The organism is Mesorhizobium sp. M0800 (assembly GCF_040320095.1).
GTDB lineage: Bacteria > Pseudomonadota > Alphaproteobacteria > Rhizobiales > Rhizobiaceae > Mesorhizobium.
Window position 1 is genome coordinate 111532 of record NZ_JAMYOZ010000011.1, and the last position, 45136, is coordinate 156667.

Here is a 45136-nt window from a genome sequence, read left to right on the forward strand (position 1 = left end):
GCGGATGCCACCGCCGCACTGTGAGCCAGCTTGGTCGAGCAGGTGAGAGGCCCTTGGAGAGTGGGGCGCGAGCCAACAAGCCTCCGACGTGCTTGGATAAGTCACGGCGAGGACCCACGGCTGTTGATAGCTTGCGGACTGGTGCGGTAACTCGGTAAGGCGCGTCGACGCCGCCTCGAGCTGGTCGGTCAACCGATTCTTCAGCACGTCAAGGAGGCTGATGGTGATGGCGATCACCACGGGGCCGAGGACAAGGCCGGATGCACCGAACAAGACAATGCCGCCGACTGACCCAATAAAGGCCACCATGGTGTGGAGGCGCAACCTGTTCCCGACAAGCATCGGATAGCAGCCATTGTGATCGTCGAGCATGGCGGCCTCGCATCGGTATGCTCATCTGTTACGATGTCGAATTTCCTGAAAATGTGCGGCGGCTGGCGCTCGCCGGCTCCAATCTCATCGCCGTGCCGCCGGCCTTGCCCGCAACCGACCATGCCGAACTCATTGCCCGCAAGATGATTCCTGTCCGTGCTTTCGAGAACCAACTCTTCATCGCCTAGTGAACCATTGCAGCGCGGACGACCTTTTCTGCTATGCCGGGCTGTCGGCGATCACCGCTCCCGACGGCACCCTTCTGGCCGCTGCCGACAGGGCCGAGGCATTGCTTGTCGCCGACATACTGCCGGACGAGCATTAATTAGACCCGCTTCGCTTACTAGCAGGTGGTGTTGGCTTGCTGCCGCATGAGCGACTAACGCCACAGCTGACGAAAGGAGCCGCCCCTAATATCCGCGCTCTTATTCGAACGAATAGGTAAACCCTTGGGCTGAGGCGCCAACCGTCACCTTCGTCATCTTTTCACCAGCGAGCGACCGGTTCAGCACGCCGCGGCTCAGTTCCGGAAGAAGCGTGTTGGTCAGAAGTGCGTCAATCATCCTGCCGCCCGATTCGATTTCCGTGCAGCGGGCCTTGACCAGATCCATGACACCGTCGCCGATTACCAATTCCGCATCGTTGGTCGCACGCAGCCGGCGAGCTATCTTGGCGAACTGGTGACGGGTGATCGCTTCGATCATCGAATCCGAAAGCGGAAAGTAGGGGATGGTCACCACCCGGCCGAGAAAGGCCGCGGGAAAGACTTTCAGCAATGGGCTGCGTAACGCGGCGTCCAGTTCGTCGAGCCCTGCCCGGACCGCACCATTCCGTGTCCGGTCCATGATCACTTCTGAGCCGACATTCGACGTGAGAAGGATCAGCGTGTTCTTGAAATCGATGCGTCTACCTTCACTGTCGTCCATCATCCCTTTGTCAAAGACCTGGAAGAAGATTTCGTGCACGTCCGGGTGCGCCTTCTCGACCTCGTCGAGCAGGATCACCGAATAGGGTTTGCGTCGCACCGCCTCGGTGAGAATTCCTCCCTTGCCGTAGCCGACATAGCCGGGCGGCGCGCCCTTCAAGGTAGAGACCGTATGCGCCTCCTGGAATTCAGACATGTTGATCGAGATCAGGTTCTGCTCTCCGCCGTAAAGCGTTTCGGCCAGTGCCAAGGCGGTTTCGGTCTTGCCGACGCCCGAGGGGCCGCAAAGCAGGAATACACCCACCGGCTTTTCCGGAGCGCCGAGACCGGCGCGGCTGGTCTGCACGCGCTTGGCGATCATCTCCATGGCGTGATCCTGTCCGACAACGCGCTCGGACAGAGTGGCCGCGAGCCGCAGCGCCTTCTCGGTCTGACTCGACAGCATCCGCCCCGTCGGGATGCCCGTCCAGTCCTGGACCACGGCCGCCACGGCGTTGCGCTCGACCGATGGCAGGATCAGCGGTGTTTCGCCTTGCGCCTCGGCCAGTTCGCTCATCAGTTCGCGCAGCCGAGCGAGATCGGCAGCCGGATCGGGAGGAGAAGTACCGCCTCCCGCCGGAACCTTCGTCCCGGCGTTGGACCGTTCGGTCTCCGGCAGGTCCACGCTCTCTGTCTCAGTGGCGGCCTCCTGCCCTTCCACGGCATCGAGAGGCACGCCGTCACCGCGCAGCCTGGCGCGCAGTTCGAGTATCTCGGCCACCAGCGCCTTTTCGCGCTCCCAGCGCTGTTGCGCGGCTGCTAGCGTGCGTTCGGTCTCGGCAAGCCCAGCCTCGACCCGCGCCTGCCGCTCAGCCACCTCGATGCCGATTGCAGCCTCGCGGCCGATGATGCCGCGCTCGACCTCCAGCGCCTGGCGACGGCGCATGATGTCCTCGACCTCGGCGGGCGTGGCGTGCTGCGATACGGCGACACGCGCGCAGGCGGTGTCGAGAAGGCTGACCGCCTTGTCCGGCAACTGCCGCGCCGGGATGTAGCGATGCGACAGGGCGACCGCCGCGTCGATCGCCTCGTCCAATATCTGCACCTCATGGTGCTGTTCCAGGACGCCGGCCACCCCGCGCAACATGAGAATGGCCACCCCTTCCGACGGCTCGTCGATCTTTACCACCTGGAAGCGGCGGGTCAGCGCCGGGTCTTTCTCGATGTGCTGTTTGTATTCCGCCCACGTCGTTGCCGCTATCGTGCGAAGCTCGCCGCGCGCCAACGCCGGTTTGAGTAGATTGGCAGCGTCGCCGGTTCCGGCAGCACCACCGGCGCCTATCAGGGTATGGGCTTCGTCGATGAAGAGGATGACCGGCGCCTCGGACGATTGAACCTCGTCGATTACAGCCTTCAGCCGCTTTTCGAATTCACCTTTTACGCTTGCGCCTGCCTGCATCAATCCGACGTCGAGCATGCGCACGCTCACTCCCTGCAGTGGGGGCGGCACATCGCCTTTGGCGATGCGCAGAGCAAAACCCTCCACGACTGCAGTCTTGCCGACGCCCGCCTCGCCGGTCAGGATCGGATTGTTCTGCCGGCGTCGCATCAATATGTCGACAATCTGCCTGATCTCCGGATCGCGGCCGACGACGGGGTCGATCTTTCCGTCGCGGGCGCGCTGGGTCAGGTCGGTGGCATATTTGGCCAGTGCCGAATCCCCGCCCGAAGCCCGCCGCGGCGCCTCTGTCGCGGTGACCGTTGGCGCAGCGCCGGCTTCGAGTGAGCCCTCCGTGACATCGGCGAAGCGCGCCACGACGGCGTCGGCGTCGATCTTGTCGAACTCGCCGCTGATCTTCGACAGCAGGCCTTCCAGCACCGGTGTCTTCAGGCAAGCAAGCAGAACATGCGCGCTGCGGACCTCCTCCACGCCGAATTCCAGTGTTGCCAGATTCCAGGCCTCCTGGATGGCGTGGAAGATATGGTCGGAAAACTCTTCGATCGAGGTTGCGCCATAAGGCAGCTTGTCCACCGCACGCGTCATATCGGCCGTAAGTCGGCCCGCATCCAGTCCCGCATCGGCGATCATCATTTGCACATCCGAGCGGTCGGAGAGCACCAACTGCTCGACGAAGTGGACGAGTTCGACGTAAGGATTGCCGCGCAGTTTGGCACTGTCGGCCGCTGCCTTGAAGGCGCGCAACCCTAGAGGATTGAGCTTTCCGACCAGTTCCTTGCGCTTGAAACTCTGCGATGACCGGCGCTGTTCCATCGAAGTGCTCCTGCACTCTGCAAGTCGATAACCTGCCACATAAGCAGCCACTTGACAAAGTACAGGATGAACAAAGGTTTCGATCCCCGATTATGCGGGCTCCCATCATTGGTGGAAGATCCTGCGTCGCCGGCTGCAAACAACCACGAGCCTGACATCCCAGGCACGACATTTCCGGTCCAGGGCTCGGCAATCACGCCTTTCGGATTCCACAATCAAGACAAGGCTGCATTAGCTTTTGTTAATTTTTTCCGCACTCGCTGAATTGTGGAAAAGCGCAACCGTGTGATAACGTAGGGGCAGGTCGGCCTCAGGGCCGGTGACTGGGGGATCGGTGTGATCGACGTCGCACTCTGGCTTGCTCCGCTCGACGGTGAAATTCCGTCGGGAGAGGATTTGCGTAACGATCCGGCGTTTCACGAACTGGAGCGCCTGACGGAGCCCCAAGTCAAGGTTGTCCATGACGGCAACAACAGGCCGGTCTCGCAAAGCACCATTCCCGTCGACTGGCCAGCAGTGCTCACCAAGGCCGAGGAATTGCGCGCGCGTGGTCGCGACCTGCGCCTGATTGTCATTGTCACACGCGCACTGGCCAACGAGCAGGGACTGGCCGGCTTGGCGCAGGGTCTGACGCTTATTGGGCGGACATTCGACCAGCATTGGGAATCCATGCACCCGGCGCTGCGGCCCAACACGTCGCCTCGCGAGGCCGCCTTACGCCGCATCAACGCGCTGCTCGATCTTCAAAACGGTCAGGACGGGCTGCTGGCCAACCTGCGTCAAATGACCTTCTTTGCGCCACGCTCGATCGGGCCGATCAGCGGACGCGACCTGGAACACGCTGCACTCGACGACCGCGTCATGCTGCAAGAAGCAGCGTCAGGATTGAATGCGGCCGAAAAGGCAGCGCTTGTCAGTGCGCACGGACAACTGTTGAACCGGGTTCGTGCCGGGTGCGCGGCACAGGCGGATCAAGCCAATGAGGAAATGCAGTCGCTCATCGCCGATGCGCGCGCGGCGGTCGCGGCACTGGATACGGTCGAGACAGCCCTCAATGCTCGCCTTGAAGGCAGCGGCGGGACCACCATTCCGGAATTAAAACGGTTCCTGCAGCGTTTGCTGACAACCCTCGAGCGCAACTCGGCTGCCGGCGCGATGGCGAATGGCTCGGCAAAGCCGTCCCCTTCGCCTGCAGAACCGGTAATGCCTGCCCGAAACGGTCATGGAGCCGATACAATGGCAAGTGTGGCTAGCTACGCGGACTCGAGCACCGGACTCCCCGACCGGATTTCTTCGCGCGACGACGTGGTGAAATGCCTGGACCTCGTCGTCGCCTTCTATGACCGTACCGAACCGTCGAGCCCGATTCCCCACCTCGCCCGCCGTGTGCGCCGGATGGTGCATATGGATTTTGTTGAACTGATGGAAGACCTCGCCCCGTCGGGACTGAAGGAGTTCCGGCTTCTTGCCGGCGTTCCCGATGCCAAGAAGACGGCTCAGAAGGATGAAAGGTAGCAAGCAATGCCAGCCGAAAGCAAAGCCAAGGTCATCGAACGAAATCGCGCGCCGCGGGTGCAGATCGCCTATGACGTGGAAACCTATGGCAGTCCAACGACAATCGAGCTGCCGTTTGTCATGGCCGTCATGGCCGATCTTTCGGGGGCTTCGCAGACGAAGGAAGCGGCCAAGTCGGTGCTGGACCGCTCCTTGGTCGAGACCGATGCGAACCGGTTTCCGCGTTTCATGGAGGCACTTGGACCACGCGTGAAAGCCCGCGTGAAGAATACGCTGCCACAGGCTGAAGGCGCCGAGCGGGACGAGGAGCTGGCGCTCGACCTTACCTTCACCAAGATGGGCGATTTTGCGCCGGACAAGATTGCCGAGCAGGTGCCCCAATTGGCCGAAATCCTCAAGATGCGCCGCCAACTCGAGGAACTTCTCGGCTTCATGGACGGGCGCGTCGACGCCGAAAAGCGCATTGCGCAACTGCTGAACAATGAACCGCTTCTTGGCCAGATCGCCAGCCAGGCACTGGCGGACGACAAGGCAGGGGAATGACCATGGCCGAACAGCAAAAAACCGCCGCCGTCGCCGAGGCGGAAACCATCGATCTTGGAGAATTCAGCGGGCTCCTCGAGAAGGATTTCAAGGTCAAGAAGGACGACAGCGAAAAGCTGCAGCAATTGGTGCGCAATCTCGCACTTGCAGCGCAGACACGTTCCGATACCACGACCATCTCGTCGAATGCGATCAAGTCGATCAAGTCGCTGATTGCCGGAATCGACAAGATGCTTTCCGAACAGGTCAACGAGATCCTGCACGCGCCGGAAGTGCGCGAAATGGAGGGCACATGGCGTGGCCTGTGGTATCTCGTAAACAATACCGAGACGGATCAGAAGCTGAAGATCCGGGTGATGAATATCTCCAAGGAGCAGCTGGCCGACACGCTTGAGGATTATGAGGGCCAGATGTGGGATCAGAGCCCGATCTTCAAGAAAGTCTACACGGACGAGTATTCGATGCTTGGCGGCGAGCCGATCGGCTGTGTGATCGGTGCCTACGAATTCTCCAACCACCCGCGCGACGTCGGTCTGCTGCGCAACATCTCCGGCGTCTGCGCCTCAGCGCACACGCCTTTTATCGCAGCTGCCTCGCCTCGCCTGTTCCGCATGGATAGCTGGCAGGAATTGCCGAATCCGCAGGACCTGCAGCAGATCGTCTCCAACCCCGCCTATGCCTCCTGGCAGTCGCTGCGCGAGAGCGAGGATGCACGCTACATCGGCCTGACCATGCCTCGCGTTCTGGCGCGGCTGCCGTATGGTACCGATACCGTTCCGGTGAAGGGCTTCACCTTCGAGGAGGAGGTGCATGGCGACCACAACAAATATGTCTGGATGAACGCTGCCTTCCCGATGGGCGTGAACATAAACCGCAGCCACAAGCTCTATGGCTGGGGTACGCAGATCCGCGGCGTCGAAAATGGCGGCACGGTCCTCAACCTGCCAGTGCACAGCTTCCCGACCGATGATGGCTCGATAGCGATGAAATGTCCGACGGAGGTCGCCATCGACGACCGGCGCGAGGCGGAGCTGGCCAAGCTCGGCCTGATGCCCATCCTGCATCGAAAAAACACCGATCTCGCCGCCTTCATTGGCGCCCATTCGCTGCAGGACGACGAGACAAGGGCGGGACGGCTGGTCGACCCCGATGCGCAGGCCAACGAGCGGCTGAGCGCCAACCTGCCCTACCTTTTCCCGGTCTCGCGCTTTGCCCACTACCTCAAGGCGATCGCGCGCGACAAGGTCGGTTCGTTCAAGGAGCGCTCCGACATGCAGATCTGGCTGACCGAATGGATCAACCGGTATGTGCTGGCCAACCCGGCCTTTGCCGACGACAAGGCGCGCGCCAAGCGCCCGCTCGCCGCCGCCGAGGTTCAGGTGGACAGCGTGGAGGGACGCCCAGGCTACTACAATGCCCGCTTCTATCTGCGCCCGCATTATCAGCTGGAGGGTATCAATGCCTCGCTCCGGCTGGTTTCGGAACTTCCGTCCGTAAAGACTTGATTTGCAGCAACAACATCTCGGTTTTTGAAAGCGGTGGAGAAAGACAATGCCCACAAATACGAAGATTGATGGCTTTCTAAAGGTTCCGGATATCAAAGGTCCAAGCACTCGTGATGGCCATGAGGACGAAATCGAAATCCATGGCGTCGATTACAAGATGATCGCACCCTATGATCCAAACTCGCTCTCGCGCCGCGGTCGTGTGTCCTTGGGTATGATTAAGTTCACCAAGCATTATGACAAGTCCTCGCCCTACCTGAAAAAGGCGCTGTTCGAAAACAAGGCCCTGGACGAAGTCGTGTTTTCGGCACGGCGGACCATTGATGGCGAGACCAAGGATTACCTGGTCGTCACACTCACCGACGCCTCGATCATGGAATACGACATGTCGCAGGCCGAGGATGAGGAGGACCTGATCGAGGAAGAGGTCAGCTTTGCCTACAAGAAAATAAAGTTCGTCTACGACGACAACGACGAAATCGAAATGGATGTCTATGTCGGCAAGTGAGGCCCGGCGGCCCGGCGCGGACAAGTCGCTGGGTAGCGGCAGCTCGCGAGCAAAGCGCGAAGCCGTCCAGCCCTCTCTATGGGACCGCCTCGTAAACGATCTGCCGGGTATGACCTCCGAGATAGACGGGCTGCGCCAGGCACTGCAGGACGAGCTTGGCGCGGAGCGGCTGGACAATCTTGTTGCGGCCAGCGCGCGGCTCATCGACGCCGACGCGGAGTTGACGGCCGACCAGAAGCGGCGTCTGCATCGCCTGGCCTTTCAGAGCCAGCACCGCGCTGAAATCGAAAGCCGCGGCGTGGTGGTGTCGGCGCGTGTGCTCAAGGAAGCCGTGCGGCGCGATGTCGAGGCTTTGTTCAATACCGAGCGCTTCGAGGCCGTTCCGCTTCTTTCCGACCTTGAAAGCGAACAGGCCACGGACAACCCACCGTCGCTCGCCGATTTTCCGGAGGTGCGTCGCAGCGTCGTCAATTACGGAGTGCCTTCCTTCTCGGGCCGTTCTTCCCGCGACTTTGATCGCGAGGCCCTTGCGCGCGAGATCCGCTCGGTGCTTGCCACCTTCGAGCCGCGTCTCAAGGACAGTGCAACAAAGGTTGCGGTAACCCTTGGCGACAAAACCGTGGGCCTGAAGATCGAGATAGATGCGGTGTTGATCATGACGCCCACGCCCGAACGCATGCGCCTGCGCACCACGATCAATCTCGATAACGGCTTGGCTCGGACCGAATTTAGGGAAGCCTGAGATGGACCGGGTCTTCGTAGAATATTACGAGGAGGAACTGACCCATATCCGCGCGCTCGCGGCAGAATTTGCCGACATGCATCCCGCGGTGGCGCGCAACCTTTCACTCGATACGGTCCCCTGTCCGGACCCTTACGTCGAGCGGCTGCTTGACGGCGTTGCTTTCTTGGCCGCGCGGACCCGACTCAAGGTCGATGCGGAACGCTCGCGTTTCTCGCGCGCCGTCCTTGATGTTCTCTATCCCGATCTTGTCACGCCGGCGCCGGCAACGGCCGTGGTGGTGTTCAAACCCGGCCAGCAGGTCCAGACAATGATTGGGGGCCATGTCGTCAAACGCGATACGCGTCTGGTTTCCAGCCTCCAGCCAGGCCTGTCGACGCGTTGCACGTTCACCACCGCCCAGGACATCACGCTGTGGCCGATTGCCATCACCTCGGTCGGCTATTTTCAGGATCGCAGCGCCTTGGCTGCAGCCGGCATCGCGCGGATCGGCGGTGTGGATGGCGAGGCGGCGCTTCGCATCACGCTGGCTCGTACCGGAAAAGGCAAGCTCGACGAACTGTCGCTCGACCGGCTTGATCTCTACTTTTCCGCGCGCACCAAGGCACCACTGCTTTTCGACGCGATTTTCGGCGCCTGCGCGGCCGTTGGTGCACGGCCGGAAGGCAAGGCCAACCCGATATCGCCGTTGCCGGTACCTGAAATGGTCGGCATCAACGATGACGAGGCGCTGATGCCTCGTACACGTCCGACCTTCGAAGGGTACCGTCTTCTGCGCGAATATTTCATGATGCCGGAGCGCTTTCATTATGCTCGGGTTTCGGGATTGCAGCCCATCGTGCGCACATGCACAGCCGAACTCGAGATCATCTTCATCTTCAGGCGTCCGGTGCCTGAAGTTGCCGATGTGACGGCGGCCGATTTTGAACTTTTCGCAACGCCGATCATCAATCTGTTCGAACGTGAGTGCAACGTCGTCGAGCTCGATCCACGCAAGACGCGGCAGGTGCTGCATGCCGACCGCACGAGAGCGCGGGACTTCGAAATCTATCGGGTTATCCGCGTCGAGGACGCCGACAGTGAGGGGAGCGACGCCGCAATCCCGGAGCTCTTCAGCCTGGGACAGAACCGCGGCAGCGGTTGGGTTTATTCCACCGAACGGCGCCCACGCCGCCCGACGGAGGAGGAACGGCGCGACGGCCTCACCCGTACTTCATACACGGGCGACGACGTTTTCCTGGCGATTTCGCGTCCCGCGGAAAGTCCTCCGAACCGGCCGCTGAAGCGCGTCGACGTCGTGGCGCTCTGCACCAACCGCGATCTGCCGATTCTTGACGACAACCCTACCTTGACTCTGGAAGCCGGCGATCCGGTCGAGACGATCCGGCTTCTCGGCGCATTGCGCCCGCCTCGCCCAGCCATCCCCGCAGCGCTGCCGGCGGGCGCGGCGGGTGAATCGCGAGCCGACAATCTCGCCTGGCGGCTTGTAGCGCAGCTCGCGCTCAACTTTCTAAGCCTTGCAAAGGAAGGTCGCGGCGTCGATCCGCTGCATGCGCTGCTTGAGCTTTACGCCGACAGGGGAGACCCGAGCCTCGCCCGGAATGTGCACTCGATCGTGCGCATCGACTCCCGGTCGGTCATCGAACGGCTACAGATCGATGGGCCGATGTGCTTCGGACGAGGCACGGAGGTGACATTGCATGTCGATCAATCGGTTCTGGCGGGGCAGAGCACCTTGCTGCTTTCGGCCTTGCTGGCACGGCTGTTTGCCCGTCATGCCGGAATAAACGGCTTTGTGCGAACCCGCACATGGCTGCTGCAGAAGCAGGAGGATGTGCCATGGCCGATGACGCCCGGCAATCGCTACCTGATCTAGACAAGCCTGGCCGGTCCGAAGAGCTGTCGGATGCATTCGACTTCTTCGAGTTGTTGCGGCGACTCGAACGAAGAGGCGGGCTGTTCGGCTATTCCGGCCCGCCGGAGCGCGAGCCCTCGCGGCTGGGGCAGCATGTCCGTCTCAGCTTTTTCGCCAAGGACTTGGCAGAATTCCGCGAAGCGACTGACAAAGCGCCCGCTCGGGTCACGGTCGCAAACATTGGTCTGATGGGACCTGAAGGTCCGATGCCCCTGCATTTGACGCGCTGGGTACTCGATCGCCTGTCGCAACGCTGGTTCACCGGCGCCGATGCGCAGCAGACCAGCGATACGACGTTCATGGACTTCGTCAACATTCTTCAGAACCGCATGATTGCGCTGTATTACAGGGCGTGGGCGGATGCGCATCCGGCGGTTCAGGTCGAGCGCCCGGTAGGTGGGCGCGTTCGCGCCATGCTTGAAGCCATGGCGGGAATAGGGCTTCCCGGCACCCACAACCCCGAACTGGACGCAGTGAAGCTGCGCCAGGCCGCTTCGCTTGCCAATCAGGTCGACGGCCCCGAGCGGCTGACGCTGTTCCTGGCTGAGGCGTTCAAGGTGCCGGTCCAGATCAGGGAGTTCATCGCTGCCTGGATGACCATACCAGCCGCGCTCCAGACCCGCGTTGGCAAAGCCTACGCAGGGCTCGGTCGGGGAGCGACGATCGGTCCGCGCGTCTTCAACCGTCAAAGCAGGATCGAGCTCCGCGTCGGCCCGCTGGGCTATGAGGAGTTCAAGGCGTTCCTGCCGGGCGGTCAACGCCTCAAATTGTTCAAGCAAGCCGTTAGCGACATGGTCGGCGCATCGCTCGACGTCGATCTGCGCATCGTGCTGGCGCGCGATGCCGTTCCGCCGCCGCGTATTGGAACCGTGCAACTCGCCCGGACCGCGTGGCTTGCGCGGCCCGCTGAAAGGGGCGATGCTGACGACATGCGGCTGCGGACATTAGTCGGCTGGCGGCACGAAGGGGCGGAGGTCGCGGCATGAGTCTGCTGCTGACGCTGGAGCAAGGGCCACGCACCCAGGCGGTACGGCAGACCCGGCTTGACGAGGGGGAACTGGTGATCGGCCGCAGCGCGGACGCCGGCTGGCAGATCGATGATCCCGACATGTTCGTTTCACGCGCCCATTGCAGGATCACTGGTGGGCGCGACGGATATTTCGTCACCGATACGTCGAGCAGCGGATTGTTCATAGACGACTCCGACAGCCCGCTCGGCGCAGGCAAGTCGACGCGTCTTCGCAATGGCATGCGGCTGAGACTGGGCGATTACATCGTGCATGTCGATCTGCAGACGTCGAGTGCCCAAGCCACAGCAGCAGCCGCAGCGCCGGTTCCGGAGCGCTCACCGCCGGCGTCTCGGGCGCCGGTCAGCATCGGCCGTGACGATTTCTTTTCAGCCGCCGTGGAAGAAGAGCCGCAGCGGCCACGTCCAGCCGAGCTGCCGAACCCGTTCGAGCAGCCGATCCCGGGTGCGTTCGAACGCGCCAATTCCAGACAGCGCAGCTCGCCTGCTTTCGACGACCCGTTCAGCCTCGATCCGATCGCAACACCAGTATCCAAAGGCACCGCAAACTATCCAGAACCAGCCAGCGCACCCAAGCAGACAGACCCATTTGGCCTCGAGTCGGTGTCGTTCCCCAACGGCGCTACGGAGCCTGCGACGGCAAAGCTGCCGGAATTCAACGACGACTTCGGTTTTGGTCCAGCCGCAGCGCCCAACCCGGGAGGCGGCGCCAGCTCAACCGGGCAGCGCGAGCGCCACGCCCAGCCACTGCAAGCGGCCAATCCCTGGGACGTGCCCGTGCGAGGGGCAGATGCCCCTCCCCCAATACGGGCAGGCGCAGCCGCCAGCCCCGCCCGCCAGCCGCCTGCGAGGCAGCACGCCGACATGGCGCTTCGCAGCGCATTCCTGCGCGGTATGGGTGTCGCGGAAGCCGATTTTCCCGGGCGCGACGCCGTCGCCGAGATGGAAAAGTTCGGCCGCGAATACCGGCTTATGATGGAAGGATTGATGCAGCTGCTGCGCAAGCGTGCCGAAGAAAAGGGAAATGCCCGCGTTGCCCAGACAATGGTCGGGGCCTCCGAGGTCAATCCACTCAAGTTTCTGCCGACGGTCGACGACGCAATCGTGACGCTTATCGCCGAACGCAGCCCCGGATTTCTCGCCGGCGAAGCGGCTATCGCGGATGCGGTTCGCGATCTGGCACAGCATCACGTGCGCGCCTGGCGCGGCGTGCAGGCTGCCTTGCGGCGGATGGTCGACCGTTTTGAGCCGGCAGCCATCGAAGAAGAGCTGAAATCGAGTTCCGCGATCGGCACGCTGTTGTCGGGCGGGCGCGGCGCCAAGCTGTGGGAGCTCTACCAGAAACGCCATCGTGAAATCGCCGAGAGCGCGGAAAAGAGCTTTCTCGGCGAAATCGGCGCCGATTTTCGGGATGCATATGAGGAGGAGTAAGACATGATCGATCGACGCGAATTTATCGTTGCCTTGGGTGCGACCGGGCTGCTTACGGCCTGTCAAAGCGCCGGGCCGCCAAAACCGTCGGTCATCACCGTGAAGCTGACAGGAGCGGCCGGCATGAACCCTGGACCAGGCGGCGGCGACCGGCCAGTGACGGTGCTGGTCACGCGGCTGCGCAGCACCGGTAAGTTCAACTCCGCCGACTACTTTGCCTTGCAGGGGGATGCCGGCTCGGCACTGGCAGGCGATCTCATCGGGTCCGACCAGATTGCCGTCGGGCCTGGAAAAACCGCGACCAAGACCATTACAGTTGAACCGGATGCGACGGCGCTGGGCTTCGTTGCACTTATCCGTGAGCCTGGCGGGCGAAACTGGCGGACGACCAAATCGGTTTCGCCCGGAGCAAACTTTACGATCAATGTCACACTCGGCAGCGGCGGCATTTCCGCCTGACGGCCAAGGCAAGGGGAGCTCGATGCAGAGTAGCCGGATGAGCGATGCAAACAGGGTGCTGTGGTCCGAGGGCCTTTTTCTGCGGACCCAGCATTTCCAGCAGCAGGATCGTTTCTTCGAGGCGACTGTGCGCGGCGCGTTGCAGGCCGGCCAGCTGCATACGTTCGGCTTTCAGCAATTGACCCTGGATAAGGCATTGCTCGATGCCGGCCAGATCTCGATCCTGTCTGCACGAGGCATTTTCCCGGACGGAACCCCCTTCTCCATTCCGGATCTTATGGACGCGCCGCGTCCGCTGCCGGTCACCCCGGATACAGGCGCCGGCCCGGTGCTGGTCGCCTTGCCGCTCGAGCCGGCCGGCGGCATTGGCTTCGATCCGGCGCACGCGCCACCCAGCGGTGCGCGCTATCATGGACGGATCGTTTCGGTGCGCGATGCCGTCCAGGGCGGTTCAGACCCGGAAGAAATCGAAATCGCCCGGCCGCAATCGCTGTTGCTTGCACCCGCCAAATCGGTCGGCGGCTATACCGCCCTGCCGATAGCCGACATCAAGGGGGTTCGTGCCGATGGCGGCGTTTCGCTGGACGAGACGTTCCTGCCACCGGCATTGGTTACCGGTGCAGTGGCCTGGTACCGGCAACTGCTTCTGGAAGTTGTCACAGGCCTCGACCAGATCGCCGAGGCGCATGGCAAGATGGTCATGGGCGGGCCAGGGCGCAGCGTCGAAGACCTGTTGATGCTCAACCTCGCCAACGCGGCGCGTCCGCGACTGGCCCATATGCTGGCGCAGGATGTCTTCCATCCGGCCGAACTTTACCTCGAACTGGCCGGGCTTGCCGGTTCGATGGCGACCTACGGCTCGAGCGCGCGGCGATTGGGCGAACTGCCGGCTTACGATCACATGGCGCCCGGCCCACCGTTTTCGGCGCTGGCGGATGCATTGCGCTCACTGATCCTGAGCCTGCGCTACATCGAGCCGAAATCGCGCGCGCTGCCCGTCATGCGCCATTCGACCAATGTTTGGAAAATCCGCATCGACAATCCGAAGCTGCTGGTGGCCAGCCGGATCGTCATCCGGGTCGGTTCGGAACTGTCGGAGGACGCGCTACGCAAGATATTCGTCAACCAGGCGACCGTGGGCTCGGCGGATGAGTTCGAGGGCCTGTGGAAGTCCCGCCTGCCCGGCATCCCGCTGAAACCGCTTCATTCGCAACCGCGCGAGATTCCTTACGACGGCGATCGGCTGTGCCTTGAGCTGGACCAGAAAAGCGAGCACTGGGCATCGCTGCTCGGTGCCCCAGGCTTCGTTATTGGCGTTTCGGGTGTACTGCCGAGCGAACCGCAGGTGGACTGCTATTCGGTGAACAGGTGAAACCATGAGCCGGGATGATCCTTTCGGACTGTCGGAGGATCGCGAACGCACTCGCATCAGGCTGACCGGCACGCCGATGCCGCGACCGATGGCGCCATCCTTGCCGGGCGGGCCGGTTAAACGCTCGCGCACCCACCCGAACGGCCTTGTCAACGCCTTTGCGCCCCTGCTCGAGTTTGCGCCTGAGCTTGAAAGCGCGCTGCCACCAGAGAATCCGGAAGTGTTACGCACCCGGCTGCTCGAAGAACTGGTTCGGGCACGCGACACGGCAATGGCGGCGGGGTCATCGATGGAGCGGGCCGATCAGGCAGCATGGGTGGTGGCGGCCTTGCTCGACGATCTGGCCCTGAACACGCCCTGGGGCGGGGCCAGCGCATGGCCGCGTCAGCCGCTTGTGGTCATGTTGCGCGGCGACGTCGACGCCGGCACGCAGTTCTTCACACGGCTCGACGAACTGGGACGCCATCCGAACCGCGATCGCGAATTGCTGGAACTTCAGTATGACTGCCTGGCACTCGGTTTTCGCGGCAAGTATCGCGTGCCCGGCCGGTCGGGCGATCGCTCGCTCAATGCCGTTCGTGTGGCCGCGGCACGTTTCCTGCGCGATGCCGACGCCGAGAATGGACCGCTGTCGCCGAACTGGAAAGGCGTCATCGCATCCGACGAGCCGCAGCGCTTCATCGTTCCGATCTGGGTGATGGCCTTGGCCGCGGCGGTCATCGCCACCGCGACCTATGTCGGGCTCTCGATGGGACTAAGCAGCCAGGCGGTGGAGCTTTCAGCGCTGGTCCGCGCATTGCCGCCGCCGACCCGTGGCGACATCAGCCGCGTATCGCCAACCGTCGATGTCCCGCCGCCGGAGACTGTGGATTTCGCGCTGCTGCCCGTATTTGAGGCCGGCGCGCCGGGCAATCTCAGATCGGCTCTGAGCGGCACGGAGAGCGTTTCGCTGGCCAAGCTGGTCATCCAGGCCTCCAATCCCGAACTGTTCCAGTCGTCGCGGCCAACACTGACGGAAGGATTCGAGCCGCTGATCGGCTCGATCGCCAAGGTGATCCTGGCCAATCAGGACCTGATCGGCAACATCACTGTGGTCGGACATACGGACGGCGTCCCTCTGCAAAAAACCAATCCGCTGTCGACCAACCAGCGACTGTCAGAGGCTCGCGCCCAGACCATTGCCGACATGCTGGTACAAAACGGAGTGCCGCAGGAACGCGTCCATTCCGAGGGCCGGGCAGCCACGGATCCAGTGGCCGACGACGGCACGCGCGAGGGCCGGGCCCTGAACCGGCGCGTTGAGGTGCTGGTCGAAAAGAGGCTGTGAGATGTTCATCCTGCGCTTCCTCTGGGCGGTCCTGACATCGCGCTGGCTGTGGACACTGGTTGGCATCACGCTGCTTTGCTTTGTGATCTGGGTATTCGGGCCGATCGTCAGGGTCGGACCCTACGACCCTTTCGCCTCGGACAATGTGCGCATCGTCATCATCGCGCTGCTGGTCATCTTCTGGCTGATCTGGCTGATCGCCGCCCAGCGTCGGGCGATCCGTGCCAACCGTATGTTCGTCGCCGAAATCGCCGCGCCGGCGGTAGAGAAGCCACTCAGCCCCGGCGAAGAGAATGTCGCTGCCGTCGGAGCCAAGTTCGGCGAGGTCATGGCCGAGTTGAAGCGCCGCAAACTGGGCGGTCGCAAGTTCCTGCGCGAGATGCCCTGGTACGTGATCGTCGGACCGCCGGCCACCGGCAAGACCACGGCCTTGCGCCAGTCGGGGTTGAATTTTCCGATCGACCTGACCGACGACCTGCAAGGGGTCGGCGGCACGCGCAATTGCGACTGGTTCTTTTCGGAGAGTGCGGTTCTGATCGACACTGCAGGCCGCTATGTCCAACAGGAGAGCCAACCCGACGTCGATGCAGTGGAGTGGCTGGGCTTCCTCGACCTTTTGAAGAAGCACCGGGGCCGTCGCGCGCTCAACGGTGTGATCGTCGCGCTTTCGATCGATGTGCTTTCGGAGGGCGACGACGCCATCAAGGCGCATGGCCGCAAGATCCGCCGTCGGCTGGCCGAGCTCAACGACCGCCTCGAAATCCGCCTTCCGGTCTATCTGATGCTGACCAAAGCCGACCTGATCAAGGGGTTCGAGGCTTTCTTCGGCGGTTTGTCGACGGCTGCGCGCGAGCAGGTCTGGGGGACTACGTTCGCACTCGACGCGCATGTCGATGCAAAGACCATCGAGCGGGAAATCGCGACGTTAGCAACCGAGCTCGAGCGGCGGCTGGTGCCCCGGCTGGAGGACGAAGACAAGCTTGCTGCCCGCGCCGAAATCTTCAGGTTTCCCGCCCAACTCGCCAGCCTGTCCGAGCCGATCCAGGTACTGATCGAGGCGATGTTCGGCGAAAGCCGGTATGAGGAGGCCGCCTGGCTGCGTGGCCTTTATCTGACGTCGGCGACCCAGGAAGGGGCGCCCATCGATCGGCTGACCGCAGCGCTGTCTGCCTCCTTCGGCCTTCCGCCGCGCCGGGCGTTGGCCGCGCCGCGTGTCGAAAAACGCAGCTTCTTCCTAAAGAACCTGCTCACAGAAGTCATCTTCAAGGAAGCCGGCCTAGGCACCTTCGATCCGCTGGCGCAACGCCGCCGCGCCTGGATCTGGCGTGGCGCCGCGGCAGCATGTGCCGCCGTGGCTTTATTGGCCGGCGCAATGTTCACCTGGTCCTATTATGACAACCGCAATGCGATCACAGCGCAGGCGAGCCAGTTCGAGGCGCTGCAGGCGCCACTGACCGCGGCAGCCGCAAGCCCGGCATCGGTGGAGCAGCCCGCCATCGAGGGCGCGCTCAACGCGATGGCCGAGGTCGTAAATGCCCAAACGGCACCGCCGAGCAATGCCCAGAATCTGCTGGGGCCATCGGCATCGGCGGAGTTGCTGCGGGCGCAGGCCGACACTTACGACCACGCTCTGCGCAACGTTCTCGAGCCGCATATGGTCGCTTTGCTCGAGGCGACGATGTGGCGGCAGATCCGCGATCCGGACTTCATGCTTGGCGCGCTGAAGACCTATCGCATGATGACCGGCCTTTCTCAGATGGATCCAGACTTCGCCCAGAGCTGGTGGGTCAACAGTCTGCCTGAATTCGCCGCGGCTGCCCCCTTTCCGACAGCTGACGCCGAAGAGCACCAGCTTGCCGCGATCCGTCGCATGGCGGTTGACGCCAGTTATATCGCTCCGGACCAGGCGCTGGTTGCGGAGGCACTGAAAACCGTCTGCACGATTTCCTTGCCGGCGCGTGCCTATAAACAATTGCTGGCCGATCCGGCGGTGACTGTGCTCAAGGAATGGATTCCTGCCAACTTCGCCGGCCCCAACGGCGCCAAGGTTTTTGCGCGCCGTTCCAACAAGACGCTGCGCGTCGGCATTTCAGGCGCGTTCACCTATTCGGGCTTCCACGATGCCATCCTTGACCGGGTCGAGGATGTTGCCGCCCAGGCGGCGCTGGATCGAGCGGTGTTCGCCGGCGGTTGCTCGGAAAATTCCGAAACCTCGGTGTCAGCGCTGTCAGAAGATATTCTGAAGCTTTATTACGACGACTACATCGCGCAATGGGACAGCTTCCTGCGCGACATGAGGCTTGCGCCATTGACCGATCTCAACGTCGCCAGTGAGAACCTCAAGGATCTTTCAAGTGCCGACTCCGCGCTGAAGCGCCTGGTCACCGCGGTGGTCCAGGAGACCGAGCTTACGCGATCCGATGAAGCGCCGGCAAACGACAAGGCAGCGGCGGCAGGTGGCTCGAAACTGCTTGGCAAGCTGGGCAAGCTTGGCAAGATCGTAAAAACCGGAGCAAAGCTTTTGCCGCGTGCCGGCTCCGCCGACGAGGTGGATCTTACCGGCAGTCTGGTGGCCGAGCATTTCAAGCCGCTCAAGGGTGCCATCGCCGAGGTCGACGGCCAGCCGCCGGCGCTCGACGCCGCCATTGTCGCGCTCACCGCACTGTCCAACGTGCTGCAGACGGTGACGGCCAATCCCGATCCTCAGGACGCCATCAAGAAGCAGGGCGGCCTCGCCGAACTGACTGGAGCGGTTGCCAGGCAGGCGCAGATCCTGCCCGACCCAATCGATGATTGGTTGGGCGGCATTGCCGGCGATACCAGCGGCCTGACGCAGAAGGCGGTCACCTCGGAGCTCAACGCCATCTGGCGAGCCGATATCCTGCCGTTCTGCCAGGCAGCACTCAACAACCGCTATCCTTTCAGCCCCGACAGCGCCGTCGACGTCAATGTCCGCGACTTCGCCCGTCTGTTCGGACCGGCAGGGCTGATCGACACCTTCATCAACGACCATCTGATCAGCTATGTCGACACGTCAGCGCAGCCATGGGAATGGCGCGCCGATTTCGGCCTTGATCCTTCGGCACTGGCCGCGTTCGAACAGGCAAGGCGGATCCGCGACGATCTCTTTCCCGGCGGTACAGGCCCGCTGATGAGTTTCACGCTCGAACCGAAGGACCTGTCGCCCAACGTCGCGCGCGTGACGCTCAACCTCGATGGCCAGAACCTCGTCTACTATAACAATGCAACGAGGCCGCAGCCGATGACGTGGCCCGGCAAGGACGGCACAGGGGTCATCTCGCTTGCCTTCCAGCCGATCGATGGCTCGCCCGAAATCTTGCTCAACGAGACCGGCAGCTGGGCGTGGCTGAGAATGTTGCGCAGCGGTCGCTTCACCGGCACGTCGCTGTCGGACGTCTACAGCCTGCGCCTGGGCACCAAAGGCATGTACGCCGATTTCCAACTCAAGGCTGCCAGCGTCGAAAATCCCTACAACCTGCAGATGTTCAAGAAATTTTCATGTCCGCCGCAGATATGATCCTGCCCGGCTTTTACGGCAAAATGCCCGCCACCGGCGATTTCGTGACGCGGCGGCTGCCGGGAGATTTTGTTCGCGCCTGGGACCGCTGGCTGGCGCAGCATGTCGTCCCGCTTATTGGCTCGGAATCCTGGCCGCGCGGCACGGCGCTGCGGTTCCTGAGCGGTCCGGAATTTCTTGGCGCATCGGCAGGCGTCATCGTGCAGAGCGCCGACAGAGTTGGCAGGCAGTTCCCGTTGAGTGTCGTCGCGCAGCTTTCCAAGGCTCCCGTCGAGCTTGCCTATGCCGATGCATGGTTTGGTGAGATCGAAATCGTGGCCATCGCCGCCCAAGGCGGCGACCTGACGCCGGATGAATTGGAGGGCGCGCTGGCTGCGTTGCCAGCACCGCAGGTTGAACCGGGCGAAGAGCTCATCGGCGGTGTGGTGATGTGGACGGCTGGTTCCGACATTTTCGACATTGATCCGTTGTCGCCGCAAGCCGCGCTGGAGCAAATCTTTGCCGCCAGTTGGGAGAGGCAAGTCTGATGTTCGTCAGCCAGAACACGACACCGTTTCTCGCCGAGACCTTTCCTTACCAGGATAAGGATTGCGTGAAACATTGTGTGGCTGTCATTCGTGCCACGTTCGATGTCGATCCCGACGGAAACTGCACGCCCAGCAAGGAGCAGTCGCCTTTCGTCTATGCTGATACTCACTATGGCGATCCGGAGGTCACCTCCATTCGCGTCGAGACCGACTTTGCGCCCGTCAAGCCGAAATGCGAGGTTCTGCTCGATGCGATGGCCGTCGCCCCGCAGGGGAGGCAGGTGGAAGCTATCGACGTGCGCCTGGTTGGACCGGGACTGGACAAGCGCGCGATAGTCACCGGACAGAGACGCTGGTTCCGAGGCGGGCTCGGTATCCAGGCTTCGCGGCCGACGCCGTTCGTTTCAATACCGCTTGCGTGGCACCTTGCCTTCGGCGGCACCGACCGCACCGATCCCGATCCAGCGAAGCACCGCAGCGACGCGGTCAACCCGATCGGCAGCGGCTACCTTGTCGGCCAGAGTAATGTCGATGGCACGCTGCTGCCCAGCGTCGAGCACCCGCAATCGCGAATGCGCATCTGGAACGACCGACCGCGCGCCATCGGCTTCGGGCCGGTGCCGCGCTTTGCCAAGGAGCGCGCGCGCTATGCCGGCACCTATGACAAGCACTGGATGGAGAACGTCCTGCCCTTCCTGCCGCAAGATTTTGACGACCGGTACTTTCAGGCGGCGCCCCAGGACCAATGGTTGGACAAGCTTGGCGAAGGCATGATCTTCGGCTGCCTCGGCATGAACGAAAGCGGCAAGTTCAAGGTGAAGCTGCCAGCGATGTCAGTTGCGGTACGGTTCATGTTCCATGACAGGACCGAGCACAAGGTGGTGGCGCCGGATACGCTGACCATGCTGCCGCATGAGAGGAGGATAGTGCTGGTCGGACGAGCAAGCACAAAGCTGCCTCGGAAGTTTGTGAAACTGCTCCAGGTCCAGGTGGGAAAGGAGCGGGAGCCGATCTTTCTCAAGCCTCATTACGCTGGGCTGAAGGAGGCTGTGGCGGCCTTGGCCGGGATGCGGAAAAAAAGATGACGGCGATTTCCTGTGTCAGTCTTGTCTGCCCTGTCGGCTATACGCCCGAAAGTGCTGCCGCCGCCATGCGGGCGAGTATCTCGGTATTCCAGGAGTTGTTGTATCGGGACATCAATGGGCAGCCGCTTCGCGGAGCCAGGGTCGAGGCTGTTCCGGCTGAAACGCGGGGCCGGAGCCGTCTCACGGCTCTAGCCCGACTCGCTGTCGAGCATATCGATGAAAAGATTGCGGCCTTGCTTCCCTGGGGCGAGATGCCGTTCCTCCTGTGTACGCGCGACGCCGGCATGCCCGGCGCCCGCATAAATGGCATTCTGTCCGGGCTTGCGGTGCGCGGAGGGGAGCCATTAGTGGGATCGCGCACATTCCAGATCACCCATGGCCAAATCTCGGCTTTTGTTGCGATAGAACAGGCGCGCAAGCTGTTGAACGAGCGCAATGCGGAAGCCTGCCTCATCATGGCGATCGACAGCCTGATTGACGCTCGCTCGCTCAGCTGGCTCGACAGCCGCATGCGATTGAAGACGAGCCAAGTGACGGACGGCCTCATCCCCGGTGAGGCGGCCTGCATTCTGGTCGTCAGCAAACGTCCGATCCTTGAGGGGGCCTTGCGATTGCGAGGGCTGGGCCTGGCCATCGAAACGGCAACCGCAGGCAACGAGGAGCCGTTCCGAGCGGATGGTCTCAGCGCCGCGCTGAAAGCCGCACTTCGCGAGGCGGGCGCCCATCTGCACGAAGTTGCTTTCCGCATCAGCGATGTCGGGGGCGAGTCTTACGCATTCGAGGAATTGGTGCTGGCGCAAATGCGCAACATGCGTAAGACGCGTCCGGAACAACCGCTGTGGCACGCGGCGGACTGTATGGGCGATTGCGGATCGGCGGCTGGCCTGATCCAGTTCGCCTGGGCCGAGCAGGCCTTCAGGCGCGCCTATGCGCCTGGCGACCTCGCCGCACTGCACGGCAGCTCGATGTCGTTCGGCGGTCGTGCCGCCGCTGTGGTCTCAGCATGAGGACCGTCAGATGACAAAGAATGTCTTTGCCGGAAAGTGGGAAATTGCAGCCGAGAACGGGATGAACAAATCAATCGCACGCTTCCCCGACGTGTGCATGTCGCCACCGTCGCCACCAGCCGGGCCGATTCCGATCCCGTACCCAAACACCTCGTTTTCGAACACACTCAAATCAGGCTCATCAACGGTAAAGATCGGCGGCAAAGGCGCGGCATTGGCACAGAGGTCGTATTACAAGGAATCCGTTCTGGGAAATGAAGCCGCGACACGGACTTTCGGGGCAGCCGTGATCACCCATCAGATCACAGGCAAGACCTACTTCCAATCGTGGTGCATGGACGTCAAATATGAGGGCAAGAACGTTTGTCGCCACTTGGACATTACCACCAGCAATCATGCATCCGACCCTCCCTCGACGCCTCCAGCCCCAGCGCCGGAGACGCAGACTTTCGCCGAGTCCGAAGCCCTCTGGGACGAAGACAAATGTCCATGTTGCCACGAGCCTCTGCACGAATGGCAAAAGGACGAGAACGACAAAAAGTTTCCATTGATGAAGGAAAGCGATTTCTGGGCAAAGAGACACAGCGAGCTTCCCGCTACTAACGACAAACAGATCAAGGTGCGCGAGCGCTTCAAGAAGAAGATGGATGACATGCTGGCCGCCAAGGCGAAGGCGCGGGCAGAAAGCGCGGCAGGCGGTGATGGCTGTCCGAATGTCCACAAGACGGAAGACGGACCATGCGCCCTCTATTTTGACGTGCCGCGCGGTGCTAAATCCAGATACACCAGCCCGCGAACCCCAGGAACGCGTGTGGAAAGACAGGCGAGGAGTGGTCGAAACCATTTCGACGACAACGGACTGAAGGATGCCGCTGTGAAGAAATGGACAGAAGCGAACACGAAGCCAGGTCAACCTCCGCCTGATTTCAAAGGCAAGACGATGCACCACAAAACGCCGATGATGGGAGGCGGATGTGCAACCGCAAACAACGTATTGCCAGACCAATATTTGAAAGCTTCCTCTGGGGACTGTCAGGACATCGAAGCTTGGCAAAAAGACCTCGAACATCTGACGACGAATTGATGCCTGAGACACACATCAATCCCCACATCTATGATGGATTTCATGTGGATGCATCCCTGGGCGATGAGTTTGATCCAATTTCTGCAATTCATAGCGAAGATCCATGGACGGCCTACTTAGGTATCCTGAGGGCATGCAAGTCAGGGAATTTTCGCGAGATTGGTCGACTACCTCCTCTGATGACAAAGACGGAGGGATATTTTTTCTGGCGAGCTAGCACTGAAATCATCGGCTATGCCGGCAGCTGGAAAACAATCTCGGGCGCTTTCTCGTACTTCACGCCGCGAATGTCGAATTCTGATTTCCAGTACTTCTTTGCCTCGGCATTGGGCGCATCCTGCAGCCTCAAGGCGGTAACACCGCTACTGCAACTGCATCAGGAGGCGGAAGACGAAGAGGCACGGCACCAGATCGAAAACCACCTCGCCTATTTGCTGGAAGAGGAGGACGGCCCCGTCTGGGACGGCGCCTCGCAGACCCTTGATGTTCCAGACGATGATAATGAGCCACTGCGATTTGTCGTGGACCGGGTGTCATACTTTGACGTGGTCCAAAAAGCTTTCCGAGATGTTGCCGCTACTCAATCGTCAGATACTACCCCAATCTATGAAGGCAAGACGTACGATGTGATTCAGCTTTCCCACAGATTGCTGGACAGGTTGCGATCAGACGACCGCCAATTTGGCCGCATCAATCGTGAACGGGTCGCCTTCGAGGCCGCTACTGGCCTCGATACTCGCTCATTCTACACCGAAAATGGCACTCTCTTGCGCTTGCCGGCCGCGGCAATCATTGAAGACTTTCTCGACAGCGGCGACGTCAACCGTTTCCGTGCGGGACAGCGCTATTTCTTTGGCCACCCAATTCCTGAGTGATACTACACTACCGACGGGCAATCGGCTTGGTTTCGGCTGTGGCAGGGACGTTCATACCTGCCCATTCCGACACCTTGTCGGCCAGTGACAAAGTAACGGTGCGGTCCGCGAAAAATGTCGCGAACGGTTTGCCGAGTTCGACCGGATCCCCTGTGAACAGCTTGCTTTCTTCCCGAGCTTCAGGAAAGAGTTCCAGGAACGAGGCTTTGGCCATCAGCGCCAGGGCCGGCTCCTTCATCCGCTCGACCAGCCAGCCCAGCGCCGACTTGTCTCCCAGCATGCCAATTCCACGCACGGCCATGGCAGCGGTGGAGGGCGATTTCATCAGACCGCCCATCCAGATGCGAACGTCGTTTTCGGGTCCGGCTTTGACCAGCGCACGCATGGCGACCACCGCGTCAGTGCCGCCAGCGGTTGCGATTCTCGCGAGTTCCTGCCGCGCGAGATCGCCAGCCCCCAATTCGACGAGCGCCCATGAGGCCCATAGCCGGACGGGCCCGTCTTCGTGATCAAGCGCAACTTGGATCTCCCGTTCCAAATCGAAGCACCGGAGCTGGCCCGCAAGACGCAAGGCAGCGGCACGCACTTTTGAATCGTGGTCTTTGATCAGCCGGGCCAAAGTTTGGCCCGGGTTAACGTTGTGTGCGAGACATGACGAAATGGCGAGGAACCGGATCAAGGCATCCTGGCCCCCGATCCAATTGCGCACATACGGGCCAATGGTCGCAGGTTTGTGCGATGCCAGCGCGCCGACCAGACCCTTGGCATCATCGGCCGCCAATCGTGCGAACTCGACCGCCTGTTCCACCCTTTTGCCATCATCCAGTTCCAGTGCCATCCATGCGAAGGCGAAGAGCTCTCCCTTCTCCGGAAAATTCTCGTACTGCTCGCTCAACAGCGGCCACGCGGCGGCGCCCGCGATTCGGAGTCCGTCGAGATTTATCTCCAAGCGCTCGTCGATCTCAGCGACGACCTTGGCATCGGGGGGATCCTCGGCGGACCAGCTGTCACGCTGCGCCCAAAGAAAGGCGACGAGTTCCGCGTGCTGGCGCACGACCTCCCTCGCAATGCGAAGCGGGCGTGCCCCTTCTGTATTCGACGAGGTCCGCATCAGTTCAGGTTGATCGAGCCGCCGCGAATGCGCTGCGCACCACTGGCATGGCTGGTGATCTGAGCACCACGAATGGTGATGCGGCCGTCTGCTTCCATCAGGATCGTCGCCTTGCCACATCGCAGTTCAAGGCGGTCCGCGGCGGTGACCTGCACGCGCTGTTCATCCCGGATCACCGGCAGAGCCATTTTGGCGCGGTCAGGCTCAACAATGCGGCCAACGATCAGAGGTTTGCGCGGGTCGCCTTCCTGAAACAGCAGGGCCACCTCACAGCCAATCATGTCCGACGACAATTCGCACAGGCTGCGAGCAGGCAATGCCGTCTTCTCCGGATTGCCAGGAAAAACGACTAAGGGGGACTCCTCTCCGAAACCCAGGAAGGCGCCGATCACCACGCCGTCGATCTTGTCCCTGACATTGCTCATCGTGCCCTCAATTCTCGTTGATCTTCGAGCCCTTGATGATCACATCACTCGACGCCTTGATGTTGATCGTGCCCGAGCCCTTCACGGTAATATCCTTGCCCTCGATGATGATCGTGCCGTCTTTCTTCATCACGATCTGCGCGCTACCCGACTTCAGCGTGATGCTGTCCTTGGCGTCGAGCGTGAAGTTCTTGCCGACGTCGATAACGCCGCTCTCGCCGATGTCGATCTTACTCCCTTTGGCGATCTTGAGCAGATGCCCGCCACCAACGTCGGTGCTGTCGTTCGACTTGATATTGGCGACGCGGGAGGCGCCGATATCCGTGGCCTGCGAGGCTGCGATCGCCACAGTCTGTCCCGCACCGATGCTGATGCCCTGATCGGCGCCGATGGTCCAGGTATCACTCGTGCCTATGCTGTGCGTCTGGCTAATGCCCACGCTGACCGACCTTGTCGCGCCGATCGTGTTTGTTTGCGCCGCGCCTACGGTTCGCACCTCCGCGGCGCCGACCGTATCGATACGGGCGGCCCCCACCGTGATCGTCTGGACAATTCCCACCGTCTGCGAATGGTTGGCGTCGATGTTTTCCGTCGAATTCGCCACAACGTGGATGGTCTCGTTGGATCCGACTGTCAGTGACCGGTTCGCACCCACCGTCTCGGTGTCGTTCGAGCCGATGTTTGTTGTCTGGTCTACGCCGACCTTCACTGTTTTGTTGTTGCCGACGTCCTCGTCTAGGTTGTGACCAACCGAGTGCTTAGCGTCGTGGTCGATACGGTCCGACTGGTCGTGCTGGACCAGCTTGTTGCGGTTGTGCTTGATCAGAAGGTGATGGTCCTTCTGCGCCTGGAAATTGACCAGCTCGGAGCCGGCCTTGTCCTCGAACATCAGTTCGTTGTAGCCGCCGCCACCTTTCGATGAATCGGATTTCCATCCGGATTGCGTGGCGTTGCCGGGAAGTCCGTAGGGCGGCATCTGCGCGGCGTTGTAGACCCTGCCGGTAATGATCGGAAGGTCGGGATCGCCTTCGATGAAGTCGACGATGACCTCCTGCCCGATGCGCGGTATCTGGATAAAACCCCAGCCGCTTCCGGCCCAGGTCTGCGAAACCCGCACGAAGCAGGAACTGTTCTGGTCCTTTTTGCCCAGCCGGTCCCAATGAAACTGGACCTTCACCCGCGCATATTTGTCGGTGAATATCTCCTCGCCGGACGGACCGACCACCGTGGCCGTCTGGGGACCGCGCATGATTGGCCATGTCGTGACTCGCGGCGGACGATAGGGCAAGGCCGTGGGTGCCACGCCAAGGACCACCTTGAAGTTCTCGCTCTCGACATCCGCATGGGCTCTGTAGCCGGGGTCGAACAGTCTGTATTCGGCGCTCACCACCAGATACTCTCGGTTCTGGTCTTCGCGCGGGAAGCCGTCCAGCTTGAAAGTGCAGCCTGAATACAGGCCGCGCACGGTTCCAACAGCGGCGATGCGCTGGTGCACCGCCTGGATTTCCTCGCGCCGGATCGCCGCTAGGGTGTCGCCGCGGCCCACTTCCAGATGCGCGCCGGGCTGCCGGTAATTCTCCCCCGCGGCCAACTTGTGACTGAACGGCTGGGCCGATTTGGCCATCAGGTCGGCGCCCGGTTTCCTGAAATCATAATCGGTATGGACATAGGAGCCCGGCCGCACCGAGCTGCCCGGGATCCATTCGGTGATATATTCGACATCACGCCGGGAGCCCTGCCCCTCAAAGTGGTAAGGCACTTTTTCATAGCCCGGCGCCGGCTTCAGCTTGCCCATCGCATCGGCCAGCACAAGAGTGTGCTTGCCCTCGCCATGCTCGAAGAAATACAGGATGCCTTCATGCTCGAGCAGCCGCTGCACGAAGTCGAGATCGCTCTCGTCGTACTGGACGCAGTACTCGCGCGGCGGATAGGACCCTTGCAGGCGCTTCTCGAATCTTGCCGTGCTGTATTTCGAAAATACCTCTTCGACGATTTCGATGACGCTCATGTTCTGGAAAATGCGGCAGTCGGTCGTATTGCCGAGAAACCAGAGCCATGGCCGGACGACTGCTTCGTAATAGGCCAGCCGATCCTCGATCCGGGTGAGGCGAAAGTCCGACACGATGCCGCTGAACCAGCGCTGGGGGTCGGCTTCACCTTCGATGGAGACGGGGCCACCCAGCATTTTCAGCGGATCAATATCGGGGCTGGGGCTTACGAACCCGACCGTATAAGCCAGACAACGACTGATCTCATCTCGCCCGACGAGATGTGTGAAGGTCAACAGCTCAGCGCCAACTGGCGTTTGCACCACCGTGGCACGTTGTTCACTCGGCATGGGTCGTGCCCCTCCTCGGCCTAGCCGCCAGCGTGGTGGATTCGAAATCCAAATCAGGAACTCGAAATCACATCTAACCTCGATGAGTGCCAGTCCATGTCGAGCGTAACACATGTTGTTGTGCTGGCCAAAGAGGACCATGAAGCGCCGCCCGGCCCTGCGCTACCAAGAATTCGCTCGCTGCGTTGCGCCAAACGTTATGCGAATTTGGGGTTAGCCACGCTAAAAACATGGAGTATCGTGTCGGCAAGGCCGCCAGCGATCACACAGGCGATTTTCGCATGTTAATCAGTCTGCAGATCAGCAATGTCGATGCCCTGCCCACTGGCGTGGCGCCTGGCTACCGATCGCGTAATCGCAGCTTCAAAATCGGCCGCGAACATTGCGACTGGATCTTGCCTGATCCTGACAAGTTCATCTCAGGCCGGCATTGCCAAATCCGATACGAGGCAGGCGCGTTTTGGCTGCACGACATCTCGCGCAATGGCACTTTCATCAATGGATCGAGCCAACGCATCACCGGTCCGCGCCGGCTAGACCACGGTGACAGGCTCCTGGTCGGCCGCTACGTCATCTTTGTATCGATTGACGACGAGCATGCAACGCCAAGTCATCCGGAGGCCGACCGAGATTCGACGCAACGACACATGCCGGTCGCGGCCGATCGGCTGCTTGATTCCGGAGGCGAGCCTCTCTTCAGTTCGGCAGAGCGATGGCTCGGGCAAGCACCGCCATCGACATCGTCGCTGCCTAGGGCCGTCCCCTCGACGACAGACGAGGTGCTGCGGGAAATTGCAATCGGCGCAGGCATCTCGCCGGAATTGTTCCAATTGCGTGATCCGCATGAAGTCGCGGCCGAAATCGGCGCAGTGCTTCGCACGGTGGTCGACCAACTGGCCATGCTGCTGAAGGCACGTGCGACTGCAAAGACATTGGCCAAGAGCCCACACCGAACGATGATAAGCTCCGCTGAAAACAATCCCCTTAAATTTGTCCCGGGCACCGACGACATACTCGAAATCATGTTCGCGCGGCGCAGGGCTGGCTATCTCGATGCCAGGCGCAGCGTCGAGGACGCGTTCCGCGATCTCAAGGCGCACGAATTTGCCACCTATGCCGCCATGCAAGCTGCACTCTCGCGACTGCTTGACGACCTGTCGCCGGAAGCGATCGGCAAAAAGCTCCCGCCGACATCGTTTACCTCGAAGAAGGCCCAAGCGTGGGACGCTTTTGTCGGCACATGGCGGAGCATGGAGGAAGCCCACGAAAACGGCATGCTGGATATATTCTTGGCCTATTTCAGCGAGGCGTATGCCAAAGCCGACAAGCACAAATAGACCTGCGCAACATACTGCACCGCTGTAGCCGACGAAGAAAAGAGCGTCGGCGCACCGCATCATGTTCCAATCGACAACATCTGGGACTACGATCACATACGACAGTTCGCCAAGCGGGTAAGCCTGATTGACCTGGGGGTCTGCGGCAAATGTCACATTGCGGCGCCATAGTTTCTTGTAGCTCCGGACCGCCTTGCCGGAAGGACCATTGCCTGCCCTATCCAGCCAGGAAAGATCTGGCGCCTCTCGCACGCGAGCGCGGACACTGCACGGCAGCGGCATATCGGCGATGAGCTCGAAGGACGATCCTTTCGGCCCGGTCGGCAAGACCGTCATCCGCACCAATCCACGACGCGGGCAGAATGCGAAACCAGCCGCAAACGAACCGATTGCGAAGACCGTCGCGCCCCCGCATGTCAAGGAATCGACAGTTTTCGATCCTGACATAGGTCGGCATATGCCGCCGGACTGGACATCCGGAACCATTCTTTATCAGGGAGCATCATCCGGTACAGCGGCCAGAGCCGAGGCGGCCGGGTCAAGGCCGAGCATTCAGCAGGAGGTGCTGCTCGGCGCCGCAGACACGGTAAAATATTCGACGGCAAATCCGATCCTCGCTGGGTCAGCACCGTTGCTCGTCCTGTTCGGGCATCTCAGGCTCGTGCCGGTCGAAAGACAGGCGGCGCCATTGGCCGAACATATCGCCGATGCGATCGAGAGGTTCGACTGGACGCTGGAGAAGTCAGGGGTTCCCGAAGAGGATGCGCGGATCGCGAAGTTTGCCCTTTGCGAAACGGCCGACGATCTTGTGGGCAACCTGCCTTGGGCCGGCGAGGACACCTGGGCACAGCACAGTATGCTGTCGCGGTTCTTTCACATCGAGCCCACCGGCGCCGGCTTTTACGAAGCACTGAACAAGGTGCTGGCCAATCCTGAGCCACACTTAGACCTGCTCGAGCTGATGCATGTCTGCCTATCCCTGGGATTTGAGGGCCAGTATCGTGGCCTGGCGCGCGACGATACCAGTCTCGAACGTGTGCGGCGCGACGTCTACGAGACGCTTCGCTACTTCAGGGCCCGCGCCGGAGAGGACATCTCCCCCCACTGGCAAGGCATGGCCGCTATGATGGTGCCGTCTTCGACCCGCCTGCCGCTCTGGGGTGTTGCTGCAGCGGCGTCAGCTCTGGTGACGGCCGCGTTCTTCACGTTGCGGGCGTTCATGACCGATGAAGGCGATGCTGCAGCCAGACAATTGCTGGCGCTCAATCCCTCGACGCCTGTGACGATCGAGCGCGCCAGTGTGGAACCCCCACTTGCCAAACCGGTGACAGCCGCCTCGCCTGCCGTGACCGGCCAGATCGACCGCATCCGCTCAGCACTGTCCACGCAAGTCGAGCGCGGCGGGATGACCATCGGCACAAAAGGCGACTTCATCGTAGTGGAGATCAACAATCAATTGTTGTTTCAGCCAGGCAAGACCGAAGTGAAGCCCGAGTTTCTGCCACTGGCCACACAGATTGCCGCAGCCCTTGAGCACGAGCCAGGGCCAATCACGATCGTTGGCCACACGGATAATGTGAAACCACGGAAATCAAGCACGTTCAAATCGAATTTTGACCTTTCGGTCGCCCGCGCGAAGGCTGTTGAGACAATGATCGCCGCGAAGCTTAGAGATCCCTCGCGAGTAACCGCCGAGGGCAAGGGCGAAGATGAGCCAATTGCCGACAATGCGACGTCCGAGGGCCGCGCCAAGAACCGCCGTGTCGACGTGATGATCCCCAAAGAGGAAACGCTGTGAACACCGCCGGTGGGGAACGCCAATGATGCGTTGGCTGCCGCGAATATTCAGCACGGCCGCGTTGGCCGGTTTTGCGGCGGCGATCTGGTTTGCTGGACCTTTGATCCGCTTCGCCGATATCCGGCCGCTGGGACCTGTCTGGTTGCGTGCGACAATCATCGGCACGATCGTGGCGACCGCGGCCCTCGTTTACGCAGTGCGCTTCTGGCATGTGAGAAAGGCGCAAAAAGCGCTCGAGACGGTCATTGCCCGCAACGACGGGCGCAATTACGATTCACCGGTGCTCGAGGCGCGCATGAGTGAGGCCATCGCAGCACTCAAGCGCTCGAGCGGCAAGCGCAATTTCCTTTACGACATTCCCTGGTACATCGTCATTGGCCCGCCGGGCGCCGGCAAGACGACGGCACTGGTCAATTCGGGTCTGAATTTTCCGCTTGCCGGTTCAGGAGACGCCCAGCCGGTGGCCGGTGTTGGCGGCACCCGCTCCTGCGACTGGTGGTTTACCGAAAAGGCTGTGCTGATCGACACGGCGGGACGCTACACCACGCAGGATTCCAATGCTGGAAGCGACAGCAAGAGCTGGCTTGCGTTTTTGTCACTGCTCAAAAAACACCGCACCAGACAACCGATCAACGGGGTTATCCTGGCCATCAGCCTTGCCGATCTCATCAGCCTCGATGACCAGCAGCTTGACGCCCATGTCGTCGAAATACGCAGTCGCCTGAGGGAGATCCACGAGACGCTGAAAATCCAGTTTCCGGTGTACCTGCTTTTCACCAAGGCCGATCTTGTTGCAGGCTTCATGGATTATTTCGGCAGTTTCGAGGAGCCGCGCAGGCGCAAGGTCTGGGGCGCGACATTCCAGACCACAGACCGCAACAAGAACATGGCCGGTGAGGCTTCGGCCGAATTCGATGCACTGGCGAACCGCTTGGCGGACGAGATGCCTGATCGCCTGCAGGAAGAGCCTGATCCGGTCTCGCGCATAGCGATCTTTGGCTTTCCGGCCCAGTTTTACGCGCTCAAGGGCCGAATTGCCAATGTCGTGACCAGCCTGTTCGATCCGGTCCGCAGCCAAGTGAACGTCAGCTTGCGTGGGCTCTACTTCTCGTCGGGGACCCAAGAGGGAACGCAGATCGATCAGGTGTTGGGCGCAATCGGCCGCAGTTTCGGCAACAATTCCCGCCCCCACCTGTCCGGGACCGGCAAGAGCTTCTTTTTGCACGATCTCCTGACTGATGTCATTTTTGCCGAATCCGGATGGGTTTCCTTTGACCGAGCGAGCGAGAGGCGGGCAGCGGCCCTCAGATATGGCGGCTTTGGCATCATAGCGTTGATCACTGCAGCGGCCCTTGGCGCGCTCGGGATGAGCTTCATGGCCAACCGCTCGCTGATCGCCTCCACGACGCAGGCGACGAGCCAATATCGCGAGACAGCCGACGCTCTGCTCAAAAGCACGACGGTCACCGATGTCGACCTTGAAAACGTCATCGGGCCGCTCGACCAGTTGCGCAACATGCCGGCCGGTTTTGAAACCAGTGACTTACCGACCCCGATCGAGGAAACGGTCGGCCTTAGCCAGCGGGAAAGGCTTCTTTCGGCATCGACAACGGCCTACCGGCAAGCACTGGAACGAATGTTGCGGTCGCGTCTGCTTGTTCAGGCGGAGCGGACCGTCCAGGCGACGATGGCTGAGCCCGCCGCGCTCTACGAACCGCTCAAGATCTACCTAATGCTCGGCGGCAAGGCACCCAAGGTCGATGACGCATTGATCATCTCCTGGATGAAGCAGGATTGGGAACAGAACCGGTATCCAGGCGAGAGCAACCGCGAAGGACGCGCGCAGCTCGAAAAGCACCTGCGCGCCATGCTTGCGTTGGACGATGCCTATGATCCGGTTTTCGAACTCAACCAGCCGCTTGTGGAAGCCGCCCAACGTTCACTCGGGCGCATGAGCCTTACCGATCGTGCGTCCGCATTGATCAAGTCGGCGGTGTACGCGGCTGCGCTGGACGATTTTTCTGTTTCGAAAAAAGTCGGGCCGGAAGCGCAGCTTGTGTTCGAGCGCGTCGATGGCGGCGATCTGTCGAAGCTCCGTATTCCCGGTCTCTACACCCATGCCGGATTCAACAACTTTTATCTCGGACAGCTTTCGCGCGTTGCGCAGACACTCGTCGACGACCAGTGGGTCCTGGGCGGTGGCGGCGAGCAAGGCGGGATCGATCAGGAGTTGCTCCAGCTCGGCCCCGAACTTCTCGATCGCTACGGCAAGGAGTTCGCAGCCGCGTGGAACAGCGTTCTCGATGGTTTGAAATTCAAAGCCATGCTGAACGACAAGCCGAACTATGTCGCGCTTTCCGCCGTTGCCTCACCAAGCTCGCCGATCGAACAGCTTTTTACCGCGATTGCCGAGGAAACAGCCCTGGCGCGCGACCCTGTCTCCGGCGAAGACTCGGGCACTGGGGTGATAGCCGGCACCCTCATGCGCCAGTACCAGGATGTCGCGGACATGGCCAAGGGCCTGGCTCGCATCGGCATTCAAATTAGCTCCGCAAAGTCGCAAAGCCGTGCCGGTACGGGGTCCGCGAAATTTCAAAGCCAGAGCCCTGGGGCAAACATCGAAGCGCAGTTCAGGTCCTTCCAGGCTCTGGTAAGCGGTCCTTTTGGACACCGACCCATCGATGCGCTGACCCAGAATTTTCGCGACATCCACCAGAGCCTGCAACTGGCAACCGAGGTCCCCTTGCAGACGGAACGTGTCAACGCCAACCTGCAGCTGCAGATAGCCACCCTTCGCGCCAATGCATCGCGTCTGCCCAAGCAACTCGGCAGAATGGTCAACGCAACTGCAGACGAATTTGAGGGCAACGCAGCTGAAATTTCGTTGACGAATTTGAATGAGATGCTCGACCAGGCCGTCACACAGCCCTGCGAGAAGGCGGTCAACGGCCGCTACCCCTTCGCCGGCGATGGTACCGAGGATATTGCGATGGCGGACTTCGCCAAATTGTTCTCTCCGGGCGGCCTGATGGACCGGTTCTTCGCACAAAACCTTGCTTCCTTGATCGACATGAGCGGCCAGGACTGGAGCTGGAAACAGGATGCACGCTTTGGGCGCGACCTGTCGAAGTCGACGCTGAAAAACTTTCAGCTGGCTGCCGAAATCCGCGGCGCATTTTTCCCGTCGGGCGGATCAATGCCGTCAGTCAACCTGACCTTTACCCCGTTCTCGCTGAATGGTGATGCAGATGCTGCGGTGCTCGATGTCGATGGCCAGATCGTCCAGAGCAACCAGGCTGGCAACACGCCAAGCACTGTGTCCTGGCCGACCGATGCAGCCTCGAGATCCGCCAGTCTGAGGGTGATGCCGGAAATGCCGGGCCGCGAATCCGCAATCAGGTTGGAAGGGCCGTGGTCGCTCAAGAGGTTGCTGGACAAGGCGACGATCACCAGCAAAGACGACACTGTGGAGGCGCGCTTCGTAATCGGCGGACGCGACGTCAGCTATACGATCCAGACCGGTTCCGGAGCCAGCCCCTTCTTCCTTCCCGCACTTTCTGCATTCAGCTGTCCGAAGGCGTTTTGAGATGGATTTGGGCCTCGCCGAGTGCAAGTAAGATCGCGAAAAGCTACTACGATCAAACACTTGTCTTGCATCGTTGAGGCGTTAACCTTCGGAGTGCTGAGCCGACATCGAGTTCCTCGTCGGAGATTTTCACGAAGGCCACTTGCAAGGGCGAGAACGAGTGGGTCGAGTTCTATGACAGCTGACCCGATGACGTCAGATTGGTTGAGAAGTCGGGCGAGCGAACCGGCATCGGTCGGGGCCGACAATGCGTCAGAGAGAACCTTTGGCGAGGCAGTGGCTGCATGCGCTCAAGCGCCGATGCGGCGCGTCGAAGAAACACTGCCTGCAGACTATCAGACCCGACAATACTTTTGTTTAGCGCTGGCCGAGCTATGGTGATCTCGCTGGGTGACATCAGGAATATATAGAAACGACGTTGCCTCCATCAACCAGCCGGATGTCACGGGGGAGGATCGATACTTTGGCATATACCGTGCCTCCTGTTTTGATGCCGGCGTCGGCCATGTGCGCTGGGTTGCACGCCGCTCGCTCGGATCCTGAAAGAAGTCGGGGTCCACGGCAGGCGCATCCAGGTGGTCTTCTGGGGCGCCGAAGGGGAGATCACATGACGTCATTCCGCACAATTCTGGGGTACTGACAGCTGCCTGCTTGGTTGTGAGATAAGCGGGACCGCTTAGACACCGGCAAGCTGTGACAGACGGGGAGATCGCAGCATGCGCAGTTGAGCAGGCAACGGAGCGCTGTCGCGCCCCCCAATCATCTCTTGAGCTCTTTCTCGTGGTGACGCGCCACAACGGTCACGCGCTCAACGCTAGATTTCGATACTTTAATATTTCAGCCTGTGGCAAAGTGGCAGCAGCGAGCGCCTGAAGGTGCGCCGCAGAGGGACGCTTTGAGAAGCGCTTGGTGGCAAGGTGAGCGATGTCGCCCTTTCCTTTGAAAGCTTCGGCGTGAGCCACAATGGCTGTGTCCGTGAGCATAATGAAGACAACTATCTGCTCGAGCCACGAACCGGCCTGTGGGTGGTGGCCGACGGAATGGGTGGACATGAAGCCGGAGAGGTCGCTTCAGCCAGCATTGTCGATCATCTGGCCACGATCGGGATTGCCAGCTCCGCCCCGGATCTTCGTGCACGCTTCGAGGACAGGCTGAGCCGTGCCAACGCCGAGATCCGCAGGATCTCCGAGTCCCGCGGCATAACCATCGGCTCCACCGTTGCCGCTCTGTTGGCGAGGGATGGGCGATTTGCCTGCCTATGGGCGGGCGACAGCCGGGTTTATCTGATCCGCAACGGCTCGATCTCACAGATCTCGAAGGACCACACCGAAGTTCAGGAACTTCTCGACCGCGGCATGATCAGCGCAGCCGAGGCGCTCACCTGGCCGCGCCGCAATGTCATCACGCATGCGGTAGGCGTCAGCGACGAAATCGTCATCGATTTCCAGCAAGGCGAAATCATGCCGGGAGACATCTTTGTGTTGTGCACCGATGGGCTGACGGCGCATCTGACCGATGCCGAGATCGGCGCCGCGGTTGTGACTGCGACACCTCAGGCGGCCTGTGAGGCTCTGCTGAAAACGGTGCTGGAGCGAGGCGGGACAGACAATGTCACGATTGTGCTGGTAAAATTCGCAAACAGAAGCAATGGACACCCTCCCTACCCTGATCTGTCCAGAGCGGAGGGTTGAGGCCGATGAGCGCCGACGACAAGACGCGAATATCGCCGCAGCTGACCAACACCGCCGTCGGCACGCAGCTCAGCGGCATCTACGAACTTGACGAGCGGATCGCATTCGGCGGCATGGGTGAGGTCTACCGCGGACACAACATCCAGACTGGCGACCATGTCGCGATCAAGATCGTCCTGCCCGAATTTGCCCGCGACCCGACGATCTTGTCCTTGTTCCGCAAGGAAGCGTCGGTCCTCAATCACCTCTCGCATGATGCGGTCGTGAGATATCACGTCTTCACCATCGACCCCGGGATCGGTCGTCCTTACCTTGCGATGGAATTTGTCGACGGCGAGTCGCTTTACGACATTATCCGACGTGGCCCGATGCCGACTGAAAAGGTACGCAAGCTCTGCCATCGTCTCACTTCGGGTCTGAGCGCCGTGCATCAAGCGGGAGCAATTCACCGCGACCTTTCCCCCGATAACATCATCTTGCCAGGGGGTAGAGTCGACCGCGCAAAGATCATCGATTTCGGTATTGCGCGATCGGCGACCGTCGGCGGGGAGACCCTGATCGGCGGAAAATTCGCGGGAAAGTACAACTACGTTTCCCCCGAACAGCTTGGGCTATACAGCGGCGATGTCAGCGAGCAGTCCGACATCTACAGCCTGGGGCTGGTGCTGGTTGCCGCCTTGCGCGGCAAGCCGATCGACATGAGCGGGTCGCAATTCGAGATCATCGAAAAGCGCCGGACCGTGCCCGACCTGTCCGACATCGACGACGATTTTCGCGGCATTGTTGAAGCCATGCTGCAGCCGGATCCGCGAGACCGCCCGGTGAGCATGGCGGAAATCGCCAGGATGACGCGTGACGAGGACGAAGGGACAACGCCGCCGACGTTCATCCCAAACCGCGACAGGCCGGGTCTGCCACGAGCGGGGCAAACCCTTGCGCCCGATCCGAAGGCCTCGTCCCCGCCGTCCAATGTCTTGGGCCATGACGCGCCTTTGGCAGGCTCGGGCGGGCAGCGCTTTGTCCCGCATGTCCGGCCAGCGCTTTTGTCCGAACCGCGGGCCTCACCGATCGCCGCGCCGCCACGTGCGGTCGTGGGCGCTGTTCCTGGAAGGTCCTCAAAGACGCGAACCATCGCAATCTCTGCCTTCGCGACATTGGCTCTCGCCTCGGTTGCCGGCCTTTATGTCAGCGGTTTTACAACGCCCACCGCGCCGAGCGCCGGCAAGACCTCGCTTTCCGCGCCAGAGCCACCACAGCCTGCACCACAAGCAACAATGCCTGTCCCCGAAGCATCGATTCCTGAGGCAGAGGCGTCAAAGCCGCTGGCGACGGACAATGATGCGGACTCCCCTGAGCCGCCACAGGAACTTCCAGCCCCAAAGCCGCAAACGGAGGCTACATTGGCGCCAGCTGAGAATCAGGCGGAGGCCGCAGTTCGAATGCCGCCGCCGGCAGCGTCGCCCAAGATGCTCCCGAAACCCGAGCAAACGTCGAAGCCGTCGGCAAGTGCGGCGCAACCGCCGGCCGAAAACGCAACGCCATCAGTTCAGCCCGATACGCCCCCGCCGCCTGCCAAGATTGCTCCCGCCCTCCCGCCGGTCGAAAAAGCTCCGACGGTGCCCGCGGCCCAGTCAGGTGCCGCGGCGAGCCAGAAGCCTGAACATCAGGCAAGCCACCAGGCGGAGGCGAAACCGGCCACGCCCGCCCCCAAACCGGCTGCAGACCAGGCAGATGCGACGAACGCACAGGAGCAGCAGGCCGACCTCCCGCCGGCCAAACACCAGGCAAGCCGGCCGGCGAAGGCGATACCAGCAGCGCCCGTTCCAGAGCCGGCTGCACGCCAGGCGGATGCGACGAGGGCAAAGGAGCAGCAGGCCGACCTGCCGGCGGCCAGAGAACCAGACCAGGCCATGGTCGCCCTGAACCTGCCTAAGCCAGAAGTTGCCCCGGTAATCGACGATATAGCGCAACGTGTCTCGTGGGTTCGCGACTTCAGCGGCGGCGACTGTTTCTACGCCGCCGTGACTTCGATAACCGACAAGACCGCTGCCATCGAAGGATTTGGAACCGCGGTCCAGCCCTTCGAGCAGATGCTGGCTGATTTCCAGGCAAAGTTCCACGTTGAGCCGGACATCAACGTGCGCCTCATTGAGCCGAGCCAGTGCGAAGTCACCAATTTCCTGCGCTTTCTGGGGCAGACTACTGGCGAAAAGCCGCAGCTTGTTCTCGATCGAACATCGGTGCCGAACGGTACGCCGATCAGCGGTAGGCTGGTGACGCGTGGCGGGCTCATTTCCAGCGTGCTGCTGATCGACCACAAAGGGATGATGTTCAACCTCGACGACCGCATGGTCGTACAATCGGACAAGGCTACCTTCAGCATCCCGATCGGTCTCGGCGCCGCCGACAGGGCTGCAGGCAAGGCCGTGCCGCAGATCATCATGGTGATTACCGGGCCCCAGGATATCCAGGCGGCTGCGTTCTCCACGCCAGTGCCAGCCTCACGGCTGTTGCCCAAAATCCTCGAGGAAATCGAGGCCAACGGATCCAAGTTCTCGGCTAGTGCCAAGTATTTCCGGCTCGGCGGGTAGCATGGGCGTCCGATGGAACTCCGTAGCTCGCGTTTGCCCCGCTCGTCTTCCGACCTGCCCTTAAAGCAGCGTGGTCGGCTTCGAACCTTACTTGCCTCGAGGGGCCGGATGAGGCTTGGGGTCGTTTCGGCCGCCGCGTTGCTGGCCGTGCTCTCATGCAACGAAGCGCGCGCCGAATTCACGGTGTGCAATCAGACGCTCGACGTCGTCAACCTCGCCGTGGGCCAGGAGGTCGACAATGCCGACCAGACCGATGGCTGGTGGACCATCGGCGCAAATCAGTGCGTGAACGTCATCCGCGAGGAACTGACGAATCGCTACATCTACCTCTACGCCACTGACGTTTTCGGCCACGCCATCCTGACCGGATCGACCGAAATGTGCATTGAGCGGCGACGTTTCTCGATACGCGGCATCGACGAATGCTGGCAGCGCGGCCATATTGTCGCGCGATTTGTTGAAGTCGATACGCTTGAACAGGTGCGGTGGACATTTTTCCTGACCGGAAGCAGTCCGTGACGCACGCTATCGACACCAGCTTCAAGGAAAAGAAGCAAGCACGCGCTGCCCTTCGCCGGCGCACGTTTTGGCGCGGGCTTCTTGCCGGCTTCGCCACGGTTTTCCTGTGTTCGATTGCCGCCGGCTTCTATCTCACCGCAGACTATTGGTCGTTTGGCGACGAAGACGAGGAGCTGCATGCGGTCGAAGGAGCCGACGATGTGCCCGCTGATGCCTCTGTTTATGTGCCTGCCATTATCGGCCTGGCGGGGGACCCGATGTGGATCACGCTCGCACCCGATGCCGGCGCCGCAACGAAAGGCCGCGTTGTTCCGCGCCCGGCCGAACTCGAGCAGGCCGGGGTTTCGCCACAGATCGAGATTTTGTCCGACGTCATGCTTAGCGCCAGCGAGAAATTCATGACGACCATACCGTCGACGCAGGAGGATTTTGCATTCTTCCAGGCGCAACGAAAGACGGCTCCAGCAGCCTCCAGCGATCTGCAGAACAATCTTCAGCCATTTCCTGCCGCGGATGAACCCGCGCCTGCTGCCGATCAACTGGCCGAAGCCGACGACCCGGAGGCCGGCTGGGGTGAAACAATCGATGCAGGCGATGCAGCTCTTCCGGCGTTCCACAAGACCCAGATCGAAAACAACACCACCGTCGCAACTGTGACGAACGAATATCAGCGGTTCGAGGCGACGGAAGACACGTTCGTGAAGATCCTGAACGATCGCAGTCTGGACAGCGTTGCGCTCGATGCATATCTCTCCGCCGACGACGCCAAGCAGGCAGGCGAGGCGCTGAAGGCCCTCTTCGGCCGGGACGGCCTGGAACCGGGCTATGTCGTGGCCATGCGTGGATACCGGCCCAACCGCGAGACGACAACGATGTCCCTCATGCAGGTGTCGATCTACGCCAAGAACGTCTTTGTCGGTACGCTGACGCGTAACGCCGCGGGCGTGTTGGTATCGGGCGTTGACCCTTGGGTACGCGAAGATCTGTTCAACTACTCGGGCGCGCCGGCGGAAGGCGGCCACAAAAGGCAGTATCGTCTGCTCGACGCGATCTACTCGACTGCGGCACGCAACAGCGTTCCAACCGGCGTGATCGGCGAAGCCATCATGTATCTGTCGAGAGGACAGGATCTGGATGCCTTTGCAAGCGAGGACCAGCGTCTTGTGCTGATCTATTCGCAGACGCCGCGCGGCAAGGACGAAGGCGCCGGCCGCGTGCTGTATGTTGGTGTCCAGGGCACGACAAAAAGTCTCGACTGTTTCGTCTTCCAGCAGGGCGATGGCCAGTTTGCATGCGTGACAGGCGACGATCAGGTCCGCTCGCTGACGGTCACCAATGGCATGGTCACACCGGTCAACGGGGTCTTGACCTCGACCTTCGGGCCGCGCAAGCATCCAATTCTAGGCACCGTTCGCATCCACAAGGGCGTCGACTGGGCGGCGCCGGTCGGCACGCCGATCGCAGCCGCCTTCGATGGCGAAATCAGCTTCCAGGGCGATGGGGGCGGCTACGGCAATCTAGTCAAGATTTCGCACGGAAGCGGGCGCGAGACGCGCTACGCTCATATGCAGAAATTCGCAATCGTAGGAGGTGTCGGCACCAAGGTGAAGGCAGGCGACATCATCGGCTACATCGGCACCACCGGACTGTCGACCGGACCGCACCTGCATTTCGAACTTTACCAGAATGGGGCGGCGATCGACCCGCTGGGCACAGTTACCGCGGTCGCGTCGGATCTTTCCGCCGTGGAAACGCTCACCGACCGCATCGTCCATGTCGAAAGTGGCGGCAGTGCCCGTGCCAAGAACCCGAATTCTTCGGCGACCGGCGCCGGCCAGTTCATCACCAAAACCTGGATCCGGATGATGAATACATACCGCCCTGAACTGGCACGCACGCTCTCGACCGCCGACCTGCTTGCCCTGCGTTACGACGCCACGATCTCGCGCGAGATGGTTCGCAATCTGGCGCGAGAGGGCGAAGCCTATCTTCGGGCGCGCGGCCACCAGATCACAGCCGGCCGGCTCTATCTGTGCCATTTCCTCGGCATGGAGGGCGCGCATCAGGTGCTGTCGGCGTCGGGTTCGGCGCAACTGAGCGCCGTGCTCGGATCAGCCGTCATTCAGGCCAATCCTTTTCTCACCGGCAAGACCGCCACCTATGTCGTGGACTGGGCCGAAAGGAAGATGGGTCGAAAGCTCAGCCCAGCCACGACCGCGGCGAGCCAGCAGACGACGACCACCACTGAGGTGCGGCAGACATCGCCTGAGTTCGCAAAGTACAAACAGGTGATCACGGCGATGCTGAGCTCCGTTCAGAATGCGCTTTGAGCCAGGGCATGGCGTCGGCAAGTCGCAGCCGCAGCCCGCTTGGTTCCCGGGTCGGCGATTTCCCGACCAAGGCGCCGCACTTCGACGACGGTGTCGTGGTGGGCGGCGAACCGGAGGAACTGACAGCGGGCATTCAAATGGCTGCCCTGACGCGGTAACGCAGTTGTGGCTCGGAAACTGCCGCACAGTTTTCCGGCGGCATGCGCCAGCGTTCCCTACTCGGTCTTTATGCGCATTTCCACGCGGCGATTGACAGCATCGTACGGGTTGGGGCTGCGCGGATGCGCTTCGCCCAGGCCGATCGAGTTAATGCGGGCGGCCTCAACGCCGCTTGCTGTCAGGAAGGACGTAACGGATTGCGCTCGTCGCTGTGAGAGCCGCTCATTGTAGTTTGCCGGTCCGGAAGCGTCGGTGTAGCCTTCGACGACGAAGTGGAAACTGCTCAGCCGGTTGTCCTTCAGGGCCTTGGCAAACTCCGCGAGCTCGGCGCGCGCGGTTGCGTCGAGTTCGGCCGAATCCAGTCCGAAATTGATCAGCATGTCGAGACTGGATTTGTCGGCGGGTCTGTCTTTTGCCTTGGTCCTGCTCTTGCACTGCTCCTCGGTGCCGACACAAATTCCACGCGACTTGCCAAGATCGGCCGCGCCGGCAAAAAACTTCACGATATCTTCTGATTTCTGGACAGGGTCGGCGCAAACATGGGTCGAGAAAACCACGACCGCCAACACCAAGGGTGAACTGGCCCACCGCATAGCGGTTACTCCTGTTGAGCATCCGATATTACCAACCGTGAACATACCAAATTCCGAAGCAATTGTCTGCGGGAAATACCGAGCCGCGGCTCTGTCGCCGGTCATCACCCCGCCGCAAGTTGAGACTTGACCCGCGCCGCGCTGCGGGCTTGAGTGCCGACAGGCTCTCGATGAAAGCGTGGCGTCATGGCCAACGGGCTCCGATTCAAAACGGCAGGAGATCTTTTCATAGCTTGTCCCGCCGCTGCCCGAGACATGCGAACCCTTCCAACCGAACAGCGTTCGCTTGAGTTTTGCCGCGATCTCCTCGCCGGACGCGTTCCCGAAGAGGCAATCACCTTTTGTGCCTACCTGCTGCCGGATCGGGCCGCGGTCTGGTGGGCTCATGAATGTCTGGGGCATCTGAGCGAGCTGCTCGATGAAACCGATCAAAAATTACTCGCACTCGTCAGCAACTGGGTCAGCGAACCGGGCAGCGCCCACCATCGCGCCGCGCTGGGCCAGGCAGCGGCAGTGCCACCTACAACCCCGGGCGCCTGGATTGCCTTGGCTGCGGGATGGCGTGACAATGGCCTGGGGACTAGCGGATCCGTCGGCCGCACAGCAGTGCCACCGGCCTTACAGCCGTTTCCTGCCGCCCATGCCGTCAATGCCGGAGTTCTGGCAGGACTCGCGCGTGTTGCACTAGCGGACCGTTTTGCCGTTCTATCTGCCTTTGTCGAAATGGGCTTACAGATGGCCGAGATCGAGGCGCTGCGCCAATCAGCGGACGCATACTAGCCTCGCATGTTTTCTGTCAGGGCTGAAGGCGAGAGCGAACAACTGCTTGGCGCGAGTGTCCAAAGGAGTCGGGATTGGCTGGAACTGCGCAGGGCCGAGGGTGGAGCTCAGAGATGACATCCGCGGGTTGGCTACCGTCTTCCGCCTCTTCGCCTCGGTGCTTTCCTCGGTCTAGAGGGCGGCGTCGAGTGGATTTTGCGGGCCACCACTCTCAGCCCTGGAATATGAGGTCTAGCAATGTTGCTGTCCCTGCTCGCCGCGATCTTGGTGTTCTCTGGGCAGCGTTGCCATGACGGGCACATTTGAAATTCATTCGATGTACGAAAGCGTACCGAAGGTATCGAGGCGAAACTCGCTCATTCCCAAAGCATTCCAACGCAGCGAAACAATTCTTGGTAGAAATTCTGAGCGGAGTTGATCACGTCAGCCCCCCGTCCTGGTCGAATGAGCGCAGAGCCCGCTCCTGATCAGGCATGAATAACGCAAAAGCGCACGACGAGGTCCCACTGACGGCCACGCTTGGTCCACTTCATGAGTTCCTTGCTGCTGCCTATGCGTTGCAGACGTGGTACGTCAGACTGGTTGCCTAGCGCTCTGACGAGGATCGGAGGAAGCCAATCACGCCGTCACTTCTTGTCGGCCCGATCAATTTCATCAAGCAAAGGCTTGTGCTCATTCGGAAGCCCCTGTTCCACCGGAAGATTTAGCGCCTTGCGAAGGTAGTTGCGGATGGCTTCTGACGTGATCCACCGTCGTATGAGGTCGGCGATAACCTTCTGTTTCCTTTCGTCGAACTCAACCATGGCCGGCGCTACATGCGAATAGGTCCGGACTTCCCCGTGATCCGATTTGTTCCTTAGCTATTCTTTGGTGTCGAGCAGGACGGCCCTTCCATCATGTGTCGCCAGATCGATCAGAATTTCACACAGTTCGAGGTCCGTCTCGTCTGCGTGCGGGCACAGGGCACGGAGGGCCGCTACGGCCGTTCTAAGGGACACCACGTTGCCGTCCGACGCGGCCTTAACGGCTGCTGCAATAGCTTCAGGCGTAATGCATCCCGGCGCAGTATCCATGATAGCCGACCCCTCGGTGCCCTGGGGTCATCTTGCCGGGAACTTAGGAGAGATCAACAAACGATTTCGTGGAATGGGAGGTCGGAAATATTTGGCAGAAATTTTCTGAGCGGGTGATCGGCTACCTGGCTCGCCGGCCAGCTTGTACCCCCTCCACATTCGCCTGTGGGCACAGCGTTGCTATGTACCCTTGGCGGCGTCCTCGATCAGTTCGGCTATTAAGGTGCGGACCCGTACGTCGGACCTGTCCCCTATGTTTCCCACATCTTTGGTCACCATCCCCGGCGAAGATACGGACACCGCCCCGCTCACCTTAACGTTGACCGTAAAGGTTCTTCTAGGCGCCTTCTCCAATTCTCGCTTCTTGTAGATCTGGAAACGAATCGACGGGGTTAAAGCTTTAACCTGCCGGCGTGGCGCGGTGTCTATGTCAACAGCCACCTCGCCTGCCACGTCAGCCTTGGCCGCCTCCAGCGATGCAATCACGACATCGTTTAGCCAAGCTTTTGCTTGCTCGCTGAAGTCCGCCATGGGGACATCTCGCTTCCCCACCTCCGCGTCGCCGACGGGCTTCTCCTGCTGACGGCGAGTTTCCTTCGCGCGCTCAAGGGCTTCTTTAAACTTTGCCATCCCTGTTGCTCCGATTTGTCATCAGGCCACCCCCGTCAGATCGGCTATGGCGCCCTCCCATTCACTAGAGCCTTTCACGTTTTGATGGAAGCGTAGCCGGCGTTTGCGAAGTAGTTGTTGCATTCGGTTGCCTCGATCGTTTCAACGAGGTGGCCGATGTGGCGCCA

36 protein-coding genes (1 of these 36 cut by a window edge) are annotated in these 45136 nt (G+C 61.1%); 28 read left to right on the forward strand and 8 right to left on the reverse strand.

What is annotated here, in order from left to right:
* Positions 1-372: the 5' portion of an AI-2E family transporter gene (locus NKI18_RS16060; RefSeq protein ID WP_352619622.1), read on the reverse strand. It extends 60 nt beyond the left edge of the window; only the first 372 of its 432 coding nucleotides appear in the window; the start codon lies at positions 370-372; its stop codon lies beyond the left edge, outside the window.
* Between the two features lie 17 nt (positions 373-389).
* Here NKI18_RS16060 and NKI18_RS33405 point away from each other — a divergent pair, with 17 nt between their 5' ends.
* Together NKI18_RS33405 and NKI18_RS33410 are read left to right on the forward strand one after the other, a co-directional pair.
* On the forward strand, positions 390-560 hold the full coding sequence (locus NKI18_RS33405) for a nitrilase-related carbon-nitrogen hydrolase (protein ID WP_352578846.1): 171 nt from the start codon (positions 390-392) through the stop codon (positions 558-560).
* Positions 560-697, forward strand: a complete 138-nt coding sequence (locus tag NKI18_RS33410) for a hypothetical protein (RefSeq protein WP_502900707.1) — start codon at positions 560-562, stop codon at positions 695-697. The genes NKI18_RS33405 and NKI18_RS33410 overlap by 1 nt, the downstream gene beginning before the upstream one ends.
* A gap of 100 nt (positions 698-797) precedes the next feature.
* Here the strand turns inward: NKI18_RS33410 and tssH are convergent, their stop codons facing one another.
* Positions 798-3548 carry a type VI secretion system ATPase TssH gene (tssH, locus tag NKI18_RS16070; RefSeq protein ID WP_352619623.1) on the reverse strand — a complete coding sequence of 917 codons (2751 nt, stop codon included), beginning with the start codon at positions 3546-3548 and terminating at the stop codon, positions 798-800.
* A 336-nt stretch (positions 3549-3884) separates the two neighbouring features.
* Here tssH and tssA point away from each other — a divergent pair, with 336 nt between their 5' ends.
* The 17 genes from tssA to NKI18_RS16155 are packed head-to-tail and all read left to right on the forward strand — an operon-like array spanning position 3885 to position 24008.
* Positions 3885-5063, forward strand: coding sequence for a type VI secretion system protein TssA (tssA, locus tag NKI18_RS16075; RefSeq protein ID WP_352619624.1), 1179 nt, complete (start codon positions 3885-3887; stop codon positions 5061-5063).
* Between the two features lie 6 nt (positions 5064-5069).
* Positions 5070-5606 carry a type VI secretion system contractile sheath small subunit gene (gene tssB, locus NKI18_RS16080; protein ID WP_023678574.1) on the forward strand — a complete coding sequence of 179 codons (537 nt, stop codon included), beginning with the start codon at positions 5070-5072 and terminating at the stop codon, positions 5604-5606.
* Between the two features lie 2 nt (positions 5607-5608).
* Complete coding sequence (tssC, locus tag NKI18_RS16085; RefSeq protein ID WP_023678575.1) at positions 5609-7111, forward strand: type VI secretion system contractile sheath large subunit; 1503 nt, start codon at positions 5609-5611, stop codon at positions 7109-7111.
* Between the two features lie 46 nt (positions 7112-7157).
* Positions 7158-7619: an Hcp family type VI secretion system effector gene (locus tag NKI18_RS16090; protein WP_023678576.1), complete on the forward strand. Its 462-nt coding sequence runs from the start codon at positions 7158-7160 to the stop codon at positions 7617-7619.
* The gene (gene tssE, locus NKI18_RS16095; RefSeq protein WP_352619625.1) at positions 7606-8361 is read left to right on the forward strand and encodes a type VI secretion system baseplate subunit TssE; all 756 of its coding nucleotides are present in this window, start codon (positions 7606-7608) and stop codon (positions 8359-8361) included. Before NKI18_RS16090 ends, tssE begins: the two co-directional genes overlap by 14 nt.
* A gap of 1 nt (position 8362) precedes the next feature.
* The gene (gene tssF / locus NKI18_RS16100; RefSeq protein ID WP_352619626.1) at positions 8363-10237 is read left to right on the forward strand and encodes a type VI secretion system baseplate subunit TssF; all 1875 of its coding nucleotides are present in this window, start codon (positions 8363-8365) and stop codon (positions 10235-10237) included.
* Entirely contained in the window at positions 10201-11262 is a 1062-nt protein-coding gene (gene tssG / locus NKI18_RS16105) for a type VI secretion system baseplate subunit TssG (protein ID WP_352619627.1), read from the forward strand. Before tssF ends, tssG begins: the two co-directional genes overlap by 37 nt.
* The gene (tagH, locus tag NKI18_RS16110; protein WP_352619628.1) at positions 11259-12734 is read left to right on the forward strand and encodes a type VI secretion system-associated FHA domain protein TagH; all 1476 of its coding nucleotides are present in this window, start codon (positions 11259-11261) and stop codon (positions 12732-12734) included. The genes tssG and tagH (NKI18_RS16110) overlap by 4 nt, the downstream gene beginning before the upstream one ends.
* A 3-nt stretch (positions 12735-12737) precedes the next feature.
* On the forward strand, positions 12738-13193 hold the full coding sequence (gene tssJ / locus NKI18_RS16115) for a type VI secretion system lipoprotein TssJ (RefSeq protein WP_023678581.1): 456 nt from the start codon (positions 12738-12740) through the stop codon (positions 13191-13193).
* A gap of 37 nt (positions 13194-13230) precedes the next feature.
* Complete coding sequence (gene tssK, locus NKI18_RS16120; protein ID WP_353020017.1) at positions 13231-14565, forward strand: type VI secretion system baseplate subunit TssK; 1335 nt, start codon at positions 13231-13233, stop codon at positions 14563-14565.
* A 4-nt stretch (positions 14566-14569) separates the two neighbouring features.
* Positions 14570-15892, forward strand: a complete 1323-nt coding sequence (gene icmH / locus NKI18_RS16125; RefSeq protein WP_352619630.1) for a type IVB secretion system protein IcmH/DotU — start codon at positions 14570-14572, stop codon at positions 15890-15892.
* A 1-nt stretch (position 15893) separates the two neighbouring features.
* On the forward strand, positions 15894-19430 hold the full coding sequence (gene tssM / locus NKI18_RS16130; protein WP_352619631.1) for a type VI secretion system membrane subunit TssM: 3537 nt from the start codon (positions 15894-15896) through the stop codon (positions 19428-19430).
* On the forward strand, positions 19412-19957 hold the full coding sequence (tagF, locus tag NKI18_RS16135) for a type VI secretion system-associated protein TagF (RefSeq protein WP_353020020.1): 546 nt from the start codon (positions 19412-19414) through the stop codon (positions 19955-19957). Before tssM (NKI18_RS16130) ends, tagF begins: the two co-directional genes overlap by 19 nt.
* Positions 19957-21042 (forward strand): DUF2169 family type VI secretion system accessory protein, encoded by a 1086-nt coding sequence (locus NKI18_RS16140; protein WP_352619633.1) that lies wholly within the window; start codon positions 19957-19959, stop codon positions 21040-21042. The genes tagF and NKI18_RS16140 overlap by 1 nt, the downstream gene beginning before the upstream one ends.
* Positions 21039-22049, forward strand: coding sequence for a hypothetical protein (locus NKI18_RS16145; RefSeq protein ID WP_352619634.1), 1011 nt, complete (start codon positions 21039-21041; stop codon positions 22047-22049). Before NKI18_RS16140 ends, NKI18_RS16145 begins: the two co-directional genes overlap by 4 nt.
* 10 nt (positions 22050-22059) lie before the next feature.
* Entirely contained in the window at positions 22060-23133 is a 1074-nt protein-coding gene (locus NKI18_RS16150) for a PAAR-like domain-containing protein (RefSeq protein ID WP_023678588.1), read from the forward strand.
* Positions 23133-24008 (forward strand): hypothetical protein, encoded by an 876-nt coding sequence (locus NKI18_RS16155; protein ID WP_352619635.1) that lies wholly within the window; start codon positions 23133-23135, stop codon positions 24006-24008. Before NKI18_RS16150 ends, NKI18_RS16155 begins: the two co-directional genes overlap by 1 nt.
* Positions 24009-24015: 7 nt before the next feature.
* Here the strand turns inward: NKI18_RS16155 and NKI18_RS16160 are convergent, their stop codons facing one another.
* From NKI18_RS16160 to NKI18_RS16170, 3 genes are read right to left on the reverse strand one after another with little or no spacing between them, the layout of a single operon-like run.
* The gene (locus tag NKI18_RS16160; protein ID WP_352619636.1) at positions 24016-25062 is read right to left on the reverse strand and encodes a HEAT repeat domain-containing protein; all 1047 of its coding nucleotides are present in this window, start codon (positions 25060-25062) and stop codon (positions 24016-24018) included.
* Between the two features lie 56 nt (positions 25063-25118).
* Complete coding sequence (locus tag NKI18_RS16165; protein ID WP_352619637.1) at positions 25119-25544, reverse strand: DUF6484 domain-containing protein; 426 nt, start codon at positions 25542-25544, stop codon at positions 25119-25121.
* A gap of 7 nt (positions 25545-25551) precedes the next feature.
* Complete coding sequence (locus NKI18_RS16170; protein WP_352619679.1) at positions 25552-27882, reverse strand: type VI secretion system Vgr family protein; 2331 nt, start codon at positions 27880-27882, stop codon at positions 25552-25554.
* 281 nt (positions 27883-28163) lie between these two features.
* Here NKI18_RS16170 and tagH (NKI18_RS16175) point away from each other — a divergent pair, with 281 nt between their 5' ends.
* From tagH (NKI18_RS16175) to NKI18_RS16210, 8 genes are all read left to right on the forward strand, one after another.
* Complete coding sequence (gene tagH / locus NKI18_RS16175) at positions 28164-29219, forward strand: type VI secretion system-associated FHA domain protein TagH (RefSeq protein ID WP_352619680.1); 1056 nt, start codon at positions 28164-28166, stop codon at positions 29217-29219.
* Between the two features lie 562 nt (positions 29220-29781).
* Entirely contained in the window at positions 29782-31017 is a 1236-nt protein-coding gene (gene tssL / locus NKI18_RS16180) for a type VI secretion system protein TssL, long form (protein WP_352619638.1), read from the forward strand.
* Positions 31018-31039: 22 nt separating this feature from the next.
* On the forward strand, positions 31040-34603 hold the full coding sequence (tssM, locus tag NKI18_RS16185) for a type VI secretion system membrane subunit TssM (protein WP_353020022.1): 3564 nt from the start codon (positions 31040-31042) through the stop codon (positions 34601-34603).
* A 917-nt stretch (positions 34604-35520) separates the two neighbouring features.
* Positions 35521-36294 carry a PP2C family protein-serine/threonine phosphatase gene (locus NKI18_RS16190; protein ID WP_352619640.1) on the forward strand — a complete coding sequence of 258 codons (774 nt, stop codon included), beginning with the start codon at positions 35521-35523 and terminating at the stop codon, positions 36292-36294.
* Positions 36295-36299: 5 nt separating this feature from the next.
* Positions 36300-38885, forward strand: a complete 2586-nt coding sequence (locus tag NKI18_RS16195; RefSeq protein WP_352619641.1) for a serine/threonine-protein kinase — start codon at positions 36300-36302, stop codon at positions 38883-38885.
* A 147-nt stretch (positions 38886-39032) separates the two neighbouring features.
* On the forward strand, positions 39033-39404 hold the full coding sequence (locus tag NKI18_RS16200; RefSeq protein WP_352619681.1) for a DUF1036 domain-containing protein: 372 nt from the start codon (positions 39033-39035) through the stop codon (positions 39402-39404).
* On the forward strand, positions 39401-41734 hold the full coding sequence (locus tag NKI18_RS16205; protein WP_352619642.1) for a M23 family metallopeptidase: 2334 nt from the start codon (positions 39401-39403) through the stop codon (positions 41732-41734). The genes NKI18_RS16200 and NKI18_RS16205 overlap by 4 nt, the downstream gene beginning before the upstream one ends.
* Positions 41735-41742: 8 nt before the next feature.
* Positions 41743-41892 carry a hypothetical protein gene (locus tag NKI18_RS16210; protein WP_352619643.1) on the forward strand — a complete coding sequence of 50 codons (150 nt, stop codon included), beginning with the start codon at positions 41743-41745 and terminating at the stop codon, positions 41890-41892.
* Between the two features lie 57 nt (positions 41893-41949).
* On the opposite strand, the gene NKI18_RS16215 is transcribed toward NKI18_RS16210, so the two are convergent.
* Positions 41950-42591, reverse strand: a complete 642-nt coding sequence (locus NKI18_RS16215; protein ID WP_352619644.1) for an OmpA family protein — start codon at positions 42589-42591, stop codon at positions 41950-41952.
* Between the two features lie 81 nt (positions 42592-42672).
* Between NKI18_RS16215 and NKI18_RS16220 the strand changes: the two genes are divergently transcribed.
* Positions 42673-43266 carry a DUF6931 family protein gene (locus NKI18_RS16220; RefSeq protein ID WP_352619645.1) on the forward strand — a complete coding sequence of 198 codons (594 nt, stop codon included), beginning with the start codon at positions 42673-42675 and terminating at the stop codon, positions 43264-43266.
* Between the two features lie 626 nt (positions 43267-43892).
* On the opposite strand, the gene NKI18_RS16225 is transcribed toward NKI18_RS16220, so the two are convergent.
* Both NKI18_RS16225 and NKI18_RS16230 read right to left on the reverse strand, forming a co-directional pair.
* A complete protein-coding gene (locus tag NKI18_RS16225; RefSeq protein ID WP_352619646.1) occupies positions 43893-44069 on the reverse strand; it encodes a hypothetical protein in 177 nt (58 codons plus the stop codon).
* Positions 44070-44519: 450 nt separating this feature from the next.
* The gene (locus tag NKI18_RS16230; RefSeq protein ID WP_352619647.1) at positions 44520-44969 is read right to left on the reverse strand and encodes a hypothetical protein; all 450 of its coding nucleotides are present in this window, start codon (positions 44967-44969) and stop codon (positions 44520-44522) included.
* Positions 44970-45136 lie beyond the last annotated feature (167 nt).

Coding starts and splice junctions, on each gene's coding strand:
- NKI18_RS33405 (WP_352578846.1), top strand. CDS start 390: ATGCTCATCTGTTACGATGTCGAATTTCCTGAAAATGTGCGGCGGCTG.
- tssH (WP_352619623.1), bottom strand. CDS start 3,548: ATGGAACAGCGCCGGTCATCGCAGAGTTTCAAGCGCAAGGAACTGGTC.
- tssB (WP_023678574.1), top strand. CDS start 5,070: ATGCCAGCCGAAAGCAAAGCCAAGGTCATCGAACGAAATCGCGCGCCG.
- tssC (WP_023678575.1), top strand. CDS start 5,609: ATGGCCGAACAGCAAAAAACCGCCGCCGTCGCCGAGGCGGAAACCATC.
- NKI18_RS16090 (WP_023678576.1), top strand. CDS start 7,158: ATGCCCACAAATACGAAGATTGATGGCTTTCTAAAGGTTCCGGATATC.
- tssE (WP_352619625.1), top strand. CDS start 7,606: ATGTCGGCAAGTGAGGCCCGGCGGCCCGGCGCGGACAAGTCGCTGGGT.
- tssF (WP_352619626.1), top strand. CDS start 8,363: ATGGACCGGGTCTTCGTAGAATATTACGAGGAGGAACTGACCCATATC.
- tssG (WP_352619627.1), top strand. CDS start 10,201: ATGGCCGATGACGCCCGGCAATCGCTACCTGATCTAGACAAGCCTGGC.
- tagH (WP_352619628.1), top strand. CDS start 11,259: ATGAGTCTGCTGCTGACGCTGGAGCAAGGGCCACGCACCCAGGCGGTA.
- tssJ (WP_023678581.1), top strand. CDS start 12,738: ATGATCGATCGACGCGAATTTATCGTTGCCTTGGGTGCGACCGGGCTG.
- tssK (WP_353020017.1), top strand. CDS start 13,231: ATGAGCGATGCAAACAGGGTGCTGTGGTCCGAGGGCCTTTTTCTGCGG.
- icmH (WP_352619630.1), top strand. CDS start 14,570: ATGAGCCGGGATGATCCTTTCGGACTGTCGGAGGATCGCGAACGCACT.
- tssM (WP_352619631.1), top strand. CDS start 15,894: ATGTTCATCCTGCGCTTCCTCTGGGCGGTCCTGACATCGCGCTGGCTG.
- tagF (WP_353020020.1), top strand. CDS start 19,412: ATGTCCGCCGCAGATATGATCCTGCCCGGCTTTTACGGCAAAATGCCC.
- NKI18_RS16140 (WP_352619633.1), top strand. CDS start 19,957: ATGTTCGTCAGCCAGAACACGACACCGTTTCTCGCCGAGACCTTTCCT.
- NKI18_RS16145 (WP_352619634.1), top strand. CDS start 21,039: ATGACGGCGATTTCCTGTGTCAGTCTTGTCTGCCCTGTCGGCTATACG.
- NKI18_RS16150 (WP_023678588.1), top strand. CDS start 22,060: ATGACAAAGAATGTCTTTGCCGGAAAGTGGGAAATTGCAGCCGAGAAC.
- NKI18_RS16155 (WP_352619635.1), top strand. CDS start 23,133: ATGCCTGAGACACACATCAATCCCCACATCTATGATGGATTTCATGTG.
- NKI18_RS16165 (WP_352619637.1), bottom strand. CDS start 25,544: ATGAGCAATGTCAGGGACAAGATCGACGGCGTGGTGATCGGCGCCTTC.
- NKI18_RS16170 (WP_352619679.1), bottom strand. CDS start 27,882: ATGCCGAGTGAACAACGTGCCACGGTGGTGCAAACGCCAGTTGGCGCT.
- tagH (WP_352619680.1), top strand. CDS start 28,164: ATGTTAATCAGTCTGCAGATCAGCAATGTCGATGCCCTGCCCACTGGC.
- tssM (WP_353020022.1), top strand. CDS start 31,040: ATGATGCGTTGGCTGCCGCGAATATTCAGCACGGCCGCGTTGGCCGGT.
- NKI18_RS16195 (WP_352619641.1), top strand. CDS start 36,300: ATGAGCGCCGACGACAAGACGCGAATATCGCCGCAGCTGACCAACACC.
- NKI18_RS16210 (WP_352619643.1), top strand. CDS start 41,743: ATGGCGTCGGCAAGTCGCAGCCGCAGCCCGCTTGGTTCCCGGGTCGGC.
- NKI18_RS16215 (WP_352619644.1), bottom strand. CDS start 42,591: ATGACCGGCGACAGAGCCGCGGCTCGGTATTTCCCGCAGACAATTGCT.
- NKI18_RS16220 (WP_352619645.1), top strand. CDS start 42,673: ATGGCCAACGGGCTCCGATTCAAAACGGCAGGAGATCTTTTCATAGCT.
- NKI18_RS16225 (WP_352619646.1), bottom strand. CDS start 44,069: ATGGTTGAGTTCGACGAAAGGAAACAGAAGGTTATCGCCGACCTCATA.
- NKI18_RS16230 (WP_352619647.1), bottom strand. CDS start 44,969: ATGGCAAAGTTTAAAGAAGCCCTTGAGCGCGCGAAGGAAACTCGCCGT.